Source organism: Streptomyces sp. SAI-127 (assembly GCF_029894425.1).
Lineage (GTDB): Bacteria > Actinomycetota > Actinomycetes > Streptomycetales > Streptomycetaceae > Streptomyces.
In genome coordinates this window covers 5,767,040-5,822,639 of the sequence record NZ_JARXYJ010000001.1, presented here as the reverse complement: position 1 = coordinate 5,822,639, position 55,600 = coordinate 5,767,040, and the positions used below count along the sequence as shown (strand labels likewise).

Below are 55,600 nucleotides of genomic sequence, written 5' to 3'. Positions count from 1 at the left end.
CAGGTACTCGACGGTGACCTGGGTCTTGCCGTCGGGGCGCAGATAGGGGACCGTGCCGTCCTTGCGGACCTCGGAGAGGCGGCGGGCGAGGCGGTGGGCCAGCTCGATCGGCAGCGGCATCAGGGTCGGGGTCTCGTCCGTCGCGTAACCGAACATCAGTCCCTGGTCGCCCGCGCCCTGGCGGTCCAGCTCGTCTCCCTCGTCCCTTCGGGAGGCACCCTCGACCCGTTTCTCGTACGCCGTGTCGACGCCCTGGGCGATGTCCGGGGACTGTGCGCCGAGGGACACGGACACTCCGCACGAGGCTCCGTCGAAGCCCTTCGCCGAGGAGTCGTAGCCGATCTGAAGGATCTTCGCGCGGACGAGGGCGGCGATGTCTGCGTACCCCGCCGTGGTCACCTCGCCGGCGAGGTGCACCTGACCGGTGGTGATCAGGGTCTCCACGGCGACGCGCGAGGACGGGTCCTGGCGCAGCAGTTCGTCGAGGACGGCGTCACTGATCTGGTCGGCGATCTTGTCGGGGTGGCCCTCGGTCACGGACTCCGAGGTGAACAGGCGGCGGGACATGTCTCTCCAGGGAAGGTGGGTGCGGTGGGCGGGCGGGGCGGTGCTGTCGCGCTCAGTCGGTGCCGCGGAAGATCCACGGGTCGGGCGCCTCGCACTCCTCGCCGGCGAGCAGCGCGGGCCGTACGAGGACGCAGGCGGGCTCGTCGTGCAGCAGGTGCTGGTCGAGGGCGGGTTCAAGGGTGTCGATGCTCATCTCTGCCTGTCCTTCGGTGGGGTGTCGTCTCCGATCGGTTCGGTGGGCCGCCCGGCGGGGGCCGCGTCCTCGGCGAGCAGGAGATCCTCCAGGAAGCCGAGGGCCTTGAGGTGGTAGGCGCGGGCGGCCCAGCCGAGGCTGATGTTGTGCCCGGCGTCGGGCTGGTGGTCGACGACCACCGTCGGTGCGGCCAGGGGTTCTCTCAGGGCGGCCACGGCGTCGTCGTCGAACAGCCACCACTGCTCCTGCTCGGCGAAGGTGAAGCGGACGGGGACGCGTACCTCGCGGGCGATCGCCGGGTATCTGCGGGGCCAGGACGGGCCTTCGTACGCCTCCAGTTCCGGTACCGGGGAGACCAGGTGCCGGCCCTGCCGGAAGGCGTCCGGCGGGTAGAGGCGCAGCGAGCCCCAGTGGCGGCGCCAGTCGCCGTGCCCGTTCTGCCCGGGCAGCTGGTCCGGCCCTACGGCGAGCCGGCTGCCGAGACCGGAGATGTCCAGGCCGAGCAGCGCACGGCCACGCGTCTCGGCGGCCGCCGCGAGGGCGAGCTTCCCGCCGTTGGAGTGGGCGACGAGGAACATTCCGGCGCCGGTGTCGTACCGGTCCGCGAAGGCTTCGAGGCCGTCGAGAAGGGTCACCGCCTGCTCGGTCAGGGTCTGTCCGCGGGGCAGGACTGCGGCCGAACTGCCGTATCCGGGGCGGTCGACGGCGAGGACGGTGTAGCCGAGCCGGGCACCGAGGGCGAGGAGGGAGAGTCCGGGGCGGACCTGGCTGTCGAAGTAGCCCGCCCGCATTCCGCCTCCGTGCACGGCGACGACGACGGCCCTCGGGGGGCCTGGGCGGGGTTCGACGAGCAGGGCGGAGAGAGGGATGCCGCCCGCGTCGAGGGTGATGGCGCGGGGGAGATCGCGGGGGCGTGTCCTGGTCAGACCGCAGGGGGCGACGGTGAGTTGCCCGACCACGCCGGAGGCGTTCATCAGTGGGGTGTGTCGTCGCGCCAGCTGCGGGGGGTGCTCGGGCCGGAGCGGCGTTCGAGGCGGCGCCAGCCCGCTGTGCGGCGGGCGATCCGGTCCGTGTCGTTCTCGGTCAGGTCCGTCAGGGCGGCCGCGCGGGCCAGCAGCACCGAGGTGAGGGCCGCCAGTTCGCACTCGTCGGGGCTGCCCTTCTCTATGCGCAGGAAGGTTTCGGCGGATTTCACGGGTGCGGTGGATCCGGTGGATTCCGTGGATGCGGTGGATGACGTCACGTCTGCTCCTGGGGCGGGAAACACGAACGCCGCGCGGGCTCGCCGGTCCATGGCGGGGGAATCCTGGAGGACCGTCGAGCCCGCGCGGCGGGCTGAGGTGATGCGGTGCGGTCAGGCGGCCGTGGGGCCCAGCTGACCGACGAAGCGGCCGGTGAACAGGTCCGAGCCCTTGAACTCGGAGACCATCGTGGCCGGGGCCTGGAACGGGCCGTCGGGCGAGGGCAGCTGTCCGACACCGCCGTTCGGGCCGAGCGGAAGCAGGATCATCGGGAAGCCGAGGGGCTGGTACGTGGCCTCGGGCTGCTCGCCCTTGATCTGGGCGGTGATGTTCTTGGCGACCACCTCGGCGTGCTGCATCGCGAAGCCGGCCATCTTGGCCTCCTCGACGTCGGTGAGGTCACCGATCGCGTACACGTGGTCGTGGCCCTTGACGTTGAGGGTGTCGGTCACGGGGACCTGGCCCTGCTCGGTGAGGGTGGTCAGCTTGCCGTCAGCGAGGTAGCCGCTGTTGATGGTCGTGCCGTAGGCGCGGTACCAGACGTCGGCGGTGATCTCGTCGCCGTCGGTGGTGGTGACGGTGAAAGCGCCGGCGCGGCCGGACTCGGTGCCCGGCTGGCCCGTCAGGCCGGTGCCGAGACGCACCTCGACGCCGAGCGCGTCGAGCTGGCCGCGCAGGTCCTCGACCACCTCGGACTTGAAGCCGGGAAGGAGTTCGCCGGCCGGGTCGACGATGGTCACCTTCTTGTCCGGCCACACCTCCTTGATCTCACCGGCGAGTTCGAGGCCGACCGGCCCCGCACCGAGGATCAGGACCTTGTCGGCCTCGAGCAGTTCCTTGTGCGAGCGGCGGAAGTCCTCCAGCGCGTCGCTGACGGAGTCGGCGGCGGGGTTGGCCGGGTAGGCGTAGTTGGAGCCGGTGGCGAGGACCACGTAGTCCGCCGCGACGTGCTCGCCCGAGGCCAGTGTGACGCCGGTCGGGTCCACCGAGACGGCGCGGTCGCGGATCACGCGGCCCTGGGTCAGCAGCGTCTCGAAGGGGAAGAACATGTTGGCCGCCCAGCCGGGCTGGGCCAGCGCGCGCAGCGAGCCGGCGACGTTGACGAACGCGTCCCGCGGGTCGATCAGGATCACGTCGGCCTCGGACTCCAGCGCCTTGGCGACCGCCGCGCCCCCGTAACCTCCGCCGACGACAGCGACAGTACGACTCATGATTCACACTCCACAAACGCAGGAATTCCGTTGGGTTCGGGTTACGAACGTAACTGATTCGTACTCCGAACCACAACACATAAGGTTTTCAAGAACTACAGATCTTTGTTAAGCACTTACAGAGATTCGTTAGTTCCTGCTGCGAACTTTCGATATTCGCGTGATACGCTGAGCGCGTGGCCGAAAATGAAGACGGTGGGATGGGACTGGTGGCCGCACTCGTGCGGTCCTCGTTCCTGGTGAATGCCGTGTACGCCCAGGCGGGCCGGGAACACGGCCTCACACCGCAGCAGGGTCAACTGCTGTGCGTACTGATGGCCCAGCCGTACGGCATGGGCGAGTTGTGCACGATGCTGGGCCTGGCCAAATCGAGCCTCACCGGCCTGGTGGACCGCACCGAGAACAACGGCCTGGTACGCCGCGAACCGGACCCGCGGGACAGCCGCGCGGTGCGCGTGGCGCTCACCTCGCGCGGTGCCCGGCTCGCCGACCGCTTCTACACCGAGGCCTGCCGCCGCATCGAACAGCTGCCGGCCGCCCTCGACGAGACCGAGCGCGACACACTCGCCGGGCTGCTCGGCAGCGTCGTCCTGGACAACAAGGTCCCCGTGGTCTTCGTGGAACCGGACCAGGGGACCGCCGCACACGGCTGAACGGCCCGCACGCGGGAGACTCAGGCCGCGACCAGCCGCCTGGTGTACGCGAAGGCCGCCGGTTCGAACTGCAGGGCCGCGTGCGACCCCGCCGCGTGGACGTCCCGCCAGATGCGCTGCATCGGGTGCGAGGTCGCCTGACCGCGGGTGCCGGTCACCTGGAACAGCCGGTCCACCGCGCCCACGAGGAGCTCCACCGCGAGGGTGCTGTCGCGATGGCTGCGCTCGGCCACGCCGTCCTCGTCGAGCCGCCCCCGGTCGGCGGTCTCGGCGGCCCGCGCCAGCAGCAGGGCCGCCGCGTCGATCTCCCCCGCCGCGCGGGTGTAGGAGATCCGGCTCGACTCCCGTGCCGCCGCGCGGGCCCCGCTCGGCTGCTGGGCCAGATGGCGCTCGACGAGACGCAGGGCACCCCGTGCCGCGCCGAGGATCGGGGCCGCGAAGGTGAGCCCGTTCACCGCGAACAGCGGTGCGCTGTGCACGGCGGACCCGGTACCGGGCAGCTTCCCCCGGCGCATGTCGTCCCAGACGAACGACCGGTACTCCGGTACGAACGCCCGCTCCACGACCAGCGTGTGGCTGCCGGTGGCCCGCATGCCGAGCGTCGACCAGGTCTCCTGGTGGGTGAAGGAGTCCCGGGGCACGGCGAACACCCGGATCGAGCGGTCGCCCTCGCGCGGCGGCGCCGAACTCACCAGCGCCCAGTCGGCGAACTCGACCCCGCTGACGTAGAGCCAGGTGCCGGACAGCGTCCAGCCGCCCTCCACCGGCTCGGCCTCGACACCGGCCGCGACCATCGAGCTGACGAGCCGGGTCCGCGGCCCCTTGGCCCAGACCTCCTGCTGTCCCTCGTCCGGCAGATGAGCGCTGAAGCGTCCGTTGTACGCCCACAGCGAGGCGATCCAGGCGGCGGACGTACACCCTTCGCCGATCGCCGCCACGGCGCGTGTCACCTCGTCGAACGTGGCGCCGGTGCCGCCCTGTCCGGCCGGTGCGAAGCCGGCCGGGAAGCCCGCGGCGGCCAGGGCCTCGACGGTCGCGGGGGCGAGCCTGCCGGTCGTGTCCGCGTCCGCGGCACCGTGACCGGCCGCCTCCGCCGCCGAGTCGAGCGCCGCGGCGTCCTGCCACGCGCCGCTCATGACCGCTCCCGGATGTACTCGATCTCGCCGAAGTACAGCTGCACCTCGACGCCCAACTCGTCCAGCGGGGACGGCTTCTGCGGCCGTTCCAGGAAGGCGCGGAAGCTCTTCTCGTCCTCCCACTGGGCGTACTTGACGACGTGCTCGCCGGTCAGGCCCCGGTGCACGGCGTGGGAGACGTAGCCCGGTGTCGTGGCCAGCTCCGGTGGGTCGTACGTCATCTCCTTGAGCACCTCGGCCTGGTCCTCGGGGGCCGACCCGACGACGATCACCACCGTGAACCGGGGCGTGTCGAGGCTGATCCGGGGCGCCGGGTCCCAGGTGTGGACGACCTCGCAGGGGATGGTGTCCAGGCGGGAGACGTTCAGGGCGCTGCCGAGCCGGCCCTGGGTGGCGCGCTCGCTCAGGAAGGCGTCGTAGGCCTCCTTGCTCTCCCACTGGGCGTAGTTGACGACCGAGAGGCCGTCGAAGCCGCGGTGGAAGTTGCCCGAGACCAGGCCCGGTTGGACGTTCGCCGGGGGCAGGCCGCGCCACTGGTCGAACAGCAGCCGCTGCCCCTCGGGGCCGTCGGTGTGGAAGATGTTGAACAGCGTGAAGTAGCCGTCCGCCACGCTGATGGAACTCATGCGGTCTCCCTGGAAGTCGCCGGGGGCTTGTGGCGCGTGCCCGGGTGGCCGGTGGCCAGACGGTCCCCGCGGCCGAGGAACTTGTGGCGGAGCGTGCCCTCGGCGTACCGCGTCTTGTAGACGCCGCGGCGCTGGAGTTCGGGCACGATCAGGTCGGTGAAGTCGTCGTAGGTCGACGGGGTGACGACGTGGCCGAGGTTCAGGCCGTCGGCGCCGGTCTCCGCGATCCACTCCTGGATGCCGTCGGCGACCCTCGCGGGCGAGCCGACGAGGACCGGCGGGTGGCCGAGCCCGAGCTTCTCCAGGATGTCGCGGACCGTCCAGTCGCCCTGGCCGAGGGACTCGGCGATGGACTGCACCGCGTGGTTGGGCACGACGTGCACCGGGTCGTCCGGGCGGTAGGGCGACAGGTCGAAGCCCAGCCAGCCGGAGAACAGCGCGAGCATGCCGTCGGAGTCGATCCAGCTCTTGTAGTCGTCGTACCGGGAGCGGGCCTCGGCGTCGGTCTCGGCGGTGATGACCGTGCAGCCGCTGAACACCTTGACGGCGTGGGGGTCACGGCCGGCGGCGGCCGCGCGGGCCCGGATGTCGTCGACCTGCTTGCGCAGCCGGGACGCTTCCGGGGCGGTGGCGAAGACGGCCTCGGCGTGCAGGGCGGCGAAGTCCTTGCCCCGGTCCGAGGTGCCCGCCTGGAACAGGAACGGGGTGCGTTGCGGGGACGGCTCGCACAGGTGGATGCCGGGCACCTTGAAGTAGCGGCCGTCGTGGGCGATCGGATGGATCTTCGCGGGGTCGGCGTAGATGTCGTCCGCCCTGACGGCGTCGTCCTCCCAGGAGCCCTCCCACAGCTTGTAGACGACCTCCAGGTACTCGTCCGCGATGTCGTACCGCTCGTCGTGCCCGGTCTGCCCGTCGAGCCCCAGATTGCGGGCCGCGCTGTCCAGGTACGAGGTGACGACGTTCCACGCGACCCGGCCGCCGGTGAGGTGGTCCAGCGTCGACATGCGGCGGGCGAAGGGATACGGGTGCTCGTAGGAGGTCGAGCCGGTGACCGCGATGCCCAGGTGCTCGGTGACGTGCGCGATCGCCGAGACGAGCATCATCGGATCGTTCACCGGGACCTGGGCGCCGCCGCGCAGTGCCGCGTCGGGCGAGCCGCCGTACACGTCGTAGGCGCCGAGGACGTCGGCGATGAACAGGCCGTCGAACAGGCCGCGTTCGAGGGTGCGGGCGAGATCGGTCCAGTACGACAGGTCCTTGTAGCGGCGGCCCTGGCTGTCGGGGTGACGCCAGGTGCCCGGCGACAGATGGGTCGGGGTGTTCATGGCGAACGCGGTGACGCGTATCTGCTGGTCCATGACGGGTCCCTTCAGGCCGCGTACGGGCGCCGGACGCGGGCGTCCTTGAGGGCGGCCGCCCACCACTGGAGCTTTTCGAGCATGACCTTGGCGGGAACGGCGGCGTCGGGCATGCGCAGCGAGCCGTCCTCGCCGATGTGCTGCCAGACGTTGTGGAAGCTGACCGTGTCCCGGATCGTCGTGGCGTGCAGCTCGGCGAAGACCTGGCGCAGCTGCTCCACGGCACGCAGGCCGCCGGACAGGCCGCCGTAGGAGACGAAGCCGGCCGGCTTGGCGTACCACTGGGTGCGGTGCCAGTCGATCAGGTTCTTCAGCGGGGCGGTGAAGCTGTGGTTGTACTCGGGCGTGATCACGACGAACGCGTCGGCGGCGTCCAGCCGTTCGGCCACGGAGGCCAGCAGCCTCGCCGACTCGCCGCCGGGGGCCTGCGTCAGCGTCATCGGCAGGTCGACGTCGGCCAGGTCCATGACGTCGAGGTCGAACATCGCACAGGACTCGGCCTCCTCGACGAACCAGCGGGCGACGGCCGGGCCCGTGCGGCCCTCGCGGGACGAGCCGATGATCACGGCCAGCCGCAGTGTTTCCTCGGACATGACGTTCCTTCCTGTGGAGGGGCGGCAAACGGGTGCGGGGCGCGTCGAACCGCGCCCCGCACCGGTGTCGGCGGTCGGCCCGGCCGGGTGTCAGGGGCGGCCGCCGTGGCGGATCGCGCGCATCTGCGCCACCCACGCGTCGGCGTCGTCGGCGCGCAGCCGGAAGGAGTCGGCCGAGCCCTTGTGCGTGAAGATGTGCATCCGGTTCTCCTCGATCCCGGCGAGCGCGGCCTGCGCGACCTGCTCGGGTTCGAGGACCTCGGAGTGCTCCTTCAGCAGGGCCAGCTGCTCGTTGCTGCTGACGCTGGCGGCCAGCATCGGGGTGTTGACCGCCTGGGGCATCAGGCAGGAGACGCCGATGCCCCGGTGGCCGTACTCGACGGCGAGGTACTCGGCGAAGGCCACGGCGCCCTGCTTGGCGACCGAGTACGGGGCCGCGCCGAACGCGGTGAGGACACCGCAGGCCGCGATGGTCTGGAGCAGATGGCCCCGTCCGTTCTCCAGCATCGCCGGGAGCACCGCACGCGCCGCGTACACGTGCGACATCATGTTGACGATCATGGCGTTCTTCCAGTCCTCGTCCGAGGCGTCGAAGCTGCCGGTGACCGTCAGGCCCGCGTTGGAGACGAACAGGTCGACGTCGCCGAACCGTTCCCGGGCCCGCTCGACGAGCGCCTGTACGGCGGCCTCGTCGGCCACGTCGGTCCGGACCGCGATCGCCCGGTCGACGCCGATGCCGGCGGCCACCTTCTCGGCGGCCTCGCCGTCGATGTCGGAGACGACGACCCCGCGCGCGCCGGCGAGGGCCAGCTGCTCCGCGATCGCCCTGCCGATGCCGCTCGCGGCACCGGTGACCACCGCGACACTGCCTTCGATCCTCATGTCACTGGCTCCCGAACGGGTTGGTGATGACGTAACGCCACTCGCCGTGGGCGTTCTTCTTCAGGACGTCGAGGCCGCGCCCGGTGCCGGTCATCTCCGGCGCCCCGGGCACCTCGATGCTCCAGTCGACGACGAGAGCGGCGGTGTCGCCGGCGACGTAGCTCTCGCTGACCTTCGCCGACAGCTTCGGCTCGCGCTTGAGGAACTCGGTGACGGCCTCGCGGTGCTGGGCACCGCTGACCGCCTTGCCGGGCTCCCAGACCGCGGCCGCGCCCGGCGCGTACACGGCCATGATCGCGTCGACGTCCCGGGCGGCGTAGGCGTCGAGGTACCGCTGGTTCATCTCCGCGGGATCGGCGCTCTGCTGCGGCGCCGGCCCGGTGAGGTGCAGCGGGCGCACCTCCAGCTCCTTGGCCAGGTACGCGTTCCGGCCGGCCAGGAACTCCTTCATGTACGGCTGGGCGATGTGGCGGGCCAGATCCTTGCGGGTGGCCCAGATCTCGTAGAAGACGAAGAGGGTGGGGTCGTCGGCGTCCTGGTTGATCCAACTTCCCAGGCAGCCCTCCTCGTTGCGGGAACGTTCGGCGAAGGAGACCAGCAAAGTGGCCAGTTCCTCCGCCTTCTCGGGCTTGGCGTGGGCGAAGCCCACCGCTGACTGGATCTCGTTGCTCATGTGCGGGCTCCTCAGCCGAGTAGGGTGCCGCCGGTGGCGTCCACGAACGACCCGGTGATCCAGCGGGCCTCGTCGGAGGCGACGAACGCGACGACGTCGGCGACCTCGGAGACCTCGCCGACGCGGTTGAACACCGACAGCGCGGCCATCTGCTCGACCGCCTCGGGGTTCTCGAAGACCGGGTCGCCGTTGTCGGTGATGCCGGGGGCGACGGTGTTGATGGTGATGTTCCGGGGGGCCAGCACCGGGGCCATGTGCAGGGTGATCTGCTCCAGGGCGGCCTTGCTCATCGCGTAGGCGATCTGGATCGGGAACGCGGAGTGCGTGACCCCGGAGGAGATGTTGACGATGTGGCCGCCGTCGGGGATCAGTTCCAGCGCCTTCTGGATGAGCAGGAAGGGCGCCTTGGCGTTGACGGTGTAGCAGTTGTCGAGGATCTCCTCGGTGACCGAGCTCGGGCCGGCGCCGGCGAACCCGGTGGCGGCGGCGTTGTTGATCAGGATGTCCAGGCTCGCGGAACCGGTGAGCTCGACCAGGCCGGCCCGCACCCCGTCCAGCAGCTTCTCCACCGCACCGGGTTCGCCCAGGCTGGCCTGCACGGTGAAGGCACGGCCGCCGGCCTCCTCGATCAGCGCCACGGTCTCCTTCGCGGCGGCCTCGTTGTTCGAGTAGTTGACGGCGACGACGGCACCGTCCTGGGCGAGTCGGAGTGCGATACCGCGCCCGATGCCCCGGCTGGCGCCGGTGACCAGCGCCGTCTTGTTCTCCAGCCTGCTCATTGATGACCCTTCGGGAGATACGAAATCGGTGATGCGTACGGGTGGTGACATGCGAAGGCCGACTGCGAGGAGGTGGTCCTCACAGCCGGCCTTCGTACGGAACGAGAAAGGGGCGGGCCCTCAGTCCTGGTGCTTGGCGACCGCTTCCCGGATCGCCGGGACGATCTCGCCGGCCCAGTGGGCGAGCGACGTCATGTCCGGGGTGCCGCCGCGCGGGGAGAAGAGCATGAAGCCCGACGCCCCGTGGTTCAGGACGGCCCCGGTGAGCTCCTCGACCCACTGGTCGACGCTGCCGCCGATCCAGCGGCCGTCCTGGTCGCGGGTGGCGGGCAGCGGCTGGTCGGTGATGCGGCCGGGGAAGTTGAAGACGGTGCGGACCTCGCCCGGGTCACGGCCCACGCTCGCCGCGGCCTCGTCGATGACCGGCCGCGACTCCCGGTAGCGCGGGCTGAGCCAGTCGGCCGCGTGACCGGGGATCCAGCCGTCGGCCACCCGGCCGGTCGCGGCCAGCGACTTCCGGCCGACCGACCCGGTCCACACCGGGGGCGCGGCCACCGGGGCGGGCTCGATCTGGTTCACCCGGTAGTGGCTGCCCTCGAAGGTGACCGGCGGGCCGCCGCCCGACAGCTTCCTGATGAGGACGACCGCCTCCTCGAAGGCCTGCACGGCTTCGCCCGGGGTGAGGGGCTCTCTGCCCATGTCGGAGATCCGCTCCCACAGCCCGCCGGCGCCGAAGCCGAGCACGACCCGGCCACCGGAGAGCGCGGAGAGTGTCGTCACCGTCCGCGCCAGCATGGCGGGGGGCCGCAGCGGCACGTTGGTCACGTTGGCGAATCCGGCGAGGCGCCGGGTACGGCCGACGATGAACCCGACCGTGGCGTACGCGTCCAGGCGGGCACCGAGGTAGGGGTGGTCGGACAGGGAGAAGAGGTCGAGGCCCTCGCGGTCGGCCAGTTCGGCCATGCCGAGCAGTTCCGGCGCTTCGTCGATCGTGCTGTGCGCGCCGAAGCCGAAGACGACTTCGCGTGCGGACCATGTAGTCAAGGTGACGCCCTTCGCTTTGTTCGAGTCTCGTCAGCCGGCCGCGGAGACGCTCGCGTGGAAGCCGTAACGGCGGCCGGCTCCCGCCTCAGCCTGACCCATGTACTCCAGGAGGGGTTCGATCTCGGCCTTGATGTGCACGAGTGCCTCGGCCTCCGAGGCCCACTCGGACAGCAGGAAGATTCCCGAATCATCCGCGGAGACATGGAAGTTGGCGGCGATCGCTCCCGGGTAGGAGCGGTCCTCGCCCACCGTCTTCTCCTCGGTGCCGAGCAGCCCGTCGGTCCAACTCCGTGCCGTGTCACCGCCGTTCATCGAGAAGAACGCGGCCGGATAGCAACCGACCGGCGGCAGCGGGTCCGGCAGCACGGTGGGCTGCACCCGGCGGTACAGGGCGAACGCCCGGGGCTCTCCCGGCTCGAAGCCCAGCGTCCGCCAGTCGGGGCGCAGGGTGGCGTACGCCGTGCGCAGGGCCTCCTCGGAGCCGTCGGCCGTGGACCACTGGGCGTAGGTCAGCAGCGACGTGCCGTCGGTGCCGGTGAACAGGGTCAGGGAGAGCAGGCCGGTCGGCCAGGCGGCGGACTCCCAGTGCGCGACGACCGCGGCCGCGGCCGCCTCGACGCGTGCGGGATCGCCGAGGACGGCTTCCTCTACCAGTGCTGTGGTGACGTCCGGGCGGCCGATGGACGGCCGGACGTCCGACGCGGTGGGCATCGTCGAACTCCTAGGTTCTCGTGGGCTACGCGGCCTTGCGGCCGATGACCAGGACGTCCTCGTGCAGACCCTCGACCTCGACGGTCTCCGGCCAGAAGCCCGCCTCGCGCAGCCAGCCGTGCAGTTCGTCGGCGGTGTACTCGTGACCGCCGCGGGACCACACGAGCATGGTGAGACCGGCCAACGCCCCGTGCATCGAAGGCTGTTGGCCGCCCGCCATGGGGTCGTAGACGAGGACGGCGCCGCCCGGCTCCAGGGCGTCGTAGGCCCGCTTCAGGAGTGTGATGCGGTCCTCCACACCCCAGTTGTGCAGAACATGGCCGAAGACGAGCGCATCCGCCTTGGGCAGGTCGTCCTCGAAGAAGTCGCCGCCGTGGAAGGTGACGGGCGTTTCCGTGGCGCCGAGCCGGTCCATGTGGCGCTCGAAGGCGGGCTCAAGCGGCGGCAGATCGAACACCGCGCCCTTGAGGTGGGGGTTGCGGGTGACCACCTGGTGGGCGAAGTTGCCGCGCGCGCCGCCGATGTCGACGAAGGAGGTGAAGCCGCTCCAGTCGAAGCCGCTCAGTGCGGCGGCGATCGGCGCGTTGAGGAGGTCCATGCTGTCCAGGAAGCCGTCGGTGGCGTCGGCATCCGCGTACAGGGTGTCGTACGGGTTGCCGGCGACCGCGGCCTGGTTCTGCGGCTTGCCGGTGCGCAGGGAGTCGGCCAGGCCGTTCCAGGCGGGGTTCAGCTCCTGCTCGCAGAAGTGCAGGTAGCCGCCGAGGTAGGCGGGGCGGCCGCGGACCAGGAAGGCGTCGGTGACCGCGGAGTTGGTGAACCTGTCGTCCGCCGTCTCCAGCAGGCCGAGGTGGACGAGCCCGGCGAGCAGGTCGTTGGTGCCGCGCGGCGCCAGACCGAGCCGCGCTGCGAGTTCGTCGGACGTCGCCGCGTCCTTGGACAGTTCGGTGAAGACGTCGTGCTCTACGGCTGCCAGCAGGATCCGTGCCTGCCAGGAACCGAGGATCAAGCCCATGATCGGGCCGGGGTTCACGGGGCTCTCGGGCGATTCGACGGCCATGGTCGGTAAGCCTCCTTGGGCGATGAACAGGTGAACGGGTCGAGGGGTGGGTCAGGGACGGCGGACGAGCGCGGCGGCCAGGCCCAGTGCCCCGGCCGCCGTGATGAGTGCCAGCGTGGGTCGCGGCCCTTCGCCGTGGGTCAGGAGCAGCCCGACGAGCGGCAGGAGCGCTCCGGCGCCGAGCTGTACGCAGGTCTGGTACAGCGAAACCGCCGCGCCCCGCTCCGCCGCGTCGAACCCCGCGGTCGCCTGCGCGTTCAGGGCGACGAACGCGCAGCAGAAACCGGCCTCGACGAGCAGCAGGGTGGGCAACATGCCGAGGGCGTAGGGGCTGCCGTCGGGCCGGGCCAGGTAGAGGCCGTAGCCGAGCAGCGGGAAGAGCGCGCCGAGCGTGATGAGCCTGCGGGTCCCGTACCGGGCGATGAACCGGCCCGCGAAGGGCACGGTCAGCGCGAGCGGAACGCAGGCGGGCAGCAGGGCGAGCGCGGTCCGCCAGGGCGACCAGCCGAACTCGTCCCGCATCTGGAAGACCAGCAGGACGAGCAGCCCCTGATAGGTGCCGTTGAGCGAGGCGGCCCCCAGCGCGGAGCGCAGCAGGGAGCCCCGCTTCAGCAGGGCGGGACGGGGCAGCGCCGGTCGGCGCGTGTCCGGTGTGGGGTGTGGGCGTCGGGGCGGGCTGTCGCCCTGGGGGCGGGGCAGGACGTACAGCCCGCACAGCAGCAGGACCAGGGCGATCGGTGCCGGGAAGACGAACACCCAGCGCCAGGCGGCCTCCGGCAGGGCGCCCGCGAGGAGCAGGCCCGCGGTGAAGCCGGCCGCGCCAAAGAGGGAGTAGACCGTCAACGCCCGCCGTCGCTCGGGGCCTTCGGGAAAGAGGTCGTTGATGAGGGCGAGGCCGGTCGGTGCGGTCAGCGCCGCGCAGCCGCCCTTGACCACCCGGACGGCGACCAGGAGCGCCGGCCCCGCGACGAACCCGCCGGCCACCGAGGCCAGGCCGAACAGCAGCATCGCGCCCAGGTAGACGCGTCGGCGTCCGAGCAGGGCGCACAGCCGCGGCCCGAGCAGCAGCAGGGCGGCGAAGCCGAGCGCGAAGCCGCTCATCAGCCACTGGGCGTCCCACGGCGTCAGACCGAAGCGGTCGGCTATCGCGGGCAGGGCGATGAGGATGACGGACACCTCGACGGCGTCCAGCAGCATGTTGCCGGACAGCACCAGCAGCCGGGTCCACTGCAGGGCGCCCCAACCGCCTTTCGTGGCAGAGGTGTTGGCGAGCATGGAGGTCACCAGTCCAGCACCTGGCCCTCGGGAGTGCCGTCCTCGCCGAGGAAGGTGGCGGTGGGCCCGTCGTCGTCGAGCGTGGCGAGCAGGACGGGGATGCGCGCGCCCTGCTCGGTGGTGAGCAGGCCGTGGTGCCCGTTGATGTCGGTGGCGACGAAGCCCGGGGAGGCCGCGTTGACGAGGATGCCGGTGCCGCGCAGTTCGTTGGCGTAGGTCAGGGTGACCGCGTTGAGCGCGCTCTTCGAGGTGGCGTACGACAGCATCACCGGGAACTCGCCGGGCGGGTGGACGCCGGTGGGGTCGAGGTTGGCGGCGGCCGCGGAGAGCGAGCCGATCGCGCTGCTGACGTTGACGATCCGGGCCGACGGGGCCCGGCGCAGCAGGGGCAGCAGGGCGTTGGTCACGGTGATGACGCCGAACACGTTGGTCTCGTAGACCGTGCGTACCTGCTCGGCGGGGGTCTCGCTGGGCGGTTGCATGGGGCCGCCGATGCCGGCGTTGTTGACGAGGACGTGCAGTGTGCCGTGTTCGTCCTGGAGGCGTTTGGCGGCGAGCGCGACGGAGGTCTCGTCCGTGACGTCCAGGTGCAGGAACCGCACGTCGAGGCCATCGGCGCGCAGCGCGCTCGCGGCCGCACGGCCCCGTTCCTCGTCGCGGGCCCCCAGATGGACGGGTCAGGCCACGCTCGGCGAGCTGCCGGACGATCCCCCGGCCGATCCCCTTGTTTCCTCCGGTGACGACGGCGACGCGCGCGGTGTCGACGGACATGGATTCCCTCTCGATGTCGGTGCGGGGCGAGGCGGTTCAGCCGAGCAGGGTGCCGCCGGTGGCGTCGATGAAGGCGCCGGTGATCCAGCGGGCCTCGTCGGTGGCCAGGAAGGTGATGACGTCGGCGACGTCGCCGGCCTCGCCGACCCGGTTGAAGGCCGAGAACTTCGCCATCGCCTCGACGGCGTCCGGGTTGTCGAAGATCGCGCCGCCGTTGTTGGTGATGCCGGGCGCCACGCTGTTGATGGTGATGCCGCGCGGCGCGAGGAGGCGGGCCAGCTGGAAGGTGAGCTGCTCGACCGCGCCCTTGGTCATGGCGTACGCGACCTGGTCCGGGACGGAGGTACGGGTGACGCCGGTGGTGACGTTGATGACGCGGCCGCCGCTCGGCATCTGCTCGAGGGCGCGCTGCACGAGGAAATACGGCGCCTTCGCGTTGACGGCGAAGTAGCGGTCGAACTCCTCGGGGGTGAGGTCCTCCGGCGCCGAACCCGTCGACGTCACGGCCGCGTTGTTGACGAGAATGTCGAGGCGGGTCTCGCCGGTGCGCTCCTTGAGGCCGCGTTCGAGGCCCAGGAACAACTCGTGCACATCGCCGGGGACGCCGAGTTCGGCTCGGACCTTGAAGGCGCTGCCGCCCTCCTTCTCGATCCGTTCGACGGTGTCGTCGGCGGCCTCGTCGTTGGCCGCGTAGTGCACCGCGACCAGCGCGCCCTCGCGGGCGAGCCGGATGGCCGTCGCCCGGCCGATGCCGCGGCTGGAGCCGGTCACGAGGGCGGTCTTGTCGGTGAGCCTGTCCACGGTTGACCTTCCGGGTCGGTGGGTGTGCGGTCGGGGCTGCTGCGGCACGTCGAGGCCGCTGATCATGCGGGCCAGGTGCCGGCGTACCGGGGCGGCCTCCATCAGCTCGCCGAAGACGTCCCGCAACGCGGTGACTTCTGCGCTGCCGAACAGCAGTTGGGCCTGCGCCTGGATGTTGGCCAGCGTCCGGGCACCCACCGGACGGCGCTCGGCGTGGTAGGCGTCGAGGTGTGCGGGCCGGGTGCGTCCGGCGGCCACGTCGGCGAGCAGCGGGCCGAGGGCGGCCGCGTCCTGGAGGCCGAGGTTGACGGCCTGGCCGCCGACCGGCATCTGGCTGTGCGCGGAGTCGCCGGCGAGCAGGACGCGGCCCCGCCGGTACTCGGTGACCTGCCGGGAGGCGTTGCCGAACCGGTTGAGCCACAGCGGCCGCCCGTGGCCGATTTCCTCGCCGGTCACCGCCGCCCAGGCGTCGGCGACCTGCTCGAAGGTCACCTCGCCCGAGGGCTGTTCGCCGAACCGGTGGACCATGAGCCGGGTGGTCCCGTCGGGCCTGCGGTAGGCGGTGGCGATGCCGTCGGCGAACCGCTGAAGTCGCCGATTGCCGATGTCGATCCCCGCGACGTCGGCCCGCAGCATCACCTTGTCGGCGTCCCGCCCGGCGAACTCGAACCCGCCGAGCTCGCGTACGGTGCTCTGCTCGCCGTCGCAGCCGACGACGTAGGCCGCCGCGATGTCGTAGGTCGTACGACCGTCCCCGCGCACCTCGACGCGGACGCCGTCGTCGGTCTGACTGAGCCCGGTCACCGTGTGGCCGCGGCGGATCTCGGCGCCCAGGTCGAGGGCGTAGGTCTGGAGCTCGGTCTCCAAGTGATGCTGGAGACACTCCCATTGGCCCGCGTAGGGATGGTCCGGGTCGGCCTCGGCGAGGTCGAGGCGCAGGCCGCCGAAGTGGCCGGGGCCGACGGCGGGCAGCTCGCCCAGCCGGGGCAGGAAGCCGCGGTCGGCGAAGATCTCCATGGTCCGCGCGTGCAGGATCGACGCCCGCGACTCCCCGCTCGGCTGCGCCAGCCGCTCCAGTACGACGACTCGGGCACCGCCCGCGCGCAGCTCGGCGGCGAGGAACAGCCCGACGGGCCCGGCGCCGACCACGACGACGTCGTACCGGGTCATCGGCGCCGCCCCAGGCCCGGCCCGAACCAGCGGGCCAGCGCGGTGTCCAGGTTGCGATGGCTGCCGGGGGCGGCCCAGGCGACATAGCCGTCCGGGCGCAGCAGCACCGCGGTCGTACCCGCCGACGGGCCTGCCCCCGGGTCCTGGGTCGCGGTGACGATGTCGACGCGGTCCCTCCAGGGCTGGGCGCGGCGGCGCAGCACGGCGTTGTCGTCGAGGTCGAGGAGCACGCCCCGGCCGGTGCGCAGAAGGGCGGTGCTGCTGGTGCGGCGGCCTCCGGTCGTGTTTACCGGCAGGTGCGGCAGGCGCCGCCCGAGCAGTGCGCCGGCACCACCACCGACGTCGTAGCGGATGTCCAGACCGCTCACCTTGGCCGCGAGGTGGTGGGCCACTTCCGGGTACTGGATCAGCTCGGCCAGGACGTCCCGCAGCGGCTGGGCCTCCTCGCCGCCGAGGACCAGCAGGCTCTGCGCCCGGGTGTTGGCGAGCAGCGCGCGGCCCACCTCGTGGCGCTCGGAGTGGTAGGTGTCGAGCAGTTCCGCGGGGGCGTCGCCGCGCAGCACCGCCGCCAGCTTCCAGCCGAGGTTGTGGGCGTCCTGGACGCTGGTGTTCATGCCCTGCCCGCCCGCGGGCAGATGCACGTGGGCGGAGTCGCCCGCCAGCAGGACCCGGCCCCGCCGGTACTCGGTGACCTGCCGGGTGGCGTTGCCGAAAGCGCTGACCCAGACCGGCTCGGCGTGCGAGACGTCACCGCCCGTGAGCCGCTTCCACAGGTCGGCGACCTCGGCGAACGCGGGCGGCCCGGTGCGCCGCTGCGGCGGGATGCCGTGCTCGCCGACGATGATCCGGTGGATCCCGCCGGCCAGCTTGGCGACCATGACGAACCCGCCGCCGATCTGCTGCCCGGTCATCCGCGGCTCCAGATCGACCCCGCGTACGTCGGCCAGCAGCATCTCGGTCGTGGCGGCCGTGCCGGGGAAGTCGAACCCGGCCGCCTTGCGCACCACGCTGCGGCCGCCGTCGCAACCGACGAGGTAGCGGGCCCGCAGCCGTTCCTCGCCGCCGTCGTGCCGCACGGTCACCGTCACGCCGTCGCCGGTGTCCTGGTACGACAGGAACTCGTGCCCGCGCCTGATGTCGGCGCCGAGTTCGCCCGCCCAGGCCTCCAGGGCTTCCTCGGTCACCGACTGCGGGACGGTGCGGGCCGCCTCATGGGCCGCCCCGAGGACGCTCATGTCCAGCGGCAGGCCGCCGAAATGGCCCATCCCGCCGGTCTCGTAGGGGCCGAGCCGGCGCAGCAGGCCGCGCTGGTCGAACACCTCCATGGTGCCGATGGTCAGGCCGATGCCCCGGGACTCCCCGGTGCGCCGGGGGTGCCGTTCCAGCACCACGACGTCGATCCCCGCGAGGCGGAGTTCCCCGGCGAGCATCAGCCCGGCGGGTCCCGCTCCAACAACGACCACCGAAGCATCCATGAACCTCTCCTTCTCAAAGCCAGTAGCGGAGCCGCGGACAGCGGCAGACCCGCCGCGCCGTCGTACAGACACGCCACCGGGAGGGTGCGCAGCGTGATGAACGGTTCGGCGGTGACGGCCAGGGCGGCAGCGGCGGCGTGGTGCGGCCCGACCTGCACGTCCCGCACGATCCAGCCCGGTGGGCCGGACGGGGCGTCGGCGTCGGTTCCGGCCCCCAGGTAGTCGAGGGCCGGTCTGCGGCCGAGCCCCGTGCCCAGCCCCTTCAGGTACGCCTCTTTGCGGGTCCACAGCCGCGCGAAGGACGCGGGCCTGAACTCCTCGGGCACGGCGAGGAGTTCCCGCCACTCCGCCGGGTGCAGGGCGGGCCCGCACACCTGCACCGCCTCGAACGTCGGAGTGCGCTGCACATCCACGCCGACGGCACTCGCCGCGGTGCCGATCAGGATCAGCCCGTGGCTGTGCGAGAGCGAGAAGTGCACCGGCAGGGGCGGGTGCCGCAGCACGGGCCGGCCGGTGCGGGGCTGCCGTGGTGGGCCGGACTCGGGGCCCAGCAGCAGCCGTTCGGGCGGGAACCCAGTGGCGGCGGCCAGGATCCGGCGCAGTGCGATGTGCGCCGACAGGTACTGCACCCGGTCCACGGGCCGCACGAACAGCTCGGCCCGCCGCACCTCCGCGGCGTCGAGCTCGCCCACTGCCAGCCGGGCCGCCGCGGCGCTGCCGGGAAGCGGTGCGCGCAGCAGCCACAGCGAGAGTTCCGGTGGTTCGCGCAGTACCGGGAGCACCGGGCGTGCGGGGGCCGGTCGGGCCGCACCAGGTTCAGCGCCGGCCCTCGGCATGGGCCTTCGCGTGGCCGAGGGTGGCCCTGCTGTTGGTGCTCAGCGCGTTCTGTACGTACGCGCGCGCGTCGGCGACGGTGGCGTCCGCGCCGAGGATCCGGGCGATGTTCTCGGTGTTGAGCGTCACCGTGTGCTGGGAGGACGCGGTGACGCCCGTCGCGGTCTCGGTGAACGTCCAGTAGCCGGTGTGCAGTGTCATCAGCGCCGGCAGGGTCACCTGCTTGTAGGCGATCCTGTGGTGCGGGAACGTCACCCGGTACGACTTGGTGGTGTGGACGGAGCCGTCCTGGGCGCGGGTGTCCATCTCCAGGGTCTGCAGGCCGGGGGTGTCCTCGGTCAGCCGGACCGTGGCCACGTGCGGGAGCCGCTCGGACCACAGGTGCGCCTCGTCGATGAAGTCGTAGACGTCCTTGGCGGATCCGGCGACGTCGACGGAGTCCTCGAAGGAGAAGGTCAGCTCCGCCTCCGCGTGGACGCGTTCGACGTTGGTCCGGAGCGCGGCCAGCTCCGAGCGGGAGTTGCGGTCGACGGCCTCGTCGATCCACTTCAGGCTCTCCGGGTCGTCGTCCACCGCCCGGTAGTCGTGCAGCAGCCGGATCCTCGACCCGGTCGCCGAGACCGGCTCGATGATCCAGGTACCGCCCATGGCGGCCACCGGGTGCGTGGACACCTCCTGGCGGAAGTCGATGCGCAGGCCGTCGGGGTCCAGGACGCGGCGCGAAGTCCAGTTCTTCGCCTCGCCGTTGGCGGTCGCCCAGATCTGGATACGTTCCTCCCGCTCGCCGCGCTCCACCTGCTCGACGTGGATGGTCGGCGGGAAGATCCTCGGCCAGTTCTCCACGTCGGCGATGAACCGGTACACCGTCTCGGCCGGTGCGGCCACGGAGATCTCGTGCTCGACCTCACGGATGGTCATGGTCAGCTCTCCCAGAGATCGTCAGAAGTTGCCGAGTCCGCCGCAGACGTTGAGCGCCTGCGCGGTGATGGAGGCCGCCGTGTCGGATGCCAGGTAGCCCACCAGGCCGGCCACCTCCTCGGGGGTGGAGTAGCGGCCGAGCGGGATCTTGGCCTGGAACTTCTCCAGGATGGCCGACTCGCTGGTGTCGTACGCGGCCGCGTAGCCCTGGCGGACGCGCTGGGCCATGGGGGTCTCCACATAGCCGGGGCACACCGCGTTGACGGTGATCCCGGTGGGCGCCAGTTCGTTGCCGAGGGCCTTGGTGAAGCCGACCACGCCGTGCTTGGACGCCGAGTACGGCGCCCCGAGGACCACGCCCTGCTTGCCGGCCGTGGAGGCGATGTTGATGATCCGGCCGCGGTCCTTGTGCCGCATCCCGCCGGCGTTGAGGACCTCACGGGTCATCCGGAAGACACTGGTGAGGTTGGTCTCGACGACGTCGTCCCACAGCTCGTCGGTGAGGTCGGCGGTGACGCCGCCGCCGCTGCGGCCCGCGTTGTTGACCAGGACGTCGACGGTGCCGAAGGTGTCGACGGCGGCCCTGACGAAGTCCCGCACCGCGTCGGCGGAGCGGACGTCGACGGTGCTGCCCTCGACCTCCAGGCCCTCGTCGCGCAGTTCCTTCACGGTGGCGGCGATGTTGTCGGCGTCGCGGGCGCCGATGAACACCCGGTGGCCCTGCTGGGCCAGGAGGCGGGCGGCGGCGAGGCCGATCCCGCTGGTGGCGCCGGTGACCAGGGCCACCCGCTGGTGCTGCTCTGACATGTCTGTCGTCTCCAAGAGAGGTGGATGGGGGCCGCCGGGCGGCGGTGGTGGTGCGCCGCCCGGCGGACGGCCGGCTCAGACGAGGGAGGCGAGACCGTTGTTGACGGTGTCGATCAGCAGGCGCGGGGTGTTCGCGATGCTCAGCACCTCCTCGTCGAGGGAGATGCCGTACTCGCGCTCGATGCGGCCGCCGGTCTCCAGCAGGGCCAGCGACTCGTAGCCCAGCTCCTCGAAGTCGGTGTCGAGGATGTCGCCGTCCAGGTTGTAGGACTCGTCGTCGCCGGCCGCGTCGACGAGGATGCGGCGGAGGTCGTCCAGGGTGAATGCCTTCTCGGGCATGGCGGTTCCTTTGCGTTCGGCGGGGTCGGTCGGCGGATCGGACTCAGTCGGCGGATCGGACGACGAGGGCGGAGTTGAAGCCGCCCTGGCCGCGCGCCAGCACCAGCGCGGTGCGCACCTCGGTGGTGCGCGGGTGACCGACGACGAGGTCCAGGCCGTACTCCTCGGCCGGTTCGGTGTTCATCGTGGGCGGGATCAGGCCCTCCTCCATCGCGAGCAGGACCGTCGCCAGGTCGAGGGCGCCGGCGGCGGAGTACAGGGCGCCGGTCGTCGTCTTGGGCACGGTGACCGGGACCTGCCCGCGGCCGAAGACCGCGTTCAGGGCCTCGGCCTCGATGCGGTCCAGCTCGGGGACGGCCGCGCCGTCGGCGAAGACCACGTCCACGTCACCGGCGGTGACGCCGGCGTCGTCGAGGGCGGTCTCGATCGCGAGACGCAGGGCAGGCGGACGCCCGCTGCCCGGCTTCGGATCGAACGTGGCCCCGTAGCCCGCGATCTCGCCGTACACCTTGGCGCCGCGCGCCCGGGCCGCGTCCGCGCGCTCCAGGATGAGGAGGGCGCCGCCCTCGCCCGGCACATGGCCGGAGGCCCGCCGGTCGAAGGGCAGGTAGGCGGCGGCCGGGTCGTTCTGGGTGCTGATCCGGCCGCCGGTCAGCTGGGCCACCCAGCCCCAGGGGCACAGCGAGGCGTCGACGGAGCCGGTGACGACCAGCGGGGTGCCCTTGCGGACCTGGCGGCGGGCCTGGGCGACGGAGTCCAGACCGCCGGCCTGCTCGCTGACGACGACTCCGCTGGGGCCCTTCATGCCGTGCCGGATGGAGATCTGGCCGCTGTTGACGGCATAGAACCAGGCGAAGGACTGGTACGCGCTGACGTACTCGCTGCCCTGGCTCCACAGCCGTTCCAGCTCGCGCTGGCCGAACTCGAAGCCGCCCGACGCACTGGAGGTGACCACGCCCATGTCGAACGCGGGCAGGTCCTTCGGATCCACCCCGGCGTCCGTCAGCGCCCAGTCCGCGGCGACGAGCGCGAGACGCGTCATGCGGTCGGTCTGCGGCAGCAGCCGGCTCGGCAGGTGCTCCCCGGCCTCGAACCCATGGATCTCGCCCGCGAGTTGGGCCGGGTACTGGGTGGGGTCGAAGCGGGAGATCCGTCCGATGCCGCTCTTGCCGACCCGGGCGGCCTGCCAGTACTCCTCGGCACCGAGCCCGTTGGGCGAGACCACGCCCAGGCCGGTCACCACTACTGACGTGCTCATGCGGCGGTCCTTTCCGGCCGGGCCAGCACCATCGCGCTCTGGAAGCCGCCGAAGCCACTGCCCACGGTCAGCACGGCGTCCGTCCGGTGGTCCCGGGCGGTGACGGGCACATAGTCGAGATCGCATTCGGGATCGGGTTCGTGGAGGTTCGCCGTGGGCGGCACCACGTGGTGCGTCATCGCCAGGGTCGACGCGGCGATCTCGATGGCGCCGATGGCACCGAGGGAGTGGCCGACCATGGACTTGATGGAGCTCACCGGTGTCTCGTAGGCGTGGCCGCCCAGGCTCTTCTTGAACGCGGCGGTCTCGTGCCGGTCGTTCTGCTTGGTGCCGGAACCGTGCGCGTTGATGTAGTCGATCTGCTCCGGGTTCATCCGCGCCTCCTCCAGCGCGACCCGGATCGCCTCCGCCATCTCCGCGCCGTCGGGGCGCAGTCCGGTCATGTGGTAGGCGTTGCTGCGGGTCGCGTAGCCGGCGATCTCCGCGTAGATCCGAGCGCCCCGCCGGCGGGCGCTCTCCAGCTCCTCCAGCACGAAGAAGGCCGAACCCTCGCCGAGGACGAACCCGTTGCGGGTGCTGTCGAAGGGGCGCGAGGCGCGCTCCGGTTCGTCGTGCCGCGGAGTGGTCGCCCGGATCGCGTCGAAGCACGCCATCGTGATCGGCGAGATCGGGGCGTCGGTGGCGCCCGCCACCATGACGTCGGCCGACCCCTCACGGATCAGCTCGATGGCGTACCCGATGGAGTCGATGCCCGACGTGCAGCCCGTGGACACCACCGCGTTGGCACCCTCGGCGCCCACCGCCCAGGCCACCTCGGCCGCGAACGAGCTGGGCACCAGGTGGTTGTAGAGGTGCGGGACCGCGTAGCGGTGGTCGACGAGGTTGAGCCGACCGCCGTCGCTGACGACCCGGTACTCCTCGTCGAGGCCCATCGTCGCCCCTACGGCCGTGCCGACGGTGACGCCGACGCGGTGCGGGGCGTGCGACTCCAGGTCGAGGCCGCTGTCGGCGAGGGCGCCGCGGGCGGCGACGACGGCGAACTGGCCCGCCCGGTCCATCCGCCGGATCTCCTGCGGACTCAGTCCGTGCGCCTCCGCGTCGAAGTCGATCTCGGCGGCGACCCGGGAGCGGAACGGCGACGGGTCGAAGAACGTGATGCCACGGGTGGCCGTACGGCCCTCGCTGAGCAGCGACCAGAAGGCCTCGCTGCCCACACCGCCGGGGGCGAGCACCTCCAGCCCGGTGATGACGACGCGACGGCCGTTCACGAGCTCGCCTCCCAGTGGTAGAAGCGGGTCGCCATGGCGTCGGCGGGTGAGCGCCAGGTCGCCGGGTCGTACGCCTCGATGAACGGCTTCAGGTCCTCGCTGATACCGATGAAGCGCGGGTCCGTCTTGGCCTCCTCGATCTGCTTCCCACCGTTGTCGGTGTCGAAGTCCTGGAGGTGGAAGTAGAGCCCGCGGTAGTGGAAGAGCTGACGCCGGCGGGTGCCCATCAGGTGCGGCATCTCGGTGGCGTCGAACGCCTGGAAGAGATCGGCCACTTGGCCGCCCGCACCGGGCTCCATCCTGGCCACGATCAGGTTGCTGTGCATTCGATTCTTCTCCAAGTTGTCCAGTCCCGAAAAGGGCAGCAAAAGCCGTACGGCGGATTGGAGTGAGAGTGGGCGTCCAACCGAAGGGATTCGGCGACAAAGCTCCGGACTCTGATACATATCCTCTTCGGACAGAATCCCGAATTCAAGAGGAAAAGCGTCAGGATCCGGCCCAGAACTACAATTCCGCGTTCACTGCGGGGCGTTCCCGTGTTTCCGCGAGGGCAGGTCCGCGTGCTTGGCCCGCAGCATGTCCAGGGAGCGGATCAGCACGGTACGGGTCTCGCGCGGGTCGATGACGTCGTCGATCAGTCCGCGCTCGGCTGCGTAGTACGGGTGCATGAGCTCGCTCCGGTACTCCTCGATGCGCTGCTCGCGCACCGCGTCGGGGTCCTCGGCGGCGGTGATCTCCCGCCGGAAGATCACGTTGGCGGCGCCCTCGGCACCCATCACCGCGATCTCGTTGGTCGGCCAGGCCAGCGCCAGGTCGGCGCCGATGGACCGGGAGTCCATGACGATGTACGCGCCGCCGTACGCCTTGCGCAGCACCAGCGAGATGCGCGGCACGGTGGCGTTGCAGTAGGCGTACAGCAGCTTGGCGCCGCGCCGGATCACGCCGTTGTGCTCCTGGTCCACACCGGGCAGGAAGCCTGGCACGTCGACCAGGGTGACCAGGGGGATGTTGAAGGCGTCGCAGAACTGCACGAAGCGGGCGCCCTTCTCGGAGGCGTCGATGTCCAGGACCCCGGCCATGGCGGCGGGCTGGTTGGCGACGACACCGACGACATGCCCGTCGAGCCGGGCGAAAGCGCACACGATGTTCGTCGCCCACAGCGGATGGACCTCGAAGAACTCGCCGTCGTCGACGACCTCCTCGATCACCTTGCGGATGTCGTACGCCTGCCCGGCGGCGGCCGGGACCAGGTCGAGCAGCGCGTCGTTGAGCCGGTCGACGGGGTCCCCGGAGCGCTCGACGGGTGAGAGCTCACGGTTGTTGGCGGGCAGCAGCGAGAGCAGGTAACGGACGTCCTCGATGCACTCCTCCTCGTCGTCGTAGGCGAAGTGGGCCACGCCCGAGGTGGTGGCGTGGACGTCGGCGCCACCCAGGCCGTTCTGGGTGATCTCCTCGCCGGTGACCGCCTTGACGACGTCGGGGCCGGTGATGAACATCTGGCTCGTCTCGCGGACCATGAAGACGAAGTCGGTGAGGGCCGGGGAGTAGGCGGCGCCGCCCGCGCACGGGCCGAGCATCACGGAGATCTGCGGGATGACGCCCGAGGATCGGGTGTTGCGCCGGAAGATGCCGCCGTAGCCGGCCAGCGCGGTGACGCCCTCCTGGATCCGGGCGCCGGCCCCGTCGTTGAGGGAGACCAGCGGGGCGCCGGCCGCCTCGGCCAGGTCCATGATCTTGTGGATCTTCTGGGCGTGGGCCTCGCCGAGCGCCCCGCCGAAGATCCGGAAATCGTGTGCGTAGACGAAGACCGTGCGACCGTGGACGGTCCCCCAGCCGGTCACCACACCGTCGCTGTACGGCTTCTTCCGCTCCAGTCCGAACCCGGTGGCCCGATGCCGGCGCAGGGGCTCGACCTCGTTGAACGAGCCCTTGTCGAGAAGCAGGGCGATCCGCTCCTGAGCGGTCAGCTTCCCCTTGCTGTGCTGGCGTTCGGTGGCCGCCGGATCCGGTCCGAGCCGTGCGGTCTCCTTGATCTCGGTCAGCTCGTCGATCCGTGACTGGATCGACTCGTGCGGTGTGGCCATGGTGTTCCCACCTCCGTGGGTCTCGGATGCGCCCGGTCAGCGGTCGGTCAGCGGTCGGCCCCGGGCCGGTAGAGGCGGACGAAGTCCGCGACCCCGGCGGTGACGAGTGCGTCGGTCTCGAAGTCGGCCAGCGGCAGGGCCCCGTGGAAGGAGCGCTGGACGACACCGCCCGCGACCAGCTGGATGAACCGCTCGGCGGCCTGCTCGGGGTCGTGCCCGGCGTCGCCGAAGGCGAGCAGTCCCCGCTCGGCCAGCCGGTCGAGGCGGCGGGCCAGCTCGCGGGTCGCCTGCCGGGGACCGGCGGTCCGCCACATCTCGACCACACCGGCCGGCCAGGCCGCGACCTCCGCGGCGAGATGCCGGACGATCGCGAAGTGCTCGGGGAACGCGGCCAGCGGCGTCAGCCACGCGTGGCCCAGCGCGACCAGGTCCTGCTCCAGGTCGGTGATCTCGGCGAGGTGGTTCTCGGCGATGACGGTCAGCTCCGCGGCCACCGCGGCGGCACCTTCCAGCAGAACGGTGAGCAGCAGCCGCTCCTTGTCCTGGAAGTAGTGCGTGACGACGGCCTGGTCCAACCCGCTCTCCATCGCGATGTCCGCGACACCGGCATGGGTCCAGCCCTCCCGGGCGAACACGGCCCGCGCCGCCCGGACAACGGCCTGGCGCTCCTCGGCCGATCCGGCTCGGAGGGGGGTGGGGGTCGCTTGGTACGTGGTCATGGTGTGGTCCTCCATGTCAGGTGAGGGTGAATGGCATCGCGGACGATCGACGACACCTCACGGCACCGCCGGCGCACCGCTCAGCGGAGCGGCTTCTCCACGGCCCTGGTGCGCCGCTCCTCGTACCCCTCGCCGCCCGCGCCGGCGTAACGGCCGCGCACCTGCACGAGGAGCACCGCCACGGCGGCGAGAAACGTGGCCGTGCCGCCCGCCAGGAGCCCGGCGCGACCGCCGAAGCGTTCGCTGAGGGCGCCGGTCAGGAGCGCGCCCAGGGGTGTGGTGCCCTGGAGGGTCAGGGTGTAGAGGGCCAGGATCCGGCCCCGGTAGGCGGGGTCGCTGCCCAACTGGATGCGGTGGTTGGCGGCCTGCGCGAAGTAGAGGGACCCGAAGCCGGTGCCCAGGAGCAGGACGACGGCCGCCGGATAGGTGGGCGCGAGCCCGGCCGCGAACTCCAGTACGCCGAACCCGAGCGCCGAGCCGATGACGAGCCCGGCGGACGGCCGCCCGCGCCGGCCCGTGGTCACGAGCGCCGCGAGCAGTGAGCCCGCCGCAAAGGCCGTGGTGAGCAGACCGAACGCGGAGGCGTCCGCGTGGAAGACGGTCTTGGCGAGCAACGGCAGCGTGAGCTGGAAGTTGAGCCCCAGCATGCCGACGACGGCCACCAGGACCATCGGCAGCAACAGGTCGCGGCGGCCCGCGAGGTGCCGTATGCCGTCCATGACCGGGGCCCGGGACGGCCGCCGTGCGTCCCGGTGCAGTTCCGCGGGCCGCATCGCCCACAGCGCGAGCACGGTCGCCAGATAGCTCACGGCGTTCAGGAGCATCACGGCCGCCGTCCCGAACCAGCCGATCATCAGCCCCGCCACCGCGGGGCCGGCCACCCGCGCGGTGTTGAAGTACGCGGCGCTGAGCGCGGACGCGTTGGGCAGCAGGTCGGCGCCGACGAGTTCGCTGACGAAGGACATCCGGGCGGGCACCTCGACCGCGTTGACGATGCCGAGCCCGAGCGCGAAGAGGCAGACGTGCCACAGCCCGGCCCGGCCGCTCAGCACGAGGACGCCGAGCAGCAGGGCCAGCACCCCCGAGGCGAGGTTCGCGGCCATCAGCAGCCGGCGTTTGTCGAGACGGTCGGCGAGACCGCCCGCGTAGAGGGTGAGCAGCAGAAGAGGTGTGAACTGGAGGGCGGTCACCAGGCCGAGGGCGGTCCCGGAGTCACCGGTCAGGGAGAGCACGAGCCAGTCCTGTGCGACGACCATCATCCAGGTGCCGGCGACGGAGACGAGTTGTCCTGCCGCGAAGAGCCGGAAATTGCGCATGGTCAGGGACCGGAACGTGCCGGCGAGGGGAGATCTCATCTCGTCCTTCGTGGGCACACGGCGGGGGACTCTGCCTCAAAGCTTCTTCGGTCCCGGCGGCCCGGTCAAGGAATCCGATGTCAGATCCCGGTCAATCCTTGTGATGAACGGTGAAGGCACGTACGGGAATTCATCGATTTCTGTCACGAATGACAGGTGACCTTCTTATGGCATTGCTGCCCGGAGAATTGCCGAATTAGCGTTCCCTCCATCCTTGAGGCGACCACACAGAGGAGTTCGCGGTGACCCAGGGGAGCATCCGTATGTCCGTGGCGACGACGGCCTGCGCCGGAGCCGGCTGTGTCCGTCGTGAGTCCGGCGGCCTGGCCCGGCGCCGCGCCGCGCCCGGCACCCGGCTGTGCCCGGCGTGCCAGGAGCACCTGGTGCGGGACCTGAGCCGACTGCCGGAGCTGTACGAGGAGTGCGCGCGGCACCTCGCCGGGGGCGGCGGTGAGCGGAGCCCGGAGAAGACCTCCGGCGGCCCGCTGCCCGGCATGCCCTTCAACTGCCGTGCGGCCGACACGCGTTCCTCGATCCTGGGGGTGCTCAGCTCGTGGGCGACCCTGGTCCTGGAGGAGTTCGGCCTGACCGGCCCCCGGCGGGCGGTCGCCCCGCTCACCCGGTTCCTGGTCCGGCACAGCAACTGGCTCGCCGGGCACGAGGCCGCCGGTGACGTCTCCGCCGAGGTGGCGCAGCTGGTCCGCAAGGCGCACGGTGTCATCGACCCGGCGACGAGCCGGCGCATCCCGGTGGGCGACTGTGTGGAGCCGGACTGCTCCGGCGACCTCACCGCGATCGTCCGGCCCCGGACGCCGCGACTGCCGGCCACCATCACCTGTACCGAGAACCCCGCCCACCACTGGGCCGGCCCCGAGTGGCTCCAGCTCAGCCGTCGGCTCGGCGCCGCACCGGCCGACGACGGAACCGCCCAGGAGGAGCGCTGGGTGACCGCCGCGGACATCGCCCGGCTGTGGGCCGTGCCCCCGGGCAGCGTCTACCGTCACGCCAGCACCGAGAAATGGCGCCGCCGCAGCGCGTCAGGCCGCACGTACTACCACGCGACGGACGTCCACGAGTCGCTCAAACACCGCTCCGCATAGATCACGGCTACGGGGAAGGGCTCCTGGCGGACCGCCAGGAGCCCTTCCCCGTACGACTGCTCAGTCCTTGATCTCGCAGATCGCGGCGCCGGAGGTGATCGAGGCGCCGACCTCCGCGGACAGGCCCTTGACGGTGCCGGCCTTGTGCGCGTTGAGGGGCTGTTCCATCTTCATGGCTTCCAGGACGACGACGAGGTCGCCCTCCTTGACCTCCTGGCCCTCCTCGACGGCGATCTTGACGATGGTGCCCTGCATCGGGGAGGCGAGGGTGTCACCCGAGGCCGCGGGGCCGGACTTCTTGGCCGCGCGGCGCTTGGGCTTGGCCCCGGCGGCGAGGCCGGTGCGGGCCAGCGACATGCCCAGGGAGACCGGCAGGGAGACCTCCAGGCGCTTGCCGCCGACCTCGACGACGATCGTCTCGCGGTCGGTGTCCTCGTCGGCCTCGGTTTCGGTGGGGGCGGCGAAGGGCTTGATGTCGTTGACGAACTCGGTCTCGATCCAGCGGGTGTGGACCGTGAACGGGTCACCGGAGCCGGTCAGCTCCGGGGCGAAGGCGGGGTCGGTGACCACCTTGCGGTGGAAGGGGATGGCGGTGGCCATGCCCTCGACCTGGAACTCGGCCAGGGCGCGGGCGGCGCGCTGGAGGGCCTGGGCGCGGGTGGCGCCGGTGACGATCAGCTTGGCCAGCAGGGAGTCCCAGGCGGGGCCGATGACGCTGCCGGACTCGACACCGGCGTCCAGGCGCACGCCCGGGCCGGAGGGGGCCTCGAAGCGGGTGACGGTGCCGGGCGCGGGCAGAAAGCCCCGGCCCGGGTCCTCGCCGTTGATGCGGAACTCCAAGGAGTGGCCGCGCAGTTCGGGGTCGCCGTAGCCGAGCTCCTCGCCGTCGGCGATGCGGAACATCTCGCGCACCAGGTCGATCCCGGCGACCTCCTCGGTGACCGGGTGCTCCACCTGGAGGCGGGTGTTGACCTCGAGGAAGGAGATCGTGCCGTCCATGCCGACCAGGAACTCCACCGTGCCGGCGCCGACGTAGCCGGCCTCCTTGAGGATGGCCTTGGAGGACGAGTACAGCTCGGCGACCTGGGCGTCGGACAGGAAGGGCGCGGGGGCTTCCTCGACCAGCTTCTGGTGGCGGCGCTGCAGCGAGCAGTCGCGGGTGGAGACGACGACCACGTTGCCGTGGGTGTCGGCCAGGCACTGGGTCTCCACGTGGCGCGGCTTGTCGAGGTAGCGCTCGACGAAGCACTCGCCGCGGCCGAACGCGGCGACCGCCTCACGCACCGCGGAGTCGTAGAGCTCGGGGACCTCTTCGAGGGTGCGGGCGACCTTCAGGCCGCGACCGCCGCCGCCGAAGGCGGCCTTGATGGCGATCGGCAGGCCGTGCTCCCGGGCGAAGGCGACGACCTCCTCGGCACCGGAGACCGGGTCCGGGGTGCCGGCCACCAGCGGGGCGCCGGCCCGCTGGGCGATGTGCCGGGCGGCGACCTTGTCACCGAGGTCGCGGATGGCCTGCGGGGGCGGGCCGATCCAGATCAGGCCCGCGTCCAGGACCGCCTGCGCGAACTCGGCGTTCTCGGAGAGGAAGCCGTAGCCGGGATGGATGGCGTCCGCGCCCGACTCGCGCGCGGCGCCCAGGACCTTGCCGATGTCCAGATAGCTGGTGGCCGGGGTGTCACCGCCCAGGGCGAACGCCTCATCCGCGGCGCGGACATGCAGAGCGTCCCGGTCCGGGTCGGCGTACACGGCCACGCTCGCGATACCGGCATCCCGGCAGGCCCGGGCAACGCGGACAGCGATTTCGCCACGGTTGGCGATGAGCACCTTGCGCACGACGCCTCACTTCTGCTGAGAGAACGGATACTTTCGGCCAGCATTCCCGGGCGCCGCTACAGCGTTCAAGACACCCTGTGACAAACCTTGGTGAAGCCGTACGGGCCGGAACCGCTGTGGAGGCACCACCTCCACAGCGGCGTTCAACGCGGGAGCCTGCTCACCAGGCGTACGCCTCGGGCGCGGGCCTGGCCCCGTTCGGGCCGGGCGGCGGGAACAGCTCGTCCAGCCGGGCCAGTGTGGCGTCGTCGAGGTGGATCGTCAGGGCGCGCAGTGAGCTGTCGAGCTGCTCTGCCGTGCGCGGACCGATGATGGGCCCGGTGACGCCGTCCTGCGCCAGCAGCCACGCCAGTCCGACGTGAGCCGGGTCCTCCCCGAGGTCGGCGCACAGCTTCTCGTACGCCTCGATGGTGTCGTGGTGCTGGGCGAGCACACCGACGGAGCGTCCCGTGCTGCCGCGGGAGGCCCTGCCCTCCTTCTGCTTGCGCAGGACACCGCCGAGCACTCCGCCGTGCAGGGGCCCCCACGGGATCAGGCCCAGCCCGTAGTGCTTGGCCGCGGGCAGCACCTCCAGCTCGACCCAGCGGCACATCAGGTTGTACATCGACTGCTCGCTGACCAGCCCGAGGAAGTGCTGCGAGCGGGCGGCTTCCTGCGCCTGCGCGATGTGCCAGCCGGCGAAGTTGGACGAACCGAAATAGAGGACCTTGCCCTGCTGACGCAGGACGCCGAAGGCCTCCCAGATCTCCTCCCAGGGCGTGTTCCGGTCGATGTGGTGCATCTGGTAGACGTCGATGTGGTCGGTCCCGAGGCGCCTGAGCGAGTCCTCACAGGCGCGCCGGATGTTCAGCGCGGACAGGTACGCCTCGTTGGGCCAACCGCCCGTCGGGAGGTAGACCTTGGTGGCCAGCACGGTCTTCTCGCGTCGGCCGCCGCCCTCGGCGAACCACCTGCCGATGATCCCCTCGGTGGAGGTCTCGCCCGGTCGTGTGCCGTAGACGTTCGCCGTGTCGAAGAAGTTGATGCCGTGCTCGTGGGCACGGTTCATGATCGTGTGACTGTCCGCCTCGGAGGTCTGCGTTCCGAAGTTCATCGTGCCGAGCACGAGTCGGGACACGGACAGTCCGCTGCGGCCGAGCCTGGTGTATTCCATGTGTGCCAATCCTTGGGACGGTGCTGCATCGGTGGGGGGTCGGGAGATGAGGTCGGGGAACAGGGTCGGGTCAGGCCGGGTACCACGCCTTCATCCGCGGGCGGTCCGCGTCCCACGACAGGACCGGGGCCCGGCCGAGGTCGGCCCAGATCGTCGTGCTGTCGAACCAGTGGTCGGTGGCGAGCATGTCCAGTGCGTGTGCGGCACCGGTCTGCTCCGCCACCACGTCGCGTGCCTGGACGATCCCCAAGTCCCTTGGTGGCGGCGGCTGTTCCATGCCAGCGGCCACGGTCTGCAGCAGGGCGGACGCTGTGACCGGGTCTGGGTACGCCGCATGGTAGACGCACGTCGACAGACTGTCGTACGGAGCGAGGCCCAATTCCACTATCAGCGCGGCGAGTTCGGAGACGGCGATGACGGAGTGCTCGGTCTGCCACCCCGTCGGGGTGCAGGACAGGGCCCGCAGCAACCGGGCCAGCCCGGGCACGACCCAGTCGTCACCGCGTCCGTACACCAGGTGCGGACGGACGACGATCCCGCCGGCGGCCAGCACGGCGTCCTCGGCCTCGCCCCGCGTGCGGGACGTCGGCGATCGCGGATCCCGCACCAGGTCCTCGGGGCGGGCGCACCGGTAGGTGCCGCGCCCGTAGACGGCGGCGGTGCCGAGGTACACGATCCGGGACACCCCCGCACGCCGCGCCTCGGCCACGAGGGCGGCGGTGCCGCGCGCGTTGACGGCCTGGTTGGCCTCGGGCGTCCCGCCGATCTGCGAGGCGCAGTGCAGCAGGACGTCGACTCCGTCGCACAGTCCGTGCAACGAGTCCGGGTCGGTCAGGTCCGCACGGACGGTCCGGGCCGCGCCCTCGTCGGGCCGTGGCGGCGACCTGCGGTGCGACATCAGGGTCAACTCCGCGCCACGGCGGGCGGCTTCGCGGGCGACCTGGCTCCCGACGAAGCCGGCCGCGCCCGTGATCATGGTGTTCACCTGGTGCGGGTCCGCAGCGTCAGGCGGGCACTGAAGACGGTCTCGTCGCACTGGACCCCGCGCACCCGCACCAGCACGTCGCCGGTGCGGTCGACGCCGACCGGCCTCGCCTCGATGTAGCAGGGCTCGTCGAGTTCGGCGTACCGGTCGAAGGAGCTGTCCACGTCGAGGACGAGGGCGTCGGGCATGCCGGTCGCGGCGTGTGCGGCCTGCCGGGCCGCTTCCAGGAGCACCATGCCCGGGACGTGGTCGACCGGGTGGTCGAAGAAGATCGGGTGGCCGCAGTCGACGCGCAGTTCCCAACGGTCCACGGGGCTGCCCGGGGCCTCGGAGAGGACCACGTTGTCCGGTCCTGTGCGGCCGACCCGGGCCGGATCTATCGGTCGGCCCGGGTCCCGCCTCGTGCGGGTCGGGCGCTCCCCCCGCAGCCGTTTGTAGACGCTGGGCCCCGTGCAGTTGAAGGCCGCTCCGGCGGTGGCCAGGGCCACGCCGTCGACCGTCGCGGTCACCTCGTAGCGCATGCCGGCCAGGCTCTTGCCCCGGCGGACGATGTCGTGGCACACCGTGTGCAGTTCGACCTCGGTCGGGGCCGGCGTCGCGACGAACATGTCCGTCGTCGCGGTGAACCCTATGGACCGCATCAGGAACTGGTGCCCGAACGGAACCCCGAACTCGGCGTGCGCGAGCAGCGACCCGATCTGCCGGGCCGATTCGATCAACAGCATCGGATCCTGGTGGCCGCCCGACTGGGCGAACAGGGCGTGTCCGCGCGGCCATTGGGCCCGCACCGTGAAGGCGTCGGCCTGAGCGGCCGCCCGCCAACCGGTGAGCAGAACCTCGGACACGGCAGCGCGGTGGACGTACTGGCGCGGGACGATCGTGGTCAGTTGCGAGTGTGCGTAGTCGAGCGTTGCGGTCATGCTGGTGAGCTCCCGTCTGTTTTTGAGCAGGGAGGAGCTGAGTGCTGCATGCTGCGCAGCGGCCCCCCGTCGACCAGTCCATAAAATACAGACAGGTCTGTTGGGTAAATCAAGTAAAAACTTCGGAACGAGGCCTTCACGACCGCGACACGCCGCAGTGTGGCGGGCGACACACTCCGTCAGTAATGAGTGCATCACCCACCGACATCGCTCGAACAGGCAGGTTTGCCTGTTCTTGCCGAAGACCAGGCCACACCCTCCCGGATCGCGGCCCGCTGAATCGGTCCACCCAAATCCGGCAAAACCATTAACGTCCCAGCTCAGGTTACCTCTGACGTCTCATGGTCCCGCAGCCGAGTACTCATTGACAATCAGACAAGTCTGTTTGGTATCTTCACGGTGCACCTGGATTTTCACTTGAACATCTGGCAGGGCCGCCGGTGCGGCCCGAGTACAGGGGGAACAGATGAACCGGCAGGTAGCGGACCTACCCGAATCCCACACCGCGCGGCACCACACCACGCCCCACCCCACCCACCCGCCCGCCTCGCGGCTGCACGTCCCTGTCGAGCACCCTGCGCTGCGCATCCTCGTCGTGGAGAACGAGGAACGCTCGGCCAAGGCCCTGGTCCAGGACCTGATACGGCGGGGTTATCGCGCCGAGAGCGTGGCGACCGGTAGCCAGGCGCTCCAGGTCCACCACCAGGCAGACCTGATCCTGCTCGACCTCGACCTGACCGACCTCGACGGCCTCGAGGTCTGCCGGGGCATCCGGGCGACGAGCGACACCCCGATCATCGCCGTGACCGAGCGCGGCAGCGAGCTCGACCGCGTCCTGGGGCTCCAGGCCGGGTCGGACGACTACATGGTCAAGCCGTACGGCTTCCACGAACTGCTGGCCCGGATCGGAGCGGTGATGCGCCGCGTCCGGCCTTCCCAGACGGCCCGGACCATCGAGCACGGCCCGATGCGCATCGACGCGGTCACCCGCAAGGTCACCGTGCACGGCCTCCCCGTGGACCTCACCCGCAAGGAGTTCGACCTGCTGCACCTGCTCGCGATGCAGCCGGGTGCCGTCGTGTCACGGCGCCAGCTGATGACCCAGGTCTGGGACGACGCCTGGTCCCACAAGGGCCGCACCATCGACACCCACGTCAGCAGCCTGCGCGGCAAACTCGGCTCCAGCAACTGGATCGTCACGGTCCGCGGTGTCGGCTTCCGCCTCGGCAGCCCTTGAGCACGAACGCGCCCCGGTGTCGGCGGACACCGACACCGGGTGCGACCCGCGAGCCCGTCCATGCCACGCCCACCACCCACCGCCGAATCGGAAGCCAACCTTCCGACGGTGGCGCAACGCTCTGAGCAGCCGTCCGCCCTACCTTAGGATGCAGACAGGTCGGTACAGTTTCATGTCGAGCGAGCGCAAGGATCAGGGTCATGGCGAAGCAGGAACGCGGAACGCGATCGCGGCGGGCGATTCTTGAGGCCGCCGCCGAGGTGTTCGACCTGCGCGGCTTCGATGCCGCGAGCACCAACGAGATCCTCGCGCGCAGCGGCCTGACCCGGGGCGCCCTGTACCACCATTTCCCTTCCAAGGAAGCGATCGCCGTGGCGCTGCTCGACGCGCACAGCGAGGCCCTCGTCCTCCCCGAGCACGCCACCAGGTTCCAGGCGATCATCGACCTGACCTTCGCCTTCGCCGGCCGCCTCCAGCGCGACCCGGTCCTGCGGGCCAGTGTGCGCCTGGCCGTGGAGAAGACCTCCTTCCCCCGCCCCCTGAACACGCCCTACGACCAGTCGAGCGCGGCCATCCGCGAACTGCTGGAGCAGGCCCGGGACCAGGGCGAGATCCTGCCGGGGCTGGATCTGGGAGAGGCCACCACCATGATCGTCGGAGCGTTCACCGGCATGCAGGTGATGTCGCAGGTCTACACCGACCGCAAGGACCTGCCCGAGCGGGTCACCACGATGTGGCGCCTCCTGCTGCCGGGCATGGTCGGCCCCGGCATGATCGGCAACCTGCGCATCACCCCGCCGCCCGCGCCCAACAACGCGTAGGCGCCAGGCGTTTGGCGTCAGGCGTAGGGATCAAGCAACGGCGTGCGGTCGGGCACACGCTCCCAGCGGGGGCGGGGCACCCCCATTGCCCTCGGCCGGCCCCCACTTGCTCCCGACCGAACCTGACCGAACCCGACCGCCCCCTCCAAGTCCGGGCGGTCTCTTCTCGGCTCCGACCGCCACCGCCCGCCCCACCAGGAAGCGCCGCCCCTTACGGCAGGCCCGGGGCCGTGTCCCACGGCGGTTGCGACGAAGCGCGTCGCTCACGCCCGGCTCCCCCCGCTTCCGCCCCCGCCCCCGTCTCCTCGAAGAGCGGCAGCACCCTGTCCCATATCCGCTTGCCGCGCTCGGGGCTCCACCAGACTGCGTCGGCGTATCCGAGGGACTCCAGTCCCGCGGTGACCACCACGGCGAGGTCCGCCAGCACCTGCCGGTCGGGGCTGTCGGGAGCGTCCGCCAGGATCCGGACGCGCAGCCGGTCCAGCACCTCCTCCCGCAGCCGGGGCGGATCGTCGGTGCCGTCGGCGGCCAGCCTCAGCCCCGCACGCACCAGTTGATCCTCGGCCAGGGCCTTCCCCAGGGCGATGCCGAAGCGTGCCGGCGCATCGGCACCCGGGCTGTCGAGACTCTCCTCGGCCAGTGCGAGAACGCGACCCTGGGCCTGCGTGTAGACCTCGGTCACCAACTCCGCGATGGACGAGAAGTGGTGGTAGAGGGCGCCACGGCTCACTCCGGCGGTGTTGCAGATGTTGACCAGCCCGGCGTCGGTGAGCCGTCCGTTCGCGACGAGTTCCACGGCGGCACGCACGAGGGCCTCACGGGTCGACCGCGACCGCTTCTGCATCGCACATGCCCCTTGTTCAGTACGACTCGACAGACAGAGAGGAGACGCCATGCCGCCTCCTTCTGCCAGGAACCATACAACCATGCCTGTTTTCATGGACAGTACCTGATCGACAATCACAGGAAATGGCGTAGACCTACCCCCCCTACACCGCGGGAAATGGCCATCCTCCTACCATTACGCCCCGAGTGCCTTCACGGACCGCTACCGCTGAATCAACGTCAGAACAGGCAGACCTGTTTGTTACGTTGGCTCGCAGCCAGTCATACAGCGGTCCATTGATTTCACTCCCCAACAGTTCCTGACATGCCGTCAGTTCTGTAATCTGACACAGCGTCAGTTAATCGAGCTGTCACACAGGAGCGGGCGGACCGATGCTTGGATCAACCCACGGCACCCTCACCACCGACTCCCGCCGGGCCCGGGTCGTCGCGTGCGGCGAGCAACCCGGGCCCGCCGTTCACGGCCGGCCCGCCGAGGTCGACGATCTCGACGTCGGCGGCCGTCCGCTGTATGCCGACGTCCCCGATCTGGACCGCTTCTTCCGGCCGGAGTCGGTCGCCGTGGTCGGCGCCTCGGACACCGAGGGCCGGCCGAACACCGGCGTCACCCGGCAGTTGATCGACTGGGCGGACCGGGTGGGAGCCCGGCTGCACCCGGTGCATCCGACCCGCCCTTCGGTCTTCGGCATCCCCTGCGTGGCATCCGTCGCCGACCTGCCCGAGCAGGTCGATCTCGCCGTCCTGCTGGTCGCGGAGCCGCTTCCGCTGATCGCGCAACTGGCCGAGGCGAAGGTGAAGTTCGCGGTCGTCTTCGCGTCCGGCTTCGCGGAGACCGGCGAGGAGGGGGCGATGGCGCAGGAGCGTCTCGCCGCCGCCGTGGCGGAGTCGGGGATGCGGCTGCTGGGGCCCAACACCAACCTGAACGCCTTCTCGTCGTTCCGCGACGACCTCGACGGGCCCGGGATCGCCCTCATCACCCAGTCCGGCCACCAGGGCCGCCCGGTCTTCGCCCTCCAGGATCTCGGCATCCGCCTCACCCACTGGGCCCCCACCGGCAACGAGGCCGATCTGGAGAGTGCCGACTTCCTCTCGTACTTCGCCGAGCGCCCCGAGGTCGGCGCCATCGCCTGCTACCTCGAGGGCCTCAAGGACGGCCGCTCCTTCCTGCTCGCCGCCGACCGGGCCGCCCGCCGCCAGGTGCCGGTGGTCGCGGTCAAGGTCGGCCGCACCGAGACCGGCGCCCGCACGGCCGCCTCCCACACCGGCAAACTCACCGGCGCGGACACGGTGGTGGACGCCGCGATGCGGCAGTACGGCGTGATCCGCGTCGACGGTCTCGACGAACTCCAGGACACCGCAGCCCTGTTGGCCCGCGCGAGGCCGCCGCGCGCCGACGGGGTCGTCGTCTACTCGATCTCGGGCGGCACGGGCGCGCACTTCGCCGACCTGGCGACGGAGGCGGGGCTGCGGCTGCCCACCCTCTCGGAGGCGAAGCAGTCCGAACTGCACCAGTGGATACCGGAGTTCCTGAACGTGGCCAACCCCGTCGACAACGGCGGGCACCCGGTCGGCGACTGGCGCGGCCGGAAGATCATCGACGCGATCCTCGCGGACCCGTCGGTCGGGGTACTGATCTGCCCGGTCACCGGGCCCTTCCCGCCGCTGAGCGACCGGCTGGTGCAGGACCTGGTGGACGCGGCCGAGCAGACCGACAAGTTGGTCTGCGTGGTGTGGGGTTCGCCCGTCGGCACCGAACCGGCCTACCGCGAGGTCCTGCTCGGCTCCTCCCGGGTGGCCACCTTCCGCACGGTCGGCAACTGCATCACCGCGGTCCGCGCCTACCTCGCCCACCACCGCTTCGTCAGCGGCTACCGCTCCCCCTTCGACGAGGCCCCGCGCAGCCCCTCGCCCTCCTTCCGCAAGGCGCAGGCCCTGATGCGCCCGGGCCAGCAGCTGAGCGAGCACGCGGCGAAGCAACTGCTGCGGGCGTACGGGATCCGGGTGCCGCGCGAGCAGCTGGTGACCAGCGCGGCGGCGGCCGTCCGCGCGGCGGGACTGGTGGGCTACCCGGTCGTGATGAAGGCCTCCGGCGCGAAGATCGCCCACAAGACCGAGCTGGGCCTGGTGAAGATCGGCCTGACCTCGGCCAGCCAGGTCCGGGACGCCTACCGCGAGCTGACCGACATCGCCCGCTACGAGGACGTCTCGCTGGACGGTGTCCTGGTCTGCCAGATGGTCGAGCGGGGCGTCGAGATGGTCGTCGGGGCCGCGCACGACGAGCTGTTCGGGCCGACGGTGACGGTCGGGCTCGGCGGGGTGCTGGTCGAGGTGCTGCGGGACACGGCCGTACGCGTGCCGCCCTTCGGTGAGGAGCAGGCCCGGGACATGCTGGACGACCTGCGCGGGCGGGCCCTCCTCGACGGGGTCCGGGGGCGGCCGCCCGCGGATCTCGACGCCCTGGTGGAGGTCGTGCTGCGCGTGCAGCGCATGGCCCTGGAGCTGGGGGACGAGGTGGCGGAGCTCGACATCAACCCGCTGATGGTGCTGCCCCGGGGGCAGGGGGCGGTGGCGCTCGACGCGTTGGTGGTGTGCCGGTGAGCGAGGTGCGGCACATCGTCGACGGCCAGGTCTCGTACATCACCCTCGACAGGCCCGAGGTGCTCAACGCCCTCACGCCCGGTCAACGGGACCTGCTCGTCGAGCTGTTGGGCCAGGCGTCGGCCGATCCGGAGGTGCGGGCCGTCGTCCTCACCGGAACCGGCCGCGGCTTCTGCGCGGGTGCCGACCTGCGAGGGGCCTCCGGTGCGGGAGAACGCGTCGCCGGTGATGTGGCCCGCACTCTGCGGCTGGGGGCCCAACGGCTGATCGCGGCCGTCCTCGACTGCGAGAAGCCGGTGATCGCCGCGGTGAACGGCACCGCGGCCGGTCTCGGCGCGCACCTCGCGTTCGCCTGCGATCTCGTCCTGGCCGCCGAGTCGGCGAAGTTCATCGAGGTCTTCGTCCGCCGGGGCCTGGTCCCCGACGGCGGCGGCACCTATCTCCTGCCCCGTCTGATCGGCCCGCAGCGGGCGAAGGAGCTGATGTTCTTCGGCGAGGCTCTCACCGCTCGCGAAGCCGAACGTCTGGGTCTCGTCAACCGGGTCCTGGAGGACGAGGAGCTGACCAAAACGGCCCGCGAATGGGCCGAGCGCCTCGCCACCGGCCCCACCCGCGCCCTGGCCCTGACGAAACAGCTCGTGAACGCGTCCCTGGACTCCGACCGCGCCACCGCTTTCGCCGCGGAGGCCGCCGCCCAGGAGATCAACATGACGACGGAGGACGCGCAGGAGGGCGTGGCGGGCTTCGTGGAGCGCCGGAGCCCCGAGTACCGGGGCCGTTGAGGCTCAGTCCCGGGTCAGGATCCGCAGGTCCGGCGCGTCCGGGTCCCCGAACGGCACGAACAGCTCGGGCTCGGACTCGGTCCCGCCGATCCTCCAGTACGTCTCCTGCCCGCATCCCCCGTCGAGCCGTACGACGACACCGGCGCGGTCGTGGGCGCGCTTGTCGTCGAGCAGCCAGGTGCCGGTGCCGTCGCACACGGCGAAGGGCGGCTCGGCGGACTGGTCGGCGGACCCGGACTCGGTGGGCAGGTCGGTGAGTTCGGCCCGGCCGCCCGTGCCGAGGCTGAGGACCGCGCCCTCGTCGCCCCGCCAGACGCCGGTGAGCTGCTCGGCGGACAGCGCGGGTGGCTCGTACTCCTCGACGATTCCCGTGGTCGTGGCCGGCACGCCGCCGAGGAAGACCAGGAGGAACAGGCCGACGGAGGCGAACAGGGAGGGCAGCCACACCCCCCAGAAGCCTCGGGTACGTCTCCGGAGCCACCCGAGGCCGAGCACCGGGAGCACACCGAGGGCGGCGAGGAGCGGTGCCGTGACGGTGAACGGCCAGTCCCACAGCAGCCCGGCGAGTCCCGCCCAGACCACGCCGAGCCCGGCCGCGCACAGCACGTGCCAGGCCCACAGGGGTCCTCGCGCGCGGCGGGCGACGAGCCGCGCGAGTGCCTCGGCGGGCACGATCTGGGCCATCGCGTGCGCGAGGCCGAGCACCGGCAGGATCAGCGGCGCCACGACGAGGAGACACGCCAGGACGAGCAGGGAGAGGAATCCGAACGCGCCCGCGTACGCGTGGTCGTCGCCGAGCAGGCTCCCGATCCACCAGATCAGGCCGATCGCCGGAAGCTGCACCGCGCACACCGCGGCGGCCTCGTTGAGCCGTGCGTTCCCCCACCCCATAAACGCAGCGTACGGGTGGTCTCACGTGCGCGTGCCCCAACCCTTTTCATCTGACACACCGTCAGCTTCAATGGAAGTGTGATGGGACAAGCAGGAATGGCCGAGGCCGCCGTCCGCTACCTCCGGTCCGGCAGGACCCTCGCGGTCGAGGCGCTGCCCCGCCCGGAGCTGCGGTGTGTGCGAGAGGACGAGCGCGCGCCGGTCGAGCAGGCCGAGTTCCGGCGCGTGCTGGGATCCTTCGCGAGCGGCGTGACCGTGGTGACGGCACCCGGGGCACCCGGCGCGGAACCGGCCGGTTTCGCCTGCCAGTCCTTCTCCTCCCTCTCCCTCGACCCGCCGCTCGTCGCCTTCATGGTGGGCCGTACGTCGACGACCTGGCCCCGCATCGCCCAGGCGGGCGTCTTCTGCGTGAACGTCCTGAGCGCCGAACAGGGCGAGCTGTGCAGGGCGTTCGCGGTGCGCGGCGCGGACAAGTTCGCGGGCGTGGCCCACGACCCGGCCCCGGCCTCCGGCTCGCCCCGCCTCGCGGGCACCCTCGCCTGGATCGACTGCACGATCCACGCGGTGCACACCGGCGGGGACCATCTGATCGTGGTGGGGCGGGTGGACGCGCTCGGGCCGGGCGACGGAGACGGCGAACCGCCCCTCCTGTTCCACAAGGGGCGGTTCCTCTAGGGGTCTAGGCGGTGGTTGCCGCCAAGGGCACCGCGGCCGGCCGACGCCTGATCACCAGCGCCATCAGCGCCGCCGCCGCGCACAGCGCGCCGGACGCGTACCAGATCATGTCGTACGAGCCGAACACGTCCCGGGCGACACCGCCGAGGAAGGCGATCAGCGCCGCGCCGACCTGGTGGGAGGCGAGGACCCAGCCGAAGACGATCGCGCTGTCGTCGCCGTACTGCTCGCGGCACAGGGCGACGGTGGGCGGGACGGTGGCGACCCAGTCGAGGCCGTAGAAGACGATGAAGAAGAGCATCGGCGGGTGGACCGAGGGGGCCAGCAGCATGGGCAGGAACAGGAGCGAGATGCCGCGCAGGGCGTAGTAGACGGCGAGCAGGCGGCGGGGCTCGAAGCGGTCGGTGAACCAGCCGGAGGCCACCGTGCCGACCACGTCGAACACGCCGATCACCGCGAGCAGCGAGGCGGCCGCCGTGACGGGCATGCCGTGGTCGTGGGCGGCCGGCACGAAGTGGGTCTGGATCAGGCCGTTGGTGGAGGCGCCGCAGATCGCGAAGGTGCCGGCCAGCAGCCAGAAGGGGCCGGTGCGGGCGGCCTTGAACAGGACCGTCACCGCTCGGCGCGCGGCGCCCGGGACCGGCTCCGGCTTCGGCACGAACTCCTTGGCGCCGTACGGCTTCAGGCCCACGTCGGCCGGGTGGTCGCGCAGCAGCAGCCAGACGAAGGGGACGACCGCGAGGGCGGCGAGCGCGACCGTGATCGCCGCCGGGCGCCAGTCGTGCTTCTCGACCATCCAGGACAGCACCGGCAGGAAGATCAGCTGACCGGAGGCTGAGGCGGCGGTCAGGATGCCGGTGACCAGGCCGCGCCGCTCGGTGAACCAGCGATTGGTGACGGTCGCGGCGAACGCCAGTGCCATCGAGCCGCTGCCGAGACCGACGAGCAGGCCCCAGTACAGCATCAGCTGCCAGGCCGCCGTCATCCACACGGTCAGCCCCGAACCGACCGCGATCACGGTCAGCGCGACCGCGACCACCCGCCGGATGCCGAAGCGGTCCATGAGCGCCGCGGCGAAGGGGGCGGTCAGGCCGTACAGCGCGAGGTTGACGGAGACGGCCGCGCTGATGGTGCCGCGCGACCAGCCGAAGTCGTCGTGCAGGGGATCGATGAGCAGGCCCGGCAGGGAGCGGAAGGCGGCCGCGCCGATGATCGTCACGAAGGTGACGGCGGCGACGAACCAGGCGCGGTGGATACGAGGGGCCGACTGGTTTTCCGTATGGGCTGCCTGCACGGCGGCTTCGCTTGTCTGGGTCACGACATAGAGCTTCCGTCCTGCGCCGCCCCGGATCCATTGGCCCGAAGGACAGCATTCGTTAGGATCGGGCCATGAGCCCTGACCGCCGTGCCCGTCGTGCCCCGGAGTTCCGCCCGCACCGCGTGGTCGTCCTCGCCATGGACGGTGTGCTGCCGTTCGAGCTGGGCATCCCGCACCGGATCTTCGGCCGCCCCAGGGACGCCGAGGGGCGCCTGCTGTACGAGGTCGTCACCTGCTCGATCCGCCCGCCGGGCCCGGTGCAGACCGACGCCGACTTCGCCATCCAGGTCGAACACGGCCCGGAGACCCTGGCCACCGCCGACACCGTGATCGTCCCGGCGTCGTACGAACTGGGCCCGGTCTTCGAGCAGGGCGTGCTGACCGACGAACTGGCCGCCGCCCTCGCCCACATCCGCCCCGGCACCCGGCTCGCCTCCATCTGCACCGGCGTCTACGTCCTGGCCGCCGCCCGCCTTCTCGACGGCCGCCCTGCCACCACGCACTGGGCCGACTCCGACCGTCTCCAGCGGCTCTTCCCGCAGGTCAAGGTCGACCCGGAGGTCCTGTTCATCGACGACGGGGACGTCCTGACCTCCGCGGGCGTCGCCGCCGGGATCGACCTGTGCCTGCACATGGTGCGCCGCGACCACGGCACGGCGGTCGCCAACGACGTGGCCCGCCGCACGGTCGTGCCGCCGCACCGCGACGGCGGGCAGGCGCAGTACATCCACCGGCCCGTGCCCGACCCGCAGCAGGCGACCACGACCTCGGCCCGCGCCTGGGCGCTCGGCCGTCTGCACGAGCCGATCCAGCTGCGGGACATGGCCGAGCAGGAGGCCATGTCCGTACGCACCTTCACGCGCCGCTTCCGCGAGGAGGTCGGCGTCAGCCCCGGCCAGTGGCTCACCCAGCAACGCGTGGAACGCGCCCGGCACCTCCTGGAGTCCACCGACCTCTCCGTCGACCAGGTCGCCCACGACGCCGGCTTCGGCACCGCCCAGTCGATGCGCCAGCACCTACAAACGGCCCTCGGCGTCACACCGACCGCCTATCGCCGTACCTTCCGCGCCGGGAGCGAGCTCCCCGACCACCCGTCCGGGCACTACGACGGCGTCGGCGCCCTGCGCTGAGCTCCGCGTGCGGCGCGCCTCCCCCCACCAGCCGATTCCCGTCAGCACGAGGGTCAACGCCACCCCAGCCAGGACGGCGGTGGACGGCACCGTCACCTTGAGCAGGGCTCCGGCGAGCGAACCCGTGGCCGCGTAACCCGCGCCCGCCGCCGCGTACATCACGGAGTAGCCGGCGGCCAGGGCGCCGGGCGGAAGCGCGTCGCGCAGGGCGAGGTTGCGGGTGAGCAGCGCGCCCGACTGGAGCAGGCCACCCACGGCGAGCGCGGTCGCGATCCCGGCGGTGTTCGGTGTCAACGCGATGAGCGTCACGCAGATCGAGGTGCCGCACATCAGCACGACACTGCGGGTGCGCAGCAGACCGGGCCAGGTGCGCAGGCCGTAGAGGAACGCCCCGAGTCCGGCGCCCACCGCAAGCCCGGTCAGCAGCGGTCCCGACCAGCCGACGGGGATGCCGCGCTGTTCGAGCAGGGCGGGCAGGACGAGTTCGGCGAGGCCCAGCAGGCTGAGGCTGGCCGCGCCCGCGACGTACACGGGCCAGGCGCCCAGCAGCAGCCGGGGCAGTGATCCGCCTGACCACGCGCCGGCCGCCGAGTCGTCCACCTTCCAACCGGCCGGGAGCAGCCACAGCCCCGCGACCGACGCCGCCATCAGGGCGGCTGCGAGCAACAGGGGGACATGGGGCGCGACTTGGAGGGCGAGGCCGGCGACGGCGGCCGGGGAGACGGCCCAGATCACGGAGTTGAGCATCGACTCGGTGGACAGCGCCTGCGCGACGGCCCGCTCCGGAACCAGCTCGGTGAGCAGTGCGCGCAGCCCGCCGGTCGCAGCGGCGGGAGTGGCTCCGGCCAGGAAGGCGAACGCGCCCAGCACCAGGGAGGGCGCGTCGGGAAACACCCCGAGCCCCGCGAACCCGAGAGCCCCGGTAGTAAGCCCCACGGCCAGCTGGGGCCGGGCACGCTCGGGGGGCAGTCGCAGCCCGAGCACCGGGGCGCCGACGATCTCACCGATCACATAGGCCGCCGCGAGCACCGCTCCCAGCGCATACCCTCCCGGTCTTTCGCGCACCAGGAAGACGAGAGCCAGGGGAGCCATCGCCACCGGCATACGGGCGCCGACGGACGTGCAGGCCCAGACCAGGACCTGTGGGGAGGCGACGTCTCGGTAGGTCATGCGTCGAAGCTAGGGCCCGGCACTGACATCGCTCCAAGGGTTTTCCAGGGCCTGTGGAAAACTCCGGGGGCTAGAAGGTCAGCACCCCCCGGGCCACCCGCCCCGCCTCCGCGTCCCCCACCGCCTTCTCGAAGTCCTCGATGGGGTAGGTCTCGGTGATCAGCTCGTCGAGGAACAGGCGTCCCTGCCGGTAGAGCTCCGCGTACAGCGGGATGTCCCGCTGCGGCCGCGACGATCCGTAGCGGCAGCCGAGGATGGACTTGTCCAGGAACATCGACGAGACGACGAAGGACGCCTCCGCTCCCGCCGCCGGCACCCCCAGCAGGACCGCCTGGCCGTGCCGGTCCAGCAAGTCCACGGCGGTGCGCACGAGTTCGACCCGCCCGACGCACTCGAAGGCGTGGTCCACGCCGTGCGGCAGCAGGTCCCGCACCCCCTCCGCCGACGTCAGGAAGTCGGTCGCCCCGAACTGCCGGGCCATCGCCTCTTTCGCCGGGTTGGCGTCCACCGCCACGATCCGCGACGCCCCCGCGATCCGCGCGCCCTGGATGACGTTGAGCCCGATCCCTCCGGTCCCGATGACCAGCACGCTCTCCCCCCGGTCCACCCGGGCCCGGTTGAGCACGGCCCCCACCCCGGTCAGCACCCCGCACCCGATGAGCGCGGCGGACGGCAGCGGAATGTCCTTCGGAATCCGGACCGCCTGAACGGCCTTCACCACCGTCCGTTCCGCGAAGGCGGAGTTGCACGCGAACTGGAACACGCGCTTCCCGCCCCGTGAAAAGGGCCTCTGGGGCCGCCCGATGGCCTTGCGGCACATGGTCGGCCGCCCCCGGTCGCAGTCGGCGCAGGCACCGCAGTTGGCGAGCGTGGACAGCGCCACATGGTCACCGGGCCCGACATGAGTGACCCCGTCCCCCACCGCCTCCACCACGCCCGCGCCCTCGTGCCCCAGCACCACCGGAACCGGAAACGGAATGGTCCCGTCCACCACGGACAGGTCGCTGTGGCACAGCCCGGCCGCCGAGATCGCGACCTGTACCTCGCCGGGTCCCGGATCCCGCACCTCCAGATCGTCGACGACCTGGACCTGCCTTCCGTCGAACAGCACGCCGCGCATCAGACGACCCCCTTTGGTTCCCTGGGCAGACCGAGCACCCGCTCGGCGATGATGGTGCGCTGGATCTGGTCCGAGCCGCCGTAGATGGTGTCGGCCCGCGAGAACAGGAACAGGTGCTGCAGGGCGTCGAGTTCGTACGGCGAGGAAGGGGACCAGTCCCCGGGCCCGACCGTCGCCTCCGCCCCCCGCACGAGCATCGCCAGCTCCCCGAGCCGTTGATGCCACCCCGCCCACAGCAGCTTGGCCACACTGGACGCCCCGGCGTCCCCCGAACCCCCCAGCGTCCGCAGGGCGTTCCACCGCATGGTCCGCAGCTCGGCCCACTGCCGCACGAGCAGCGCCCGCACGACCGGATCGGAAACCGCGCCAGTCCGTACGGCGGTCTGCACGACCCGCATCAACTCCTCGGCGAACCCCACCTGTTGGGCCAGCGTGGACACCCCGCGCTCGAACCCCAGCAGACTCATCGCCACCTGCCAGCCGCGCCCCTCACCCCCGACGACATGCTCCGCACGCGCGTGTGCCCCGTCGAAGAAGACCTCGTTGAACTCACTGGTCCCGGTCATCTGCCGAATGGGCCGCACCTCGACGCACCCCGGCTGGTCCATGGGAACGAGGAGGAACGACAGCCCGTGATGCCGACCGGACTCCGGGTCGGTCCGTGCGAGGACGAAACACCAGTCCGCCTCATGGGCGAGGGACGTCCAGATCTTCTGCCCGCTGATCCGATACGTCCCGTCCTCGACCCGGGTGGCCCTGGTCCGCACCCCCGCGAGATCGGACCCCGCCCCGGGCTCGCTGTACCCCTGGCACCACAGCTCCTCCCCGGCGGCGACGGGAGGAAGAAAGCGCGCCTTCTGCTCGTCGGTTCCGTGCGCCAGGAGAGTGGGAGCCAACAGCTTCTCCCCGATGTGCCCGGACCGCGCCGGCGCCCCCGACCACGCGTACTCCTCGGCCCAGACGACCTGCTGGGTGAGGGTGGCGGTCCGGTTGCCGAATCCGGATTCCTCCCAGCCGAGCCCGATCCACCCTGACTTACCGAGGGTGCGTTCCCAGGTACGACGGTCCTGGGCCCCGTCCACGTGGCTGGACAGCCATTCCCGCACCTCGGATCGAAATGCATCGTCCTCTGCGCTGAATCCAAAGTCCACGAGGATCTCCTCTCAACACCGGAGCCGACACCCCACCCAGGGGCGCGGGGAACACCACCCGTATCCCCGAGCTATTGGGCGCCCGGCCCAGAAAGCAACGGCATCGGATCCACACCCACACTCCCCGGCAAGAACTCCGCGATCCGATCCGGCGTCCACCCGCCGGAGGCATACGCCGCGCGCAACTCCCGAGGCTGAGCCCACACCGCGATCTTCGGCCCCGCCACGGTGTACACCTGCCCGGTGATCTCCTGGGCCCGTGCCGACAGCAGGTAGACCACCATGGCGGCCACGTCCTCCGGCTCCCCGATCTCCGTCAGCTCGAAGGGCACGTTCGCCGACATCCGCGTACGGGCGACAGGCGCCACCGCATTCGCGGTCACCCCGTATTTGTGCAACCCGAGCGCCGCACTACGGACCAGGGAAATGATCCCGCCCTTCGCCGCGCTGTAATTCGCCTGCGAAGCCGACCCCTGGTGATTCCCGCTGGTGAATCCGATCAACGTCCCCGCCCGCTGCTTCCGCATCACCGCGGAGGCCGCCCGGAACACCGTGAACGTCCCCTTCAAATGCGTGGCGACGACCGGATCCCACTCCTCCTCGGTCATGTTGAACAACATCCGCTCACGCAGAATCCCGGCGACACAGACGACACCGTCGAGCCGTCCGTAAGAAGACAACGCGACATCGACCACCCGCTGCCCACCCGCCATCGTCGAGATGTCGTCGGCCACGGCGACGGCCTCGCCCCCGGCCGCCTCGATCTCCTTCACGACACCCGAAGCGACATCACTCGTGGGAGACGCCCCGTCCACGGAAACGCCGTAGTCGTTGACGACGACCCGCGCCCCCTCCCTCGCCGCGGCCAGCGCGACCGCCCGCCCGATCCCCCGCCCCGCGCCGGTCACGGCGACGACCCTGCCTGCCAAGAAGTTCCCCATGCCCGGCCCCTTCCCGCGGTTTCTGACGGACCGTTAGATTTTATGACCCGTCAGATGTGCGGACACAAGCCCCGGGGAGGGTCCGATGTCACTTCCGGCCGCGTTCCACGACATCGCCAAGCGCGTGAACAACTGGGGTCGTTGGGGCGCCGACGACGAGATCGGCACCCTGAACCTGATCACCGACGAGGTCGTCCGCGAGGCCGCCGCGACCGTCCGCACGGGCCGTCGCATCCCCCTCGCCCTGCCCCTCAGGCAGGACGGCGTGCAGACCGGGATGATGCCGGGCCGGGTCAACCCCCTGCATGTGATGGTGCAGATCAACCAGGAGATCTTCGGCCCGGGGACGGTCGCGTGCAGCGACGACGCGGTGACCATGGGCCTGCAGGCCGCCACCCACTGGGACGCGCTCACCCATGTCTCGCACTCCGGCATGCTCTACAACGGACGCCCGGCCGGCACCATCACCCCCCACGGCGGCGCCGAGTTCAGCGGTATCGACAAGGCGCGGCACATCGTCTCGCGCGGAGTGCTGCTCGACGTGGCCCGCGCGCGGGGCGTGGACCGGCTCGACGGCGGCCACGCCGTGACCCCCGAGGACCTGGAGGCCGCCGAGGAACTCGCGGGCACGCACGTGCGTGCCGGTGACATCGTGCTCGTACGGACCGGACAGATCCAGGTGTATCTCGCCGGGGACAAGGAGTCGTACGCCTATCCGTCGCCGGGCCTGTCGGTCCGTACCCCGGAGTGGTTCCACGCGCGCGATGTCGCGGCGGTCGCCAACGACACGCTCACGTTCGAGATCTTCCCGCCCGAGATCGAGGACCTGTGGCTGCCGGTGCACGCCCTGGACCTGGTGGAGATGGGGATGCTGCAGGGCCAGAACTGGAACCTGGAAGAGTTGTCCACAGCCTGTGGACAACTTGGCCGGTACGCGTTCCTGCTGTCGGCGATGCCCGAGCCGTTCGCCGGTGGCACCGGAACGCCCGTGGCCCCGGTGGCCATTCTGTGAGGAGGTCGGCCGGCGGCGCGCGGATCCGCCCCGAGCACGGCATCGCGCGCCGCCGTCATCGACTTCCTTCCGCCCTGAGGAAATCGACACCGCGTCACGATCCGCACTCGTCGGGGGCTTCCGTCACCGAAGCCCTCGGCGTCCCCTCGCGGCGAATCGCAGACCACCAGCGTCATCAATCGAACACGCTGCGTCAACACCGGTCCGGGGATTTATTACTTACGACCTATTTGCCACGACCGCGCACGGGTGCATTGCCCGGCGCACCGACCCGCCTCGAGAAAAGGGAGGCGGCGGTCTCTGCGACCGTGCGCCGGTCACACCGCCTCGAACGCGAATCCCTCGTAGGCCGAGGCGTCGATGTCGTAGGCCTCCGCGCCCTCTCGCGGCTTCTCGCAGCGGTCGAGTTCGCACCAGATGCTCTTGCCCGCACCTTCGGGGCTCCAGCCCCAGCGGTCCGCGAGCCCGTCGACGAGGGCCAGACCACGGCCGCCGGTCGCCTCACCGTCGACGCAGCGCGGCACCGGGGCCCGGCCACTGCGGTCGGCGACCTCAAGGCGGACGGTGGCCGACTCCACCTCGGCATCCGGCAGGGACAGCCGCAGGACGGCCGGACGGCCGGTGTGCACCACGGCGTTGGTGACCAGCTCCGACACGAGCAGGATCAGGACCTCGGCGAGCGGTTCGTCGACCTCTATCCCGGATACGGCGAGCCGCGAGCGGGCCCACCGCCGGGCTCGCCCCACTTCTGCGGGGTCGGGCCGGATCTCCAGCTGCACTTGAAGCACCTGCACCGCTCACACCATCCGAACCGGCGGGCACATGGCCTCGCGCCTCACGAGGGCCACGATCGTAGCCATTTTTTGCATGACCAGAACAATGACCAAAGCCGGGGTCACAGAACGTGAATCCCTTACAGGACAGCATGGTTGACGTACAGTCACGCCAACAAGCGCTTCGGGCATATTCCAGCGCGAAGGAGTACCCGTGCGGGATACTGTGCGACGCCCGCCGCGGGAAGTCGAACAGGCCGTGGTTACAGGGCCTCCCGCCCCGCGAGCAGCGGCGCGCATCGCCGGGTCCGGGGCCGCCTCTTCGGCAACACCGGCATGGCTCATGCTCGGAACCACTCGCATCTCACACAAGGTACCGGAGCGGGGCGCCGACTCCAGGACGTGACGAGTCACACATAGGACACAACCCGATACCAACGCTCCGTGATTCCGGCATGCCACAATCCGCGACATGCGCTCCGGACGCGGGCGCCTCAGGCCAGCAGATCGACGGCGAGCAACTCCTCGCTCTCCGCACCGCCGCCGCCCCTGCGGGCCCGCACCCAGGCCCGCTTCAGATGCAGCTGCACCTCGCACTCCCAGGTGAAGCCCATCCCGCCGTGCACCTGAAGACAGTCCCGGGCCCCCCGCTCGGCCGCCTCGTCGGCCAGCAGCCGGGCGGCGGCGATGTCCACCGGGTCGGCGGTCACGGCGGCCGCGTACACCGCGGCCCGGGCCGTCTCCGCCCGCACCAGCATCTGCGCGCACAGGTGCTTGACCGCCTGGAAGGCCCCGATCGGCTGCCCGAACTGCTCCCGCGTCCCGGCGTGTTGCACGGCGAGCTCACACACACGCGCGGCGGTACCGAGCTGCTCGGCGGCGGTCAGGAGCACGGCGACGGGGTCGACGACGCGGGCGGACCGGGACACGGGGACCCCTGACGGTGAGGGGTCACGCGCGGGGGCGGTGGTGGAGGACGGGCTGGGGGCGGTCGTGGAGGACCGGCCAGGGGCGGCCTCGGAACACCGGCCGTCGGCGGTCGCGGACGACGAACCACCAGCCCCGACAGAAGGCAAGCCAGGCACAGCCGCGGAACTCGAACCGGGGGCGGCGACGAAAGCCGAGCCGGACACGGCAGCAGACGACGAACCACCATCCCCGACGGGGGGCAAGCCAGGCACAGCCGCAGAAGGCGAACCGGCAGCAGCGGGGGAAGACGAATCGGGCGCCCCAGCCGTCGACCAACCACCAACGGCCGCGGACGACGAACCACCAGCCCCGCCGGAAGACAAGCCAGGCACAGCCGCAGAAGGCGAACCGGCAGCGGCCAGGGAAGACGAATCGGGCGCGGCAGCCGACGACGGCCTGGGCGCCGGAGCCGAGGACGACCCGGGCGCTGCCGTCGGCGACGGCCCCGTCGCCGGGAGCCGCCCGGAGGAGCCCTGTCCCACCTCCGTCGCCGGATCGCACGCGGGTTCGGCCGGACACGCCCCACCTCCCGTCGCCGGACGCCACGCGGGCTCGGCCCGACCCGGCCCGCCCCCCGCTCCGGGAACCCGGTGCAGCGGCGTCAGCGGGTCCACGGAGCGCAGCGGTACCGCCCCCGTGGCGTCCCCGCGTACGACGTCCGCCTCGGACAGCCACTCGACCAGCCCGCCGCTGTCGACGTCCGTCACCACCGCCTCGCCGGAGGCCGCCCCCGGTACCGTGCCCGCCGCGAGGTGGGTCGCCACCAGCGGTCCCGGCAGCAGGGCCCGCCCGGCCTCCTCGAAGGCCAACACGGCTTCCGGCAACCCCAGCCCGACCCCGCCGTCCGCCTCCGGCACCCGCAGCGCGAAGAACCCGGCCGCACCCAACTCCCGCCACAGCGCCCGGTCCAGCCGGGGTTCTGCCGCAGCGGCCCGCAGCACCGCCCCGTCGAAGCGCCGCGCGAGCAGCTCCCGCATCCCGGCGCGCAACGCCTGCTGGTCCTCGGTCAGTTGAAAGCGCACGTCAACGCCCCTTCGGCAGCCCGAGAATCCGCTCGGCCACGATGTTCCGCTGAATCTGCGAGGTCCCGGCCGCGATCGTGTACGACAGCGAGGACAACCGGTCGAGCACCCAAGGCCGGTCGAGATCCAGACTGTCCGGCCCCAGTACGTCCGCAGCGGCGTCGTACAACTCCTGGCGGGCGTGCGAGTAGCGGAGTTTGAAGACAGAACCCCCCACCCCCGGCACCCCGCCACTCGCCTCGGCCTCGCTCACGTTCCACTGCGTCAGCCGCCACAGCGCACGGAACTCGGCGTTCAGCCGCCCCAGCCGCCGCCTCAGCACGGGATCGTCCCAGCGCCCGTTCTCCCGTGCCGTACGGGCGAGTTCGCCCAGCACCCGCCGGCAGGCGACGACCTCGCCCACGAAGGCCGTACCGCGCTCGAAGGACAGCGTCACCATGGTCACGCGCCAGCCGTCGTTCTCCTCGCCCACCCGGTTCGCCACCGGCACCCGCACGTCGTCGAGGAACACCTCGGCGAACTCGGCGGACCCGGCGAGCGTGCGCAAGGGGCGCACCACGACACCGGGCGAGGACATGGGCATCGCCAGCCAGGTGATGCCCTTGTGCTTCGGAGCCGCCGGATCCGTCCGCACCAGCAGCTCGCACCAGTCGGCCACTTCGGCGTGCGAGGTCCAGATCTTGGACCCGCTCACCACATAGTCGTCGCCGTCCCTACGCGCGCGCGTGCGCAGTGCCGCGAGGTCGCTCCCGGCGTCGGGTTCGCTGAATCCCTGGCACCAGACCTCCTCGCCCCGCAGGATCGGCGGCAGCCAGCGTGCCCGCTGCCCGGCGGTGCCCTCGGCGGCGATCGTCGGTCCCGCGTGGAGCAGTCCGACGAACCCGGCGCCCACATAGGGCGCGCCCGCGGCCTCCGTCTCCTCCAGGAAGATCAGCCGCGTGGTGGGCGACGCGTCCCAGTGCACGTGGGCGTACCCGGCGTCGTACAGCATGCGCTGCCAGCCGAGGTCGTAGGTCCGGCGCCCGGGCCAGTCCTCCGGGGACGGCTTCGGGGGCAGCGTGGGGAGCGCCTTGGCGAGCCACTCGCGCAGCCGCGCCCGGAACTCCTCCTCTTCCGGCGTGTACGCGAGATCCATGACCGGCACTCCATATCTGATAACCCGTCAGATACCGCTCGCACCGGAAGGCTAAGTCCCGCACCCCTGGACCGACAAGGCGTCCCGCCCTACGCTCTGCCCACGATCTGACTATCCGTCAGCTCCACGAGGGGGCCCGCCGTGACCGACACCGCCCACGCGCTCAGCGCGTCCCGCACCCTCTGGGAGCTGGTCGCCCGCCGCGCCGACCTGACCCCCGACCGCCGGGTCCTCCTCCAGGACGACCGCACGCTCACCTTCGGCGAGCTGCGCGTGCGTGCCGAGCGGGTGGCGGCCGGCCTGTACGACATGGGCGTACGCCCCGGCACGGTCGTCGCCTGGCAACTGCCCACCCGTATCGAGACGGCCCTGCTCTCCTTCGCGCTCGCCCGTCTGGGCGCCGTGCAGTCGCCCGTCATCCCCTTCTACCGGGACCGTGAAGTCGCCTTCGCCCTGCGGGAGTCGAAGGCGGAGTTCTTCGCGGTACCGGGCGTCTGGCGCGGCTTCGACCACACGGAGATGGCACGGCGGCTCGGCGCCAAGGGGGTCTTCGAGGCGTACGACGACCTCCCGGACGGCGATCCGGCCGTCCTGCCCGCCCCGCCCGCCGACGGCACCTCCGTCCGGTGGATCTACTGGACCTCGGGCACCACGTCCGACCCCAAGGGCGTTCTGCACACGGACCGTTCGCTGATCGCGGGTGGCTCCTGCCTCGCGCACGCGCTGCGCCTCACGGCGGACGACGTGGGGTCGATGGCCTTCCCGTACGCGCACATCGCGGGCCCGGACTACACCGTGATGCTGCTGCTGTACGGCTTCCCGGCGGTGATGTTCGAGCAGTTCGCCCTGCCGGAGGCGCTGGAGGGATACCGCCGCCACGGGGTGACGGTGGCGGGCGGCTCGACGGCGTTCTACTCGATGTTCCTCACGGAGCAGCGCAAGCAGCCGGGCGAGAGGATCATCCCGTCCCTGCGGCTGCTCGCGGGCGGCGGGGCGCCCAAGCCGCCGGAGGTCTATCACGCCGTCGTACGGGAGCTGGGGGTGCAGCTGACGCACGGATACGGCATGACCGAGGTGCCGATGATCACCATGGGCGATCCGGACGACACGGTGGAGAACCTGGCGACGACCGAGGGACGGCCGCCGGAGGGAATGTCCGTGCGGATCGTGGACGGGGAGGTGCGGCTGAAGGGGGAGGCGGTCTGTCAGGGGTATCTCGACCCGTCCCAGACGGCGGAGGCCTTCGACGAGGAGGGCTACCTGCGCACAGGTGATCTGGGACATCTCACGGCCACCGGCCACCTGGTGCTCACCGGACGGCTCAAGGACGTGATCATCCGCAAGGGCGAGAACATCTCGGCGAAGGAGATCGAGGACCTGCTGGCCGCGCATCCGGCCGTCGGGGACGTGGCGGTGATCGGGCTTCCGGACGCCGAGCGCGGGGAACGCGTGTGTGCCGTGGTGGAACAGCCCGAGGGGGCCGGGAAGCTGACTCTGGACGCCGTGACCGCGTATCTGCGGGCGGAGGGGCTGTCGACCCACAAACTGCCGGAGCAGCTGGAGGTGGTGGACGCCCTTCCGCGCAACGAGACCCTGCGGAAGGTCCTGAAGTACAAGCTCAGGGAGCGCTATTCGGGCACGGTGAAGTAGCGGGCGAAGGCGGGCACGATCTCGTCCTCGCCGACCTTGCCGTCGCCGTCGGCGTCCAGGGTGGCCGCGGCGGCCCGAGCGACGTCCTCGCTCACACCGAGGATCCTCAGCACGCGCGCGGTGTCCTCGACGGTGGCGCGTCCGTCGCCGTCCTGGTCGGCGACGGCGAGCGCCGCGTGCAGGAAGGGGCGGGCGATCTCGGCGAAGCGTTCCGGGTTGTCGCGCAGCCGCTTGACCGCGCCGTTCACGAACTCGTCCCGGGTGATCCGCTGGTCGCCGTCCCGGTCCGCGATCCCGGCCATGCCCTGCCAGAACGCCTCCGCGCCGACGTACAGCGCCTGCCCCTTGTCGGAGCGTGCCGCTACACCGAACTCCGTGAGCAGCGCCTTGGCCGCCACGTTGAAGTCCTCGCGGTCGATGTAGCCGTTGCCGTCCTGGTCGAAGGTGACGAACCGGCCGGCGATCCTGCGCTCGTACTCGCTGCTGACCATGTCTCTTCGGGCCGCCTCACATCACATCGGGTTCATCTCGCACGGAGCGTACGACGCGGGCGGCACCCCGGGGGCCGGA

54 protein-coding genes and 2 pseudogenes (1 of these 56 only partly in view) are annotated in these 55,600 nt (G+C 71.3%); 10 read left to right on the top strand and 46 right to left on the bottom strand.

Annotation, left to right across the window (positions count from 1 at the left end; all coding sequences use genetic code 11):
* From metK to M2157_RS26745, 5 genes are all read right to left on the bottom strand, one after another.
* On the bottom strand, positions 1-567 hold the 5' end (the start) of the coding sequence (metK, locus tag M2157_RS26765; protein WP_280858313.1) for a methionine adenosyltransferase. Its footprint begins 657 nt before the window's first position; only the first 567 of its 1,224 coding nucleotides appear in the window; its start codon is at positions 565-567; its stop codon lies beyond the left edge, outside the window.
* 52 nt (positions 568-619) lie between these two features.
* Positions 620-760: a hypothetical protein gene (locus tag M2157_RS26760; protein ID WP_280858314.1), complete on the bottom strand. Its 141-nt coding sequence runs from the start codon at positions 758-760 to the stop codon at positions 620-622.
* Complete coding sequence (locus M2157_RS26755) at positions 757-1,734, bottom strand: alpha/beta hydrolase (protein ID WP_280858315.1); 978 nt, start codon at positions 1,732-1,734, stop codon at positions 757-759. The genes M2157_RS26760 and M2157_RS26755 overlap by 4 nt, the downstream gene beginning before the upstream one ends.
* A complete protein-coding gene (locus M2157_RS26750) occupies positions 1,734-2,003 on the bottom strand; it encodes an acyl-CoA carboxylase subunit epsilon (RefSeq protein ID WP_280866390.1) in 270 nt (89 codons plus the stop codon). The genes M2157_RS26755 and M2157_RS26750 overlap by 1 nt, the downstream gene beginning before the upstream one ends.
* Positions 2,004-2,114: 111 nt before the next feature.
* Positions 2,115-3,212 carry an FAD-dependent oxidoreductase gene (locus tag M2157_RS26745; RefSeq protein WP_280858317.1) on the bottom strand — a complete coding sequence of 366 codons (1,098 nt, stop codon included), beginning with the start codon at positions 3,210-3,212 and terminating at the stop codon, positions 2,115-2,117.
* Positions 3,213-3,412: 200 nt separating this feature from the next.
* Here M2157_RS26745 and M2157_RS26740 point away from each other — a divergent pair, with 200 nt between their 5' ends.
* Complete coding sequence (locus tag M2157_RS26740) at positions 3,413-3,865, top strand: MarR family transcriptional regulator (RefSeq protein ID WP_280859049.1); 453 nt, start codon at positions 3,413-3,415, stop codon at positions 3,863-3,865.
* Between the two features lie 20 nt (positions 3,866-3,885).
* Here M2157_RS26740 and M2157_RS26735 read toward each other — a convergent pair whose 3' ends face one another.
* The 24 genes from M2157_RS26735 to M2157_RS26620 form a co-directional block, all read right to left on the bottom strand.
* A complete protein-coding gene (locus M2157_RS26735) occupies positions 3,886-5,001 on the bottom strand; it encodes an acyl-CoA dehydrogenase family protein (RefSeq protein WP_280866389.1) in 1,116 nt (371 codons plus the stop codon).
* On the bottom strand, positions 4,998-5,627 hold the full coding sequence (locus M2157_RS26730) for an antibiotic biosynthesis monooxygenase (protein ID WP_280858319.1): 630 nt from the start codon (positions 5,625-5,627) through the stop codon (positions 4,998-5,000). The genes M2157_RS26735 and M2157_RS26730 overlap by 4 nt, the downstream gene beginning before the upstream one ends.
* Positions 5,624-6,985: an LLM class flavin-dependent oxidoreductase gene (locus M2157_RS26725; protein ID WP_280866388.1), complete on the bottom strand. Its 1,362-nt coding sequence runs from the start codon at positions 6,983-6,985 to the stop codon at positions 5,624-5,626. Before M2157_RS26725 ends, M2157_RS26730 begins: the two co-directional genes overlap by 4 nt.
* A gap of 11 nt (positions 6,986-6,996) precedes the next feature.
* On the bottom strand, positions 6,997-7,578 hold the full coding sequence (locus tag M2157_RS26720; protein ID WP_280858322.1) for an NAD(P)H-dependent oxidoreductase: 582 nt from the start codon (positions 7,576-7,578) through the stop codon (positions 6,997-6,999).
* Between the two features lie 90 nt (positions 7,579-7,668).
* On the bottom strand, positions 7,669-8,460 hold the full coding sequence (locus M2157_RS26715) for an SDR family oxidoreductase (RefSeq protein ID WP_280866387.1): 792 nt from the start codon (positions 8,458-8,460) through the stop codon (positions 7,669-7,671).
* 1 nt (position 8,461) lies between these two features.
* Positions 8,462-9,133, bottom strand: a complete 672-nt coding sequence (locus tag M2157_RS26710) for an antibiotic biosynthesis monooxygenase (RefSeq protein WP_280866386.1) — start codon at positions 9,131-9,133, stop codon at positions 8,462-8,464.
* An 11-nt stretch (positions 9,134-9,144) separates the two neighbouring features.
* Positions 9,145-9,912, bottom strand: a complete 768-nt coding sequence (locus M2157_RS26705; protein WP_348541806.1) for an SDR family oxidoreductase — start codon at positions 9,910-9,912, stop codon at positions 9,145-9,147.
* A gap of 120 nt (positions 9,913-10,032) precedes the next feature.
* A complete protein-coding gene (locus M2157_RS26700) occupies positions 10,033-10,956 on the bottom strand; it encodes an LLM class flavin-dependent oxidoreductase (RefSeq protein WP_280866385.1) in 924 nt (307 codons plus the stop codon).
* 30 nt (positions 10,957-10,986) lie between these two features.
* The gene (locus tag M2157_RS26695) at positions 10,987-11,667 is read right to left on the bottom strand and encodes a hypothetical protein (RefSeq protein ID WP_280858326.1); all 681 of its coding nucleotides are present in this window, start codon (positions 11,665-11,667) and stop codon (positions 10,987-10,989) included.
* Between the two features lie 25 nt (positions 11,668-11,692).
* Positions 11,693-12,724, bottom strand: a complete 1,032-nt coding sequence (locus M2157_RS26690; RefSeq protein ID WP_280858327.1) for a methyltransferase — start codon at positions 12,722-12,724, stop codon at positions 11,693-11,695.
* Positions 12,725-12,775: 51 nt separating this feature from the next.
* A complete protein-coding gene (locus tag M2157_RS26685) occupies positions 12,776-13,999 on the bottom strand; it encodes an MFS transporter (protein WP_280868278.1) in 1,224 nt (407 codons plus the stop codon).
* 5 nt (positions 14,000-14,004) lie between these two features.
* A complete protein-coding gene (locus M2157_RS26680; RefSeq protein ID WP_348541833.1) occupies positions 14,005-14,622 on the bottom strand; it encodes an SDR family NAD(P)-dependent oxidoreductase in 618 nt (205 codons plus the stop codon).
* Positions 14,623-14,806: 184 nt separating this feature from the next.
* Complete coding sequence (locus M2157_RS26675; RefSeq protein WP_280866384.1) at positions 14,807-16,741, bottom strand: SDR family oxidoreductase; 1,935 nt, start codon at positions 16,739-16,741, stop codon at positions 14,807-14,809.
* Positions 16,738-18,216 (bottom strand): FAD-dependent monooxygenase, encoded by a 1,479-nt coding sequence (locus tag M2157_RS26670; RefSeq protein ID WP_280866383.1) that lies wholly within the window; start codon positions 18,214-18,216, stop codon positions 16,738-16,740. Before M2157_RS26670 ends, M2157_RS26675 begins: the two co-directional genes overlap by 4 nt.
* On the bottom strand, positions 18,171-18,998 hold the full coding sequence (locus tag M2157_RS26665) for a 4'-phosphopantetheinyl transferase superfamily protein (protein WP_280858332.1): 828 nt from the start codon (positions 18,996-18,998) through the stop codon (positions 18,171-18,173). Before M2157_RS26665 ends, M2157_RS26670 begins: the two co-directional genes overlap by 46 nt.
* A 34-nt stretch (positions 18,999-19,032) precedes the next feature.
* The gene (locus M2157_RS26660) at positions 19,033-19,968 is read right to left on the bottom strand and encodes an aromatase/cyclase (protein WP_280858333.1); all 936 of its coding nucleotides are present in this window, start codon (positions 19,966-19,968) and stop codon (positions 19,033-19,035) included.
* A gap of 21 nt (positions 19,969-19,989) precedes the next feature.
* Positions 19,990-20,775 carry a 3-oxoacyl-ACP reductase FabG gene (gene fabG, locus M2157_RS26655; protein ID WP_280858334.1) on the bottom strand — a complete coding sequence of 262 codons (786 nt, stop codon included), beginning with the start codon at positions 20,773-20,775 and terminating at the stop codon, positions 19,990-19,992.
* A gap of 75 nt (positions 20,776-20,850) precedes the next feature.
* Positions 20,851-21,114 (bottom strand): acyl carrier protein, encoded by a 264-nt coding sequence (locus tag M2157_RS26650; protein ID WP_280858335.1) that lies wholly within the window; start codon positions 21,112-21,114, stop codon positions 20,851-20,853.
* Between the two features lie 43 nt (positions 21,115-21,157).
* A complete protein-coding gene (locus tag M2157_RS26645) occupies positions 21,158-22,372 on the bottom strand; it encodes a ketosynthase chain-length factor (protein ID WP_280866382.1) in 1,215 nt (404 codons plus the stop codon).
* Positions 22,369-23,640: a beta-ketoacyl-[acyl-carrier-protein] synthase family protein gene (locus tag M2157_RS26640; protein ID WP_280858337.1), complete on the bottom strand. Its 1,272-nt coding sequence runs from the start codon at positions 23,638-23,640 to the stop codon at positions 22,369-22,371. Before M2157_RS26640 ends, M2157_RS26645 begins: the two co-directional genes overlap by 4 nt.
* Positions 23,637-23,966: a TcmI family type II polyketide cyclase gene (locus tag M2157_RS26635; RefSeq protein WP_280858338.1), complete on the bottom strand. Its 330-nt coding sequence runs from the start codon at positions 23,964-23,966 to the stop codon at positions 23,637-23,639. The genes M2157_RS26640 and M2157_RS26635 overlap by 4 nt, the downstream gene beginning before the upstream one ends.
* A 192-nt stretch (positions 23,967-24,158) precedes the next feature.
* Positions 24,159-25,724: an acyl-CoA carboxylase subunit beta gene (locus tag M2157_RS26630; RefSeq protein WP_280858339.1), complete on the bottom strand. Its 1,566-nt coding sequence runs from the start codon at positions 25,722-25,724 to the stop codon at positions 24,159-24,161.
* A gap of 47 nt (positions 25,725-25,771) precedes the next feature.
* Positions 25,772-26,443 carry a TetR/AcrR family transcriptional regulator C-terminal domain-containing protein gene (locus tag M2157_RS26625; RefSeq protein WP_280858340.1) on the bottom strand — a complete coding sequence of 224 codons (672 nt, stop codon included), beginning with the start codon at positions 26,441-26,443 and terminating at the stop codon, positions 25,772-25,774.
* Between the two features lie 80 nt (positions 26,444-26,523).
* Entirely contained in the window at positions 26,524-27,798 is a 1,275-nt protein-coding gene (locus M2157_RS26620) for an MFS transporter (RefSeq protein ID WP_280866381.1), read from the bottom strand.
* Between the two features lie 242 nt (positions 27,799-28,040).
* On the opposite strand from M2157_RS26620, the gene M2157_RS26615 reads away from it, so the two are divergent.
* Positions 28,041-28,898: a hypothetical protein gene (locus M2157_RS26615; RefSeq protein ID WP_280858342.1), complete on the top strand. Its 858-nt coding sequence runs from the start codon at positions 28,041-28,043 to the stop codon at positions 28,896-28,898.
* A 60-nt stretch (positions 28,899-28,958) separates the two neighbouring features.
* On the opposite strand, the gene M2157_RS26610 is transcribed toward M2157_RS26615, so the two are convergent.
* The 4 genes from M2157_RS26610 to M2157_RS26595 all read right to left on the bottom strand — a co-directional run bounded on the left by M2157_RS26610 (position 28,959) and on the right by M2157_RS26595 (position 33,789).
* The gene (locus tag M2157_RS26610) at positions 28,959-30,731 is read right to left on the bottom strand and encodes a biotin carboxylase N-terminal domain-containing protein (RefSeq protein WP_280865761.1); all 1,773 of its coding nucleotides are present in this window, start codon (positions 30,729-30,731) and stop codon (positions 28,959-28,961) included.
* Positions 30,732-30,891: 160 nt separating this feature from the next.
* On the bottom strand, positions 30,892-31,884 hold the full coding sequence (locus tag M2157_RS26605) for an aldo/keto reductase (protein ID WP_280858344.1): 993 nt from the start codon (positions 31,882-31,884) through the stop codon (positions 30,892-30,894).
* Between the two features lie 70 nt (positions 31,885-31,954).
* The gene (locus M2157_RS26600) at positions 31,955-32,860 is read right to left on the bottom strand and encodes an NAD-dependent epimerase/dehydratase family protein (protein ID WP_280866380.1); all 906 of its coding nucleotides are present in this window, start codon (positions 32,858-32,860) and stop codon (positions 31,955-31,957) included.
* A gap of 5 nt (positions 32,861-32,865) precedes the next feature.
* Positions 32,866-33,789, bottom strand: a complete 924-nt coding sequence (locus tag M2157_RS26595; protein WP_280866379.1) for a ScbA/BarX family gamma-butyrolactone biosynthesis protein — start codon at positions 33,787-33,789, stop codon at positions 32,866-32,868.
* Positions 33,790-34,255: 466 nt separating this feature from the next.
* Here M2157_RS26595 and M2157_RS26590 point away from each other — a divergent pair, with 466 nt between their 5' ends.
* Together M2157_RS26590 and M2157_RS26585 are read left to right on the top strand one after the other, a co-directional pair.
* Positions 34,256-35,026 carry a response regulator transcription factor gene (locus M2157_RS26590; RefSeq protein WP_280866378.1) on the top strand — a complete coding sequence of 257 codons (771 nt, stop codon included), beginning with the start codon at positions 34,256-34,258 and terminating at the stop codon, positions 35,024-35,026.
* A gap of 200 nt (positions 35,027-35,226) precedes the next feature.
* On the top strand, positions 35,227-35,847 hold the full coding sequence (locus M2157_RS26585) for a ScbR family autoregulator-binding transcription factor (RefSeq protein WP_280858348.1): 621 nt from the start codon (positions 35,227-35,229) through the stop codon (positions 35,845-35,847).
* A 211-nt stretch (positions 35,848-36,058) separates the two neighbouring features.
* Here the strand turns inward: M2157_RS26585 and M2157_RS26580 are convergent, their stop codons facing one another.
* Positions 36,059-36,691: a TetR/AcrR family transcriptional regulator gene (locus M2157_RS26580; RefSeq protein ID WP_280858349.1), complete on the bottom strand. Its 633-nt coding sequence runs from the start codon at positions 36,689-36,691 to the stop codon at positions 36,059-36,061.
* A 374-nt stretch (positions 36,692-37,065) separates the two neighbouring features.
* Between M2157_RS26580 and M2157_RS26575 the strand changes: the two genes are divergently transcribed.
* Positions 37,066-39,291: an acetate--CoA ligase family protein gene (locus M2157_RS26575; RefSeq protein WP_280866377.1), complete on the top strand. Its 2,226-nt coding sequence runs from the start codon at positions 37,066-37,068 to the stop codon at positions 39,289-39,291.
* Positions 39,282-40,073, top strand: a complete 792-nt coding sequence (locus M2157_RS26570) for an enoyl-CoA hydratase-related protein (protein WP_280866376.1) — start codon at positions 39,282-39,284, stop codon at positions 40,071-40,073. Before M2157_RS26575 ends, M2157_RS26570 begins: the two co-directional genes overlap by 10 nt.
* Positions 40,074-40,076: 3 nt before the next feature.
* On the opposite strand, the gene M2157_RS26565 is transcribed toward M2157_RS26570, so the two are convergent.
* Positions 40,077-40,964, bottom strand: coding sequence for a hypothetical protein (locus M2157_RS26565; protein ID WP_280866375.1), 888 nt, complete (start codon positions 40,962-40,964; stop codon positions 40,077-40,079).
* An 81-nt stretch (positions 40,965-41,045) separates the two neighbouring features.
* Between M2157_RS26565 and M2157_RS26560 the strand changes: the two genes are divergently transcribed.
* On the top strand, positions 41,046-41,639 hold the full coding sequence (locus M2157_RS26560; RefSeq protein ID WP_280866374.1) for a flavin reductase family protein: 594 nt from the start codon (positions 41,046-41,048) through the stop codon (positions 41,637-41,639).
* A 4-nt stretch (positions 41,640-41,643) separates the two neighbouring features.
* On the opposite strand, the gene M2157_RS26555 is transcribed toward M2157_RS26560, so the two are convergent.
* Positions 41,644-42,957 (bottom strand): MFS transporter, encoded by a 1,314-nt coding sequence (locus M2157_RS26555; RefSeq protein ID WP_266517829.1) that lies wholly within the window; start codon positions 42,955-42,957, stop codon positions 41,644-41,646.
* 71 nt (positions 42,958-43,028) lie between these two features.
* Here M2157_RS26555 and M2157_RS26550 point away from each other — a divergent pair, with 71 nt between their 5' ends.
* Complete coding sequence (locus tag M2157_RS26550; RefSeq protein WP_280858354.1) at positions 43,029-44,087, top strand: helix-turn-helix domain-containing protein; 1,059 nt, start codon at positions 43,029-43,031, stop codon at positions 44,085-44,087.
* Here M2157_RS26550 and M2157_RS26545 read toward each other — a convergent pair.
* From M2157_RS26545 to M2157_RS26530, 4 genes are all read right to left on the bottom strand, one after another.
* A complete protein-coding gene (locus M2157_RS26545) occupies positions 43,974-45,257 on the bottom strand; it encodes an MFS transporter (RefSeq protein WP_280858355.1) in 1,284 nt (427 codons plus the stop codon). The genes M2157_RS26550 and M2157_RS26545 overlap by 114 nt on opposite strands.
* Positions 45,258-45,327: 70 nt before the next feature.
* Positions 45,328-46,377, bottom strand: a complete 1,050-nt coding sequence (locus M2157_RS26540; protein WP_280858356.1) for a Zn-dependent alcohol dehydrogenase — start codon at positions 46,375-46,377, stop codon at positions 45,328-45,330.
* Positions 46,377-47,528 (bottom strand): acyl-CoA dehydrogenase family protein, encoded by a 1,152-nt coding sequence (locus M2157_RS26535; RefSeq protein WP_280858357.1) that lies wholly within the window; start codon positions 47,526-47,528, stop codon positions 46,377-46,379. The genes M2157_RS26540 and M2157_RS26535 overlap by 1 nt, the downstream gene beginning before the upstream one ends.
* Positions 47,529-47,599: 71 nt before the next feature.
* A complete protein-coding gene (locus M2157_RS26530) occupies positions 47,600-48,469 on the bottom strand; it encodes an SDR family oxidoreductase (protein ID WP_280858358.1) in 870 nt (289 codons plus the stop codon).
* Positions 48,470-48,554: 85 nt separating this feature from the next.
* Here M2157_RS26530 and M2157_RS26525 point away from each other — a divergent pair, with 85 nt between their 5' ends.
* Entirely contained in the window at positions 48,555-49,481 is a 927-nt protein-coding gene (locus M2157_RS26525; RefSeq protein ID WP_280858359.1) for a cyclase family protein, read from the top strand.
* Positions 49,482-49,798: 317 nt separating this feature from the next.
* Here M2157_RS26525 and M2157_RS26520 read toward each other — a convergent pair whose 3' ends face one another.
* The 5 genes and pseudogenes from M2157_RS26520 to M2157_RS26500 form a co-directional block, all read right to left on the bottom strand.
* A complete protein-coding gene (locus tag M2157_RS26520) occupies positions 49,799-50,260 on the bottom strand; it encodes an ATP-binding protein (protein WP_280859050.1) in 462 nt (153 codons plus the stop codon).
* Between the two features lie 488 nt (positions 50,261-50,748).
* Positions 50,749-51,159, bottom strand: a pseudogene (locus M2157_RS26515) (acyl-CoA dehydrogenase family protein); the annotation flags it as partial.
* A gap of 46 nt (positions 51,160-51,205) precedes the next feature.
* Complete coding sequence (locus M2157_RS26510; RefSeq protein ID WP_280868378.1) at positions 51,206-51,742, bottom strand: hypothetical protein; 537 nt, start codon at positions 51,740-51,742, stop codon at positions 51,206-51,208.
* Between the two features lie 53 nt (positions 51,743-51,795).
* Positions 51,796-52,245: pseudogene (locus M2157_RS26505) on the bottom strand (acyl-CoA dehydrogenase family protein); the annotation flags it as partial.
* A gap of 1 nt (position 52,246) precedes the next feature.
* Positions 52,247-53,380 (bottom strand): acyl-CoA dehydrogenase family protein, encoded by a 1,134-nt coding sequence (locus tag M2157_RS26500; RefSeq protein ID WP_280858360.1) that lies wholly within the window; start codon positions 53,378-53,380, stop codon positions 52,247-52,249.
* Between the two features lie 141 nt (positions 53,381-53,521).
* Here M2157_RS26500 and M2157_RS26495 point away from each other — a divergent pair, with 141 nt between their 5' ends.
* On the top strand, positions 53,522-55,030 hold the full coding sequence (locus M2157_RS26495) for an AMP-binding protein (protein ID WP_280866373.1): 1,509 nt from the start codon (positions 53,522-53,524) through the stop codon (positions 55,028-55,030).
* Here the strand turns inward: M2157_RS26495 and M2157_RS26490 are convergent.
* Positions 55,009-55,521, bottom strand: coding sequence for an EF-hand domain-containing protein (locus M2157_RS26490; RefSeq protein ID WP_266517812.1), 513 nt, complete (start codon positions 55,519-55,521; stop codon positions 55,009-55,011). The two genes, M2157_RS26495 and M2157_RS26490, sit on opposite strands and share 22 nt — an antisense overlap.
* Between the last annotated feature and the right edge of the window lie 79 nt (positions 55,522-55,600).

What these genes read in the sequence shown, in the direction of transcription:
- M2157_RS26760 (WP_280858314.1), bottom strand. Translation starts at nt 760, where the DNA reads ATGAGCATCGACACCCTTGAACCCGCCCTCGACCAGCACCTGCTGCAC.
- M2157_RS26755 (WP_280858315.1), bottom strand. Translation starts at nt 1,734, where the DNA reads ATGAACGCCTCCGGCGTGGTCGGGCAACTCACCGTCGCCCCCTGCGGT.
- M2157_RS26745 (WP_280858317.1), bottom strand. Translation starts at nt 3,212, where the DNA reads ATGAGTCGTACTGTCGCTGTCGTCGGCGGAGGTTACGGGGGCGCGGCG.
- M2157_RS26740 (WP_280859049.1), top strand. Translation starts at nt 3,413, where the DNA reads ATGGGACTGGTGGCCGCACTCGTGCGGTCCTCGTTCCTGGTGAATGCC.
- M2157_RS26735 (WP_280866389.1), bottom strand. Translation starts at nt 5,001, where the DNA reads ATGAGCGGCGCGTGGCAGGACGCCGCGGCGCTCGACTCGGCGGCGGAG.
- M2157_RS26730 (WP_280858319.1), bottom strand. Translation starts at nt 5,627, where the DNA reads ATGAGTTCCATCAGCGTGGCGGACGGCTACTTCACGCTGTTCAACATC.
- M2157_RS26725 (WP_280866388.1), bottom strand. Translation starts at nt 6,985, where the DNA reads ATGGACCAGCAGATACGCGTCACCGCGTTCGCCATGAACACCCCGACC.
- M2157_RS26720 (WP_280858322.1), bottom strand. Translation starts at nt 7,578, where the DNA reads ATGTCCGAGGAAACACTGCGGCTGGCCGTGATCATCGGCTCGTCCCGC.
- M2157_RS26715 (WP_280866387.1), bottom strand. Translation starts at nt 8,460, where the DNA reads ATGAGGATCGAAGGCAGTGTCGCGGTGGTCACCGGTGCCGCGAGCGGC.
- M2157_RS26710 (WP_280866386.1), bottom strand. Translation starts at nt 9,133, where the DNA reads ATGAGCAACGAGATCCAGTCAGCGGTGGGCTTCGCCCACGCCAAGCCC.
- M2157_RS26705 (WP_348541806.1), bottom strand. Translation starts at nt 9,912, where the DNA reads ATGAGCAGGCTGGAGAACAAGACGGCGCTGGTCACCGGCGCCAGCCGG.
- M2157_RS26695 (WP_280858326.1), bottom strand. Translation starts at nt 11,667, where the DNA reads ATGCCCACCGCGTCGGACGTCCGGCCGTCCATCGGCCGCCCGGACGTC.
- M2157_RS26690 (WP_280858327.1), bottom strand. Translation starts at nt 12,724, where the DNA reads ATGGCCGTCGAATCGCCCGAGAGCCCCGTGAACCCCGGCCCGATCATG.
- M2157_RS26685 (WP_280868278.1), bottom strand. Translation starts at nt 13,999, where the DNA reads ATGCTCGCCAACACCTCTGCCACGAAAGGCGGTTGGGGCGCCCTGCAG.
- M2157_RS26675 (WP_280866384.1), bottom strand. Translation starts at nt 16,741, where the DNA reads ATGACCCGGTACGACGTCGTCGTGGTCGGCGCCGGGCCCGTCGGGCTG.
- M2157_RS26670 (WP_280866383.1), bottom strand. Translation starts at nt 18,216, where the DNA reads ATGGATGCTTCGGTGGTCGTTGTTGGAGCGGGACCCGCCGGGCTGATG.
- M2157_RS26660 (WP_280858333.1), bottom strand. Translation starts at nt 19,968, where the DNA reads ATGACCATCCGTGAGGTCGAGCACGAGATCTCCGTGGCCGCACCGGCC.
- fabG (WP_280858334.1), bottom strand. Translation starts at nt 20,775, where the DNA reads ATGTCAGAGCAGCACCAGCGGGTGGCCCTGGTCACCGGCGCCACCAGC.
- M2157_RS26650 (WP_280858335.1), bottom strand. Translation starts at nt 21,114, where the DNA reads ATGCCCGAGAAGGCATTCACCCTGGACGACCTCCGCCGCATCCTCGTC.
- M2157_RS26645 (WP_280866382.1), bottom strand. Translation starts at nt 22,372, where the DNA reads ATGAGCACGTCAGTAGTGGTGACCGGCCTGGGCGTGGTCTCGCCCAAC.
- M2157_RS26635 (WP_280858338.1), bottom strand. Translation starts at nt 23,966, where the DNA reads ATGCACAGCAACCTGATCGTGGCCAGGATGGAGCCCGGTGCGGGCGGC.
- M2157_RS26630 (WP_280858339.1), bottom strand. Translation starts at nt 25,724, where the DNA reads ATGGCCACACCGCACGAGTCGATCCAGTCACGGATCGACGAGCTGACC.
- M2157_RS26625 (WP_280858340.1), bottom strand. Translation starts at nt 26,443, where the DNA reads ATGACCACGTACCAAGCGACCCCCACCCCCCTCCGAGCCGGATCGGCC.
- M2157_RS26620 (WP_280866381.1), bottom strand. Translation starts at nt 27,798, where the DNA reads ATGAGATCTCCCCTCGCCGGCACGTTCCGGTCCCTGACCATGCGCAAT.
- M2157_RS26605 (WP_280858344.1), bottom strand. Translation starts at nt 31,884, where the DNA reads ATGGAATACACCAGGCTCGGCCGCAGCGGACTGTCCGTGTCCCGACTC.
- M2157_RS26600 (WP_280866380.1), bottom strand. Translation starts at nt 32,860, where the DNA reads ATGATCACGGGCGCGGCCGGCTTCGTCGGGAGCCAGGTCGCCCGCGAA.
- M2157_RS26595 (WP_280866379.1), bottom strand. Translation starts at nt 33,789, where the DNA reads ATGACCGCAACGCTCGACTACGCACACTCGCAACTGACCACGATCGTC.
- M2157_RS26590 (WP_280866378.1), top strand. Translation starts at nt 34,256, where the DNA reads ATGAACCGGCAGGTAGCGGACCTACCCGAATCCCACACCGCGCGGCAC.
- M2157_RS26585 (WP_280858348.1), top strand. Translation starts at nt 35,227, where the DNA reads ATGGCGAAGCAGGAACGCGGAACGCGATCGCGGCGGGCGATTCTTGAG.
- M2157_RS26580 (WP_280858349.1), bottom strand. Translation starts at nt 36,691, where the DNA reads ATGCAGAAGCGGTCGCGGTCGACCCGTGAGGCCCTCGTGCGTGCCGCC.
- M2157_RS26575 (WP_280866377.1), top strand. Translation starts at nt 37,066, where the DNA reads ATGCTTGGATCAACCCACGGCACCCTCACCACCGACTCCCGCCGGGCC.
- M2157_RS26565 (WP_280866375.1), bottom strand. Translation starts at nt 40,964, where the DNA reads ATGGGGTGGGGGAACGCACGGCTCAACGAGGCCGCCGCGGTGTGCGCG.
- M2157_RS26560 (WP_280866374.1), top strand. Translation starts at nt 41,046, where the DNA reads ATGGGACAAGCAGGAATGGCCGAGGCCGCCGTCCGCTACCTCCGGTCC.
- M2157_RS26550 (WP_280858354.1), top strand. Translation starts at nt 43,029, where the DNA reads ATGAGCCCTGACCGCCGTGCCCGTCGTGCCCCGGAGTTCCGCCCGCAC.
- M2157_RS26545 (WP_280858355.1), bottom strand. Translation starts at nt 45,257, where the DNA reads ATGACCTACCGAGACGTCGCCTCCCCACAGGTCCTGGTCTGGGCCTGC.
- M2157_RS26540 (WP_280858356.1), bottom strand. Translation starts at nt 46,377, where the DNA reads ATGCGCGGCGTGCTGTTCGACGGAAGGCAGGTCCAGGTCGTCGACGAT.
- M2157_RS26530 (WP_280858358.1), bottom strand. Translation starts at nt 48,469, where the DNA reads ATGGGGAACTTCTTGGCAGGCAGGGTCGTCGCCGTGACCGGCGCGGGG.
- M2157_RS26525 (WP_280858359.1), top strand. Translation starts at nt 48,555, where the DNA reads ATGTCACTTCCGGCCGCGTTCCACGACATCGCCAAGCGCGTGAACAAC.
- M2157_RS26500 (WP_280858360.1), bottom strand. Translation starts at nt 53,380, where the DNA reads ATGGATCTCGCGTACACGCCGGAAGAGGAGGAGTTCCGGGCGCGGCTG.
- M2157_RS26490 (WP_266517812.1), bottom strand. Translation starts at nt 55,521, where the DNA reads ATGGTCAGCAGCGAGTACGAGCGCAGGATCGCCGGCCGGTTCGTCACC.